At 40.3% G+C, this 57,671-nt stretch carries 54 protein-coding genes (1 of these 54 cut by a window edge); 18 read left to right on the top strand and 36 right to left on the bottom strand.

The window, feature by feature from the left end:
- Window positions 1-42: 42 nt before the first annotated feature.
- The gene (locus tag AC52J8_RS08495; RefSeq protein WP_086399372.1) at window positions 43-741 is read right to left on the bottom strand and encodes a type 1 glutamine amidotransferase domain-containing protein; all 699 of its coding nucleotides are present in this window, start codon (window positions 739-741) and stop codon (window positions 43-45) included.
- A 155-nt stretch (window positions 742-896) separates the two neighbouring features.
- On the opposite strand from AC52J8_RS08495, the gene AC52J8_RS08490 reads away from it, so the two are divergent.
- The gene (locus AC52J8_RS08490; protein WP_005128575.1) at window positions 897-1,313 is read left to right on the top strand and encodes a MerR family transcriptional regulator; all 417 of its coding nucleotides are present in this window, start codon (window positions 897-899) and stop codon (window positions 1,311-1,313) included.
- Window positions 1,314-1,405: 92 nt separating this feature from the next.
- On the opposite strand, the gene AC52J8_RS08485 is transcribed toward AC52J8_RS08490, so the two are convergent.
- From AC52J8_RS08485 to AC52J8_RS08470, 4 genes are all read right to left on the bottom strand, one after another.
- Complete coding sequence (locus tag AC52J8_RS08485) at window positions 1,406-1,981, bottom strand: dihydrofolate reductase family protein (protein ID WP_005128573.1); 576 nt, start codon at window positions 1,979-1,981, stop codon at window positions 1,406-1,408.
- A 201-nt stretch (window positions 1,982-2,182) separates the two neighbouring features.
- The gene (locus AC52J8_RS08480) at window positions 2,183-3,250 is read right to left on the bottom strand and encodes a saccharopine dehydrogenase family protein (RefSeq protein ID WP_086399373.1); all 1,068 of its coding nucleotides are present in this window, start codon (window positions 3,248-3,250) and stop codon (window positions 2,183-2,185) included.
- A gap of 15 nt (window positions 3,251-3,265) precedes the next feature.
- Window positions 3,266-4,504, bottom strand: coding sequence for an NADH:flavin oxidoreductase/NADH oxidase family protein (locus AC52J8_RS08475; RefSeq protein ID WP_086611549.1), 1,239 nt, complete (start codon window positions 4,502-4,504; stop codon window positions 3,266-3,268).
- A gap of 159 nt (window positions 4,505-4,663) precedes the next feature.
- Window positions 4,664-5,494, bottom strand: coding sequence for an alpha/beta fold hydrolase (locus AC52J8_RS08470; protein WP_002113902.1), 831 nt, complete (start codon window positions 5,492-5,494; stop codon window positions 4,664-4,666).
- A 328-nt stretch (window positions 5,495-5,822) separates the two neighbouring features.
- Between AC52J8_RS08470 and AC52J8_RS08465 the strand changes: the two genes are divergently transcribed.
- The gene (locus AC52J8_RS08465; protein ID WP_086399375.1) at window positions 5,823-6,722 is read left to right on the top strand and encodes an acetoacetate decarboxylase family protein; all 900 of its coding nucleotides are present in this window, start codon (window positions 5,823-5,825) and stop codon (window positions 6,720-6,722) included.
- Window positions 6,723-6,820: 98 nt separating this feature from the next.
- On the opposite strand, the gene AC52J8_RS08460 is transcribed toward AC52J8_RS08465, so the two are convergent.
- The 4 genes from AC52J8_RS08460 to AC52J8_RS08445 are packed head-to-tail and all read right to left on the bottom strand — an operon-like array spanning window position 6,821 to window position 10,938.
- Complete coding sequence (locus AC52J8_RS08460; RefSeq protein ID WP_086399376.1) at window positions 6,821-8,290, bottom strand: amidohydrolase family protein; 1,470 nt, start codon at window positions 8,288-8,290, stop codon at window positions 6,821-6,823.
- A complete protein-coding gene (locus tag AC52J8_RS08455; RefSeq protein ID WP_002113674.1) occupies window positions 8,287-9,081 on the bottom strand; it encodes an ABC transporter permease in 795 nt (264 codons plus the stop codon). The genes AC52J8_RS08460 and AC52J8_RS08455 overlap by 4 nt, the downstream gene beginning before the upstream one ends.
- Complete coding sequence (locus tag AC52J8_RS08450) at window positions 9,074-9,895, bottom strand: ABC transporter ATP-binding protein (protein ID WP_032063338.1); 822 nt, start codon at window positions 9,893-9,895, stop codon at window positions 9,074-9,076. Before AC52J8_RS08450 ends, AC52J8_RS08455 begins: the two co-directional genes overlap by 8 nt.
- 50 nt (window positions 9,896-9,945) lie before the next feature.
- A complete protein-coding gene (locus AC52J8_RS08445; RefSeq protein WP_019767751.1) occupies window positions 9,946-10,938 on the bottom strand; it encodes an ABC transporter substrate-binding protein in 993 nt (330 codons plus the stop codon).
- 657 nt (window positions 10,939-11,595) lie between these two features.
- On the opposite strand from AC52J8_RS08445, the gene AC52J8_RS08440 reads away from it, so the two are divergent.
- From AC52J8_RS08440 to hpxO, 3 genes are all read left to right on the top strand, one after another.
- Window positions 11,596-12,609, top strand: coding sequence for an isopenicillin N synthase family dioxygenase (locus tag AC52J8_RS08440; RefSeq protein WP_044103379.1), 1,014 nt, complete (start codon window positions 11,596-11,598; stop codon window positions 12,607-12,609).
- A gap of 233 nt (window positions 12,610-12,842) precedes the next feature.
- Window positions 12,843-13,559 carry a FadR/GntR family transcriptional regulator gene (locus AC52J8_RS08435; RefSeq protein WP_044103380.1) on the top strand — a complete coding sequence of 239 codons (717 nt, stop codon included), beginning with the start codon at window positions 12,843-12,845 and terminating at the stop codon, window positions 13,557-13,559.
- Between the two features lie 192 nt (window positions 13,560-13,751).
- Window positions 13,752-14,909 (top strand): FAD-dependent urate hydroxylase HpxO, encoded by a 1,158-nt coding sequence (gene hpxO / locus AC52J8_RS08430; protein WP_086399377.1) that lies wholly within the window; start codon window positions 13,752-13,754, stop codon window positions 14,907-14,909.
- 97 nt (window positions 14,910-15,006) lie between these two features.
- Here hpxO and AC52J8_RS08425 read toward each other — a convergent pair whose 3' ends face one another.
- From AC52J8_RS08425 to abaQ, 7 genes are all read right to left on the bottom strand, one after another.
- Window positions 15,007-16,302, bottom strand: a complete 1,296-nt coding sequence (locus AC52J8_RS08425; protein ID WP_086399378.1) for a hypothetical protein — start codon at window positions 16,300-16,302, stop codon at window positions 15,007-15,009.
- 176 nt (window positions 16,303-16,478) lie between these two features.
- Window positions 16,479-17,852, bottom strand: a complete 1,374-nt coding sequence (locus AC52J8_RS08420; protein WP_068529981.1) for a nucleobase:cation symporter-2 family protein — start codon at window positions 17,850-17,852, stop codon at window positions 16,479-16,481.
- A gap of 50 nt (window positions 17,853-17,902) precedes the next feature.
- The gene (gene uraH / locus AC52J8_RS08415; RefSeq protein WP_068530032.1) at window positions 17,903-18,238 is read right to left on the bottom strand and encodes a hydroxyisourate hydrolase; all 336 of its coding nucleotides are present in this window, start codon (window positions 18,236-18,238) and stop codon (window positions 17,903-17,905) included.
- Window positions 18,238-18,738, bottom strand: coding sequence for a 2-oxo-4-hydroxy-4-carboxy-5-ureidoimidazoline decarboxylase (gene uraD, locus AC52J8_RS08410; protein ID WP_086399379.1), 501 nt, complete (start codon window positions 18,736-18,738; stop codon window positions 18,238-18,240). The genes uraH and uraD overlap by 1 nt, the downstream gene beginning before the upstream one ends.
- 261 nt (window positions 18,739-18,999) lie before the next feature.
- Window positions 19,000-20,574 (bottom strand): aldehyde dehydrogenase (NADP(+)), encoded by a 1,575-nt coding sequence (locus AC52J8_RS08405; protein WP_208753279.1) that lies wholly within the window; start codon window positions 20,572-20,574, stop codon window positions 19,000-19,002.
- Window positions 20,575-20,584: 10 nt separating this feature from the next.
- Window positions 20,585-21,583, bottom strand: coding sequence for an AraD1 family protein (gene araD1, locus AC52J8_RS08400; RefSeq protein ID WP_044103390.1), 999 nt, complete (start codon window positions 21,581-21,583; stop codon window positions 20,585-20,587).
- Between the two features lie 10 nt (window positions 21,584-21,593).
- On the bottom strand, window positions 21,594-22,898 hold the full coding sequence (abaQ, locus tag AC52J8_RS08395; RefSeq protein WP_032063327.1) for a multidrug efflux MFS transporter AbaQ: 1,305 nt from the start codon (window positions 22,896-22,898) through the stop codon (window positions 21,594-21,596).
- A 169-nt stretch (window positions 22,899-23,067) separates the two neighbouring features.
- On the opposite strand from abaQ, the gene AC52J8_RS08390 reads away from it, so the two are divergent.
- Entirely contained in the window at window positions 23,068-24,801 is a 1,734-nt protein-coding gene (locus AC52J8_RS08390; protein ID WP_086399382.1) for an IlvD/Edd family dehydratase, read from the top strand.
- Between the two features lie 83 nt (window positions 24,802-24,884).
- Window positions 24,885-25,601 carry a FadR/GntR family transcriptional regulator gene (locus AC52J8_RS08385; RefSeq protein ID WP_086399383.1) on the top strand — a complete coding sequence of 239 codons (717 nt, stop codon included), beginning with the start codon at window positions 24,885-24,887 and terminating at the stop codon, window positions 25,599-25,601.
- Window positions 25,602-25,669: 68 nt separating this feature from the next.
- On the opposite strand, the gene AC52J8_RS08380 is transcribed toward AC52J8_RS08385, so the two are convergent.
- Window positions 25,670-26,464, bottom strand: a complete 795-nt coding sequence (locus AC52J8_RS08380) for a TorF family putative porin (RefSeq protein ID WP_197738994.1) — start codon at window positions 26,462-26,464, stop codon at window positions 25,670-25,672.
- Between the two features lie 80 nt (window positions 26,465-26,544).
- Window positions 26,545-27,459: a LysR family transcriptional regulator gene (locus tag AC52J8_RS08375; RefSeq protein WP_086399384.1), complete on the bottom strand. Its 915-nt coding sequence runs from the start codon at window positions 27,457-27,459 to the stop codon at window positions 26,545-26,547.
- Window positions 27,460-27,559: 100 nt separating this feature from the next.
- Here AC52J8_RS08375 and AC52J8_RS08370 point away from each other — a divergent pair, with 100 nt between their 5' ends.
- The 7 genes from AC52J8_RS08370 (at window position 27,560) to pcaD (ending at window position 33,944) form a co-directional block, all read left to right on the top strand.
- Window positions 27,560-28,666 carry a muconate/chloromuconate family cycloisomerase gene (locus AC52J8_RS08370; protein WP_086399385.1) on the top strand — a complete coding sequence of 369 codons (1,107 nt, stop codon included), beginning with the start codon at window positions 27,560-27,562 and terminating at the stop codon, window positions 28,664-28,666.
- Between the two features lie 23 nt (window positions 28,667-28,689).
- Window positions 28,690-28,980, top strand: a complete 291-nt coding sequence (gene catC / locus AC52J8_RS08365; RefSeq protein WP_000897235.1) for a muconolactone Delta-isomerase — start codon at window positions 28,690-28,692, stop codon at window positions 28,978-28,980.
- A gap of 160 nt (window positions 28,981-29,140) precedes the next feature.
- Entirely contained in the window at window positions 29,141-30,061 is a 921-nt protein-coding gene (catA, locus tag AC52J8_RS08360) for a catechol 1,2-dioxygenase (RefSeq protein ID WP_002113693.1), read from the top strand.
- Window positions 30,062-30,195: 134 nt separating this feature from the next.
- Window positions 30,196-30,867, top strand: a complete 672-nt coding sequence (locus AC52J8_RS08355; RefSeq protein ID WP_017386040.1) for a 3-oxoacid CoA-transferase subunit A — start codon at window positions 30,196-30,198, stop codon at window positions 30,865-30,867.
- Window positions 30,868-30,885: 18 nt separating this feature from the next.
- Window positions 30,886-31,539, top strand: a complete 654-nt coding sequence (locus tag AC52J8_RS08350) for a 3-oxoacid CoA-transferase subunit B (RefSeq protein WP_063098930.1) — start codon at window positions 30,886-30,888, stop codon at window positions 31,537-31,539.
- Between the two features lie 400 nt (window positions 31,540-31,939).
- The gene (gene pcaF / locus AC52J8_RS08345) at window positions 31,940-33,154 is read left to right on the top strand and encodes a 3-oxoadipyl-CoA thiolase (RefSeq protein WP_496538909.1); all 1,215 of its coding nucleotides are present in this window, start codon (window positions 31,940-31,942) and stop codon (window positions 33,152-33,154) included.
- A gap of 10 nt (window positions 33,155-33,164) precedes the next feature.
- A complete protein-coding gene (gene pcaD / locus AC52J8_RS08340; protein WP_496538908.1) occupies window positions 33,165-33,944 on the top strand; it encodes a 3-oxoadipate enol-lactonase in 780 nt (259 codons plus the stop codon).
- Between the two features lie 57 nt (window positions 33,945-34,001).
- Here pcaD and AC52J8_RS08335 read toward each other — a convergent pair whose 3' ends face one another.
- The 14 genes from AC52J8_RS08335 to AC52J8_RS08270 form a co-directional block, all read right to left on the bottom strand.
- Complete coding sequence (locus AC52J8_RS08335; protein WP_086399388.1) at window positions 34,002-35,489, bottom strand: NAD-dependent phenylacetaldehyde dehydrogenase; 1,488 nt, start codon at window positions 35,487-35,489, stop codon at window positions 34,002-34,004.
- Window positions 35,490-35,533: 44 nt separating this feature from the next.
- A complete protein-coding gene (locus AC52J8_RS08330; protein ID WP_086399389.1) occupies window positions 35,534-37,141 on the bottom strand; it encodes a GMC family oxidoreductase in 1,608 nt (535 codons plus the stop codon).
- A 66-nt stretch (window positions 37,142-37,207) separates the two neighbouring features.
- Complete coding sequence (locus tag AC52J8_RS08325) at window positions 37,208-38,425, bottom strand: hypothetical protein (protein ID WP_086399430.1); 1,218 nt, start codon at window positions 38,423-38,425, stop codon at window positions 37,208-37,210.
- 147 nt (window positions 38,426-38,572) lie between these two features.
- A complete protein-coding gene (gene tynA / locus AC52J8_RS08320; RefSeq protein WP_086399390.1) occupies window positions 38,573-40,885 on the bottom strand; it encodes a primary-amine oxidase in 2,313 nt (770 codons plus the stop codon).
- Between the two features lie 208 nt (window positions 40,886-41,093).
- Window positions 41,094-42,008, bottom strand: a complete 915-nt coding sequence (gene feaR / locus AC52J8_RS08315; RefSeq protein WP_032060578.1) for a transcriptional regulator FeaR — start codon at window positions 42,006-42,008, stop codon at window positions 41,094-41,096.
- Window positions 42,009-42,206: 198 nt separating this feature from the next.
- Window positions 42,207-43,163, bottom strand: coding sequence for a p-hydroxyphenylacetate 3-hydroxylase reductase component (locus tag AC52J8_RS08310; protein WP_086399391.1), 957 nt, complete (start codon window positions 43,161-43,163; stop codon window positions 42,207-42,209).
- Between the two features lie 45 nt (window positions 43,164-43,208).
- Complete coding sequence (locus AC52J8_RS08305) at window positions 43,209-44,162, bottom strand: PDR/VanB family oxidoreductase (RefSeq protein ID WP_069140567.1); 954 nt, start codon at window positions 44,160-44,162, stop codon at window positions 43,209-43,211.
- A 34-nt stretch (window positions 44,163-44,196) separates the two neighbouring features.
- Window positions 44,197-44,934, bottom strand: a complete 738-nt coding sequence (locus tag AC52J8_RS08300) for an SDR family NAD(P)-dependent oxidoreductase (RefSeq protein WP_017481026.1) — start codon at window positions 44,932-44,934, stop codon at window positions 44,197-44,199.
- 10 nt (window positions 44,935-44,944) lie between these two features.
- On the bottom strand, window positions 44,945-45,430 hold the full coding sequence (locus AC52J8_RS08295) for an aromatic-ring-hydroxylating dioxygenase subunit beta (protein WP_017481025.1): 486 nt from the start codon (window positions 45,428-45,430) through the stop codon (window positions 44,945-44,947).
- Window positions 45,431-45,440: 10 nt separating this feature from the next.
- Complete coding sequence (locus AC52J8_RS08290) at window positions 45,441-46,718, bottom strand: aromatic ring-hydroxylating oxygenase subunit alpha (RefSeq protein WP_005069110.1); 1,278 nt, start codon at window positions 46,716-46,718, stop codon at window positions 45,441-45,443.
- A gap of 29 nt (window positions 46,719-46,747) precedes the next feature.
- On the bottom strand, window positions 46,748-47,281 hold the full coding sequence (locus AC52J8_RS08285; protein WP_208753280.1) for a nuclear transport factor 2 family protein: 534 nt from the start codon (window positions 47,279-47,281) through the stop codon (window positions 46,748-46,750).
- Between the two features lie 4 nt (window positions 47,282-47,285).
- Window positions 47,286-47,645, bottom strand: coding sequence for an IacB protein (locus tag AC52J8_RS08280; protein WP_086399393.1), 360 nt, complete (start codon window positions 47,643-47,645; stop codon window positions 47,286-47,288).
- Between the two features lie 25 nt (window positions 47,646-47,670).
- On the bottom strand, window positions 47,671-48,819 hold the full coding sequence (locus AC52J8_RS08275) for an acyl-CoA dehydrogenase family protein (protein WP_080593013.1): 1,149 nt from the start codon (window positions 48,817-48,819) through the stop codon (window positions 47,671-47,673).
- A 36-nt stretch (window positions 48,820-48,855) separates the two neighbouring features.
- Window positions 48,856-49,965: an amidase gene (locus AC52J8_RS08270; RefSeq protein WP_086399394.1), complete on the bottom strand. Its 1,110-nt coding sequence runs from the start codon at window positions 49,963-49,965 to the stop codon at window positions 48,856-48,858.
- A gap of 150 nt (window positions 49,966-50,115) precedes the next feature.
- Here AC52J8_RS08270 and AC52J8_RS08265 point away from each other — a divergent pair, with 150 nt between their 5' ends.
- From AC52J8_RS08265 to AC52J8_RS08255, 3 genes are all read left to right on the top strand, one after another.
- Complete coding sequence (locus tag AC52J8_RS08265; RefSeq protein ID WP_086399395.1) at window positions 50,116-50,583, top strand: MarR family winged helix-turn-helix transcriptional regulator; 468 nt, start codon at window positions 50,116-50,118, stop codon at window positions 50,581-50,583.
- Window positions 50,584-50,985: 402 nt separating this feature from the next.
- A complete protein-coding gene (locus tag AC52J8_RS08260; protein ID WP_086399396.1) occupies window positions 50,986-52,335 on the top strand; it encodes a spinster family MFS transporter in 1,350 nt (449 codons plus the stop codon).
- 109 nt (window positions 52,336-52,444) lie between these two features.
- A complete protein-coding gene (locus AC52J8_RS08255) occupies window positions 52,445-53,701 on the top strand; it encodes an OprD family outer membrane porin (protein ID WP_086399397.1) in 1,257 nt (418 codons plus the stop codon).
- 35 nt (window positions 53,702-53,736) lie between these two features.
- On the opposite strand, the gene AC52J8_RS08250 is transcribed toward AC52J8_RS08255, so the two are convergent.
- From AC52J8_RS08250 to AC52J8_RS08235, 4 genes are read right to left on the bottom strand one after another with little or no spacing between them, the layout of a single operon-like run.
- A complete protein-coding gene (locus AC52J8_RS08250) occupies window positions 53,737-54,480 on the bottom strand; it encodes an SDR family oxidoreductase (protein ID WP_044100136.1) in 744 nt (247 codons plus the stop codon).
- A 15-nt stretch (window positions 54,481-54,495) separates the two neighbouring features.
- Window positions 54,496-55,194, bottom strand: a complete 699-nt coding sequence (locus AC52J8_RS08245; protein ID WP_086399398.1) for a histidine phosphatase family protein — start codon at window positions 55,192-55,194, stop codon at window positions 54,496-54,498.
- Window positions 55,191-56,312, bottom strand: a complete 1,122-nt coding sequence (locus tag AC52J8_RS08240; RefSeq protein WP_086399399.1) for a phosphotransferase family protein — start codon at window positions 56,310-56,312, stop codon at window positions 55,191-55,193. Before AC52J8_RS08240 ends, AC52J8_RS08245 begins: the two co-directional genes overlap by 4 nt.
- Before the next feature lie 17 nt (window positions 56,313-56,329).
- Complete coding sequence (locus AC52J8_RS08235) at window positions 56,330-57,571, bottom strand: acyl-CoA dehydrogenase family protein (RefSeq protein WP_086399400.1); 1,242 nt, start codon at window positions 57,569-57,571, stop codon at window positions 56,330-56,332.
- Between the two features lie 89 nt (window positions 57,572-57,660).
- Here AC52J8_RS08235 and AC52J8_RS08230 point away from each other — a divergent pair, with 89 nt between their 5' ends.
- Window positions 57,661-57,671: the 5' end (the start) of a LysR family transcriptional regulator gene (locus AC52J8_RS08230; protein ID WP_086399401.1), read on the top strand. 910 nt of this gene lie beyond the right edge of the window; the window shows 11 of its 921 coding nt (coding positions 1-11); it begins with the start codon at window positions 57,661-57,663; its stop codon lies off the right edge, out of view.

The raw sequence follows: 57,671 nt of genomic DNA, 5'->3' as shown, positions 1-57,671 counted from the left end.
TTGCAGTGTTCGGCTTATCTTATTTATAACTTTGGGTGATCTTCACGAAGTACTCTTTTTAAGCTCTTCTATTATCGCTAAAGCTGTCTTTTTAGCTGAAAACGGGTTTTGACCGGTAATTAACTTACCATCTTGAACGACGTATGGTGCAAAAGGAATAAAGGCCTTATCATAATGTGCACCATATTCTTTAGCTAACTCTTCGGCATTATAAGGGACTTTTTTTGCCTCTCCTGCCAAAACCTCTTCACTCCATGCAAAACCTGTTAACCTTTTACCTTCTATTAGTCGTTTGCCATTTGAGAGCCTGACATTGAGCAAACCACAGTAGCCATGACAAACACTCGAAACAATACCGCCTTTTTCATAAATATTTTTGGTGATTTCTTGAAGTTCAGGGTTATCTAAAAAATCCCACATCACACCGTGACCACCTGTGTAGTAAATCACGTCATAGTCTTGCCAATTAATATCGGAAGGCTTAAATGTATTAGCCAATAAAGTCATAAAGGCTTGATCATCTTCCCTCGCTTTTACAGACTTGTCAGAAACCAAAGCTCCTAATGATTTTGGTTCTATCGGAGTTTTTCCGCCGTTGGGACTCACGATATCTTGCACATAACTTTGCTTTTCAAATTCATCATAGGCATGGGTGAGTTCGCCTAACCATAGGCCTGTTGGTTCATCTACATCCTTATAGCGTGAAACATTGGTGACGACGTGTAATATGCGTTTAGACATTTTCTCACCTCATTTTTCATATTTATAATTCTATTCTTTCATCTATCAAAGCATAGAAAGCTGTTAATGAAAGTGTGTGGTTAGTAAAGTTATGAACCTTGCTTTTACACTACTATAAGTCTAAAGTTAACTTTAATGTCAATAGAGTCTGTGCCATGAATATTAGCGAGTTATCGAAACTAAGCGGCTTAAGCACCCCTACAATTCGTTACTACGAGCAAATCAAACTCTTACCTAAAGCAAAAAGAAAATCGAATGGTTACCGTGAATATACCGATAACGATTTGAAGCAACTTTCTCTTATCCAACAAGCCCAGCAAGTTGGTTTTTCTTTAGCAGAAATTAAAGCTTTTTTGCCTTCAAAAGTTGCCACTTGGAACCATGATGCCCTTATTCAAACAATTGAATTAAAAATTCAAGAAATCGAGCTTTTAGAACAAAAACTCAAGGTGAGTAAGCAAAACTTACGTACCATGATTAATGCCATTAATGACAAACCCGATGAAATTACCTGCGAACAAAATGCAGAACGGCTCATGAATCTCTATTTCGACAAAGCAAAAACACCGTAGTTTTAAACTTTAAATAGAACTTTTCTTGAAAAAAACCAATTGCAGGCCAAAGCTGTAATTCGTCTTTTCCATGCAAATATTATAGAAAAAAATCAGCTTATCTTTTGATAGTGAAGACCTATCGCGCCAGAAGCAAACGTTTTATTTTCAATGAGTTTAAGATTGGTTTTTTCTTTAATACCTTGAAATAGTGGTAAGCCACTACCAATCAGCACGGGCGAAACCGTGATTTTATACTCATCGATTAAACCAAGTTGCATCAAATAGTGTGCGAATCTTGGACTCCCTAAAATCACCATATCCTTGCCTGGTTGCTGTTTGAGCTTATTAATTTCTTCTTTAACATGATCTTTTACAAGCCTAGAATTATTCCACTCAACTTTATCTAAGGTTGTTGAAAAAACGATTTTCTCTGTTTTTTCAATCCACTCAGCATGATTGCGTTCATGTTCTGAGGCTTCTGGATTTGAAAGCATGGTTGGCCAGTAATTATGCATCATCTGGTAAGTCGCACGTCCCCAAATCACCGTATCGGCAGTGCTCAAAATTTCTTTCGCATGGTTTGCTAAATCGGCATCGTAAGCAATCCAGCCTATGTCCATTGCCCCATTTGGACCTTCGACAAAACTGTCAAGCGATGCATGTAGAAATAGTATGAGTTTTCTCATTATTCTCATTCCTTTGTTATGAAAAATATTTATCGCTTTTTAGTATATTCAATTTGAATTATTTCTTATGCAGTGTTTTGTTTTCTGTTTTTCTTTCTATCCATATTAAGTCGTATTTAATTGAAATATTTAAAAATAACCCGAATAAGAGTGACTCCTTATTCGGGACAATCTATAAACATACTATTTTAATAAAAGCTTTTAATTAATAACCAATGGACCAGAACCCGGTAGCTCCGTCACTAACTTATAACCCATCAGTTTTGCAGGTGTGTATGTACCACCCTTAACGGTATTTTTGAGCAAATAATTCACTACAGTCAGTGACCCATTTACGGTAAGGCTATAAGCGTTTTCCGTTTGGATGCGGGCGGTTTTGATTTCCCCACGTGAATTTCTTGCTTCTCCCCAAACATAGGTGGGTACTTTCGCGCGGAGTTCCTCATTTGGCCCAAAAACCGTTTTTTCAATACGTGATTTAATAAACTTTTGCACGGCATTGAGTTTTAATACAGGGCGGAAGCAGTTCATCATTTTCGCGCCCATAATCATTTTGGGAAATGCAGGTACAAATACTTCAATATTTGGAATACCTGTTGTATAGAACGCTGTAGATACGTCTCCCCACGGAACACTCATGGCACTTTTTTTACCATCACCAAAATCAATGGTACGCACATAATGGGCTAATGGAACGGTGGTAATTTTTCCGTTTTTACGAATTTTTCCACCCTCTGCCATACCTTCTGTACTGGTTTTGGCAGTACCCGGTGAAAATCCGGTTCTAGAGTCGAAACCAAGCGCTAAATGGGTCGCATCTGGCAATGCTTCTTTGAGCGCAGCAGCCACACAATCTGTTGGAATCACATCGAAACCGACACCCGGACAAAGCACAACATCGGCTTTTTCAGCTTGACTATTAAGTGACTGTGCCAATTCAAATACAGCGATTTCACCAGTAATATCTAGATAGTGAACACCTGCCTTTATACAAGCTTCCATCATAGGTTTTGATGTTGCTGAAAATGGCCCTGCACAGTGCATGACCAGTTTAAAGCCTTGGAGTTGTTCACTTACTACATCTACGTTATCCAGCCCAAAAGCTTTATAGTCGAGTTCCAGCTCCTGAGCTAATGTTTCAACCTTAGCTTTGTTACGACCAGCCAGAGTTGGTTTTAGACCTTGGCGTACAGCTTCACGAGCGATTAACTCGCCCGTGTAGCCATTTGCTCCATAAATTATCCAGTTTGAATCGTTAGGATTTGTCATAACACAACTCACTTATTAAGAAGCAAATGAATAGTCACGCATGCCTTTTTTGTATTGGCGAGTACGGCATGACATCGCTGATTGTTGCAAAATTAAAGCCCAAGCTGGTGAAACATTTGGTTTTGTTTTTTTACCTGCACTTAAATTACGTAACTGGAATTTGACCACAGCCATATTGGCAAGTGAAGCAAGTGTTTTGTTCTTCCAAGTAATTGGTTTTAACTCAGAAGTAAGATTCTGGCCTTGTTTCCAAGCATTTGGCAAATTAGGTTCAATTGCTAAAGCTGTGGCAATACCGACCATATCTACACCGCTTTCAATTACTTTCTCTGCCACTTGTCTACGGCGTATGCCACCTGTCACCATAACAGGCATTTTGGCAACTTTACGAATTTCTTGTGCAAATTCTAAAAAGTAAGCTTCGCGAGCAAGTGTGCGACCATCACGTGCTTGACCTTGCATGGCTGGCGCTTCATAGCTACCGCCTGAAAGTTCAACCAAATCGACTGCATGTTCATTTAACATTTTAACCACTTGTTGAGCATCTTCAGCGCTAAACCCACCACGTTGGAAATCGGCTGAATTTAGTTTCACTGCAACAGTAAACTGAGGCGAAACTACTTTACGAACAGCTTCAACAATCTCTATTAAAATGCGAGCGCGGTTTTCTAAAGAACCACCCCATTGATCTTGGCGTTTATTACTCAGTGGAGAAAGAAACTGGCTTAATAAATAACCATGCGCTGCATGAATTTCTACACCAGTAAATCCTGCTTTTTCACCTAAACGCGCCGTATTTGCAAAACGCTGAATCACTTCTGCAATCATAGATTCGGTCATTTCAATTGGTGTGTTAAAACGATTTGACATTTTGCCAAGATCAAGTGAAATAGCCGATGGTGCCCACGTCTGCTGGCCTAGGTTAGCTTGCATTTGGCGACCCGGATGGTTAATTTGAAGCCACATCTGAGCGCCTTTTGAGCGCCCAATTTTTGCCCATTTTTTAAAAGTATACAGATGCTTTTCATCTTCAAGTACTACACCGCCCGGTCCAGTCATTGCTCGGCGGTCTACCATTACATTTCCGGTAATGATTAAACCTACGCCACCATTTGCCCAAGCCTGATATAAACGCATTAATTCTTCTGATGGTGCGTGGTTTAAATCAGCCATGTTTTCTTCCATTGCCGCTTTAGCAATACGGTTTGGAACATATGAGCCATTTGGGAATACTAATTTTTCGAACACTTTCATTGGAATGACCTCATTCAGTATGGCTTTACTTTAAGATTAAAGCTAACTTTAATGTCAATACCTTTTAGCATTTCTATATTTATTACTTTCAATTTCATTTACTTATAAATAAAAAAGAGGCACTTAATAGGCCTCTTTTTTAAAGTTTAAAGCTTTAAATTATTCGCGAATAAACGTCAATAAGTCAGCATTAATCACTTCATGGTTTACAGTTAACATACCGTGAGAAAAACCCGGATAGATCTTGAGTTGGCTATTTTGAAGTAACTCAGCAGATTTTACGCCAGACGTTTTATAAGGCACGATCTGATCGTCATCACCATGTAACACCAAAACAGGAATGGTGATTTTCTTTAAATCTTCGGTAAAGTCAGTTTGTGAGAACGCCACAATACCATCGTAATGCGCTTTTGCACTACCCGTCATACCCTGACGCCACCAGTTAGCAATAATACCTTCAGATGGTTTCGCATCTGGTCGGTTAAAACCATAGAACGGACCAGATGGAAGATCTCGGAAAAATTGCGCACGGTTGGTGAGAACCTGATTTTGCAGATCATCAAAAACTTCTTTTGGTAAACCTTCAGGATTATTTTCAGTTTTAACCATCAGTGGCGGAACTGCACTGACAAGAACAGCTTTTTTAACATTGTCTTGGCCATGACGTGCAATATAATGAGCTACTTCACCACCGCCCGTTGAGTGGCCAATGTGAATTGCATTTTTAATATTCAGATGTTTAACCACTTCTGCAACGTCATCTGCGTAGTGGTCCATATCGTGACCATCCCACACCTGACTTGAACGTCCATGTCCCCGTCTATCATGAGCAACTACACGAAAACCTTCTTTAAGGAAAAAAAGCAACTGTGTGTCCCAATCATCTGAACTTAAAGGCCATCCATGATGAAAAAATAAAACTTGGGCATCACGTGGTCCCCAATCTTTATAGAAAATTTCTACGCCGTCTTTTGTGGTTACATATCCCATCTTTGTTCTCCTGGTGAAAAACTGCTTGTTGATTCGTTATAAAGGATTGAATATTTATACTAAGTTTAAAGTTAACTTTAAGGTCAACTATCTTAATCGTCTTTTAAAAATAAAATTTATATGAAGACGCTAGGCAACATTGTATCTTTTTAATCTTTAATTGTTTTTATTTTATTTCCCTTAAATGTCAAAGACTTTACACCTCAAAATTAAAGACTTGACCTTAAAGTTAGCTTTAATCTTATAGTTTCTGTATTGATTCTAAATTAACGCGTCTTGAAATATACAGCATTAGCTACTCGGTCAATTAATGTAAAGGTGAACTTTCATGAATACAAAACAACAGTTTACTGAAGTTGAATTTGGGCAACAAAAAGTCAAAGTACCCAAAGGTGGTTATTATGACCGTTTCAGAATGAACCCCGATTTAGATGAAGTCGCGCAAGATCCTGCTGTTGGCAACATCGATTTTTTCCGTCATATACCTAAAAAAATTGTGGAATCCCGAGTAGGTCCTGTTTGGGCACCCAACTTTTATTATCGTAGTGCAAATGTACAACTGCTCATGCTTGCACCTATTAAGCGAATTAAAGCAAAACTTCCTGCTGACTTAACGCCCTTACAACCATTTCCGGGTTACGGGTTGGTTGCTGTTACGTTTTTTACCTATTCTGTTTGTGACAATGACCCTTATAACGAAGTGTCGATTGCGATTGTTGTCCGTAAGCCTAATGCTCGTGGTTCACAAATTGCAGAGTTAATGAAATCGATGCGTCAACGTCATTTTTATGCTCATGTTTTAGCTTTGCCTGTTGATACTGAAATCGCCAGAGTGCGTGGTGTATATGGTTACCAGCTACCAAAATGGTTAACTAAAATTGACGTCAATATTAACCCAAAAGAAGTGCAAGCAGATATTTTTGATGTTAATGGCAAATTAGATTTAAGTTTAAAAACTGCTGTTCCGACTTTAAAATGTGCCGATTCTGAAACACATATTAATAAAGCAACTATGCTCCATGTAGTTGATGGGAAATGGCACCAGACAGAGGTTCAGTCCAACATTCTTTCTTTTGCGCAAAAGCTTTTTCCAAAGAATGTTCAACTCGAGAAAAATGAGGGGCCTTTAACTACATTGCTAAATGAATTAGGCGCTTCAAAAATTTTACGTCTAGATGTTGTTGAAGATGCTCAGGTGGTACTTAATTTGCCGATTAAACTTCTTTGATATTTTGGCGGTATGATTACCGCCTTCTTTTTAGCTAATATTTATCAAATTAAATAAACTCAAAGCTATTAATATCATAGTCTAATCAGATAACTCGGTTAGGCTATTTTCGCCATTTCTACACTACGCTGCTGCAACAGTTTCACCGATTGCTTCGCTTGCCAAGCTAATTTCATCATATCAACATCAGGAATTTGATCATTTTCCACCACCATTTTTCCAGCCACAAACATGGCTTTAATATGTGCTCGCCCACCACTTGCCACTGGACCAATCGCCATATCATGTAAGCCGAAATAACGCGGATCATCCAATTGATAAGCCACTAAATCTGCCTGTTGTCCAACCTCAATTGAACCAACTTGATCTAAACCTAAAATCTTAGCTCCACCTAAAGTTCCCCAACGAATGATATCCTCAATACTTGCAGCATCTGCTCCTCCTTCAAATAACCCACCCTCATATTGAGGTAGAGCCGACATGCCCTTTCTGGCCCGTTGTAACAGCCATGCAGCATGGGTTTCAGATAACATATCTGCGGCTTCATTCGAGCCCGCACCATCTACTCCAATCGAAATAGTCATACCCGCTTGTTCTAAACTGACAAGATCGGCAATACCACTCCCCAAACGTGCATTACTCTGAGGACAATGTGCAATCCCTGTTTGTGTTTGACCCAACAGCTGTATTTCTTCAGGTAATAGCTTAACCAAATGGGCAAACCAAACATCGCTTCCAACCCAATCCTGCTCTGCACAAAACTGTACAGGTGTCATACCAAATTTGGTTCGAGCCGCATCCAGATAATCTACTGTTTCAGATAAATGGCTATGCATGCGGATACCCAATTGTCTAGCAATCTTGGCGCTTTCTCTTAATTGCTGTGCAGTGGTCGAATGCAAAGCTGTAGTGGGTGCCATTACGATTTTCCGGAATGCATCGGAACTCGGTTGATGATATCGCTGTACTAGGAGTTCTATATCCTCCATATAGTCTTCAAATTTCTCAGGGCGTAATGCTTGCGGTAATTCGCTTTCTAAGCCACGCGTTAGAGTTGCGCCACCTCGGCATAACACAAAACGCATGCCTAACTTTTCAGCTTCATCAAATAAAATCGCAGCCCCATCGAACGGCATTTGTGGCCAGTAAAGATAATGATGATCCGCTACTGTTGCACAACCTGACCGTAATAATTCAATTAATCCGATACGTACTGCCACCCGAAATGTAGCTTCATCGAATGCACCACGAAATCGGTATGGCGTACTGGCAAGCCAAGAGGTTAGGTTTTGATTTAAACCTTGCGGTTCTCCCTTCAATAAGGATTGAAATAAATGATGATGAGTATTTACCCAAGCTGGATAAATTACACAGTCTTTCGCATCGATAATTTGTTCATTCGATTGTGCGGTCAGTTGTCCCAATTCAATAATTTTACCGTCTTGAATACGGATATCAGTAAATGAAGAACGTGCTGCATCCCCCGATAACCCTGTCAAAATGGCATAAGCATTTTTGATTAAATAGCGATGATTTAAAGAACCATTATTTGAAAGATCAGGACTCATACTTGTTCACTCTCATGCCATTTACTTAAAAAGAAATGACTTAATAAAGACATCAGCACAAATAAACCCAAGCCTGTGCACGTAATAAGAAATAATGCTGCAAACATTAATGGTAAATCGAGCTGAAAACCTGCTTGCAAAATTTGGTAAGCCAAACCTGCACTAGTCCCACCAGCTCCAGCCACAAACTCCGAAACCACGGCGCCAATAAGTGCCAAACCAGAAGAAATACGCAACCCACCAAAGAAATAAGGCAAAGCATTCGGCACACGTAAGCGCATTAAAATTTGCCAACGACTGGCTTTATTGATCTGAAAAAGATTAAGTAAACCTTTGTTGACGCTACGTAAACCTAAAGTGGTGTTAGTCAATATTGGAAATACTGCAACTAACATGGCACAAACGACTAATGCTAATGTTGTATTTTGAATCCAGATAATCACCAGAGGGGCAATAGCGACAATTGGAGTCACCTGAAATAAAATGGCATAAGGCATAAAACAGGCTTCTACTACACGGCTTTGTACAAAGACGAAAGCAATCAAGGTGCCAATGACTACAGCACAGACAAAAGCTAATAAGGTAATTTTTAGTGTGATCAACAAGCTTCCAAATAACACACTGGACTCTTTAATCATTGCCATAACAATATCGCTGGGTTTTGGTACGACATAGACAGGTACTTCAAGCTGTTGAAAACTCAACTGCCAAACTAGTAGGAAAATCAGACCTAACCCTAGTGGAGCTGCAATACGTTGTACCTTTGGATGTTCCATTAATGGTTTAATCATGACCATGCCCTCCGCTTGCCTCAGCTAGTACTTGGGATAGATGTGAACATTGTTGAATAAAGACTTCAGAACTACGGAAAGCTTCATCACGCACATAAGGCCCCTCAATTTCAAGGTCAGCCACCACACGTCCTGGTCGTGCCCCCATCACAATGACCCGAGAAGATAAATACACTGCTTCATAGATGCTATGAGTAACAAAAACTACGGTTAAATCTCGCTCAGACCATAATTGACGAATATCACTGTCAAGTTTATGGCGAGTAAATTCATCTAAAGCTCCGAAGGGCTCATCCATTAACAGTAAATCTGGTTCAGTCACTAATGCACGAGCCAAGGAGGCACGCATTTGCATGCCCCCCGAAAGCTCGCGGGGATAAGCCTGACTAAAGTTTTCTAAACCAACGGCCTTTAACGCGGCCATAACTTTGGGTGTACTAGTTGATTTCGAAATATGCTGCAAATCCAAAGGTAAGCGTACATTTTCTGCAATATTAGCCCAAGGCATCAGGGTTGCTTCTTGAAAGACCATTGCCATTTTGCATTGTGATTGAATCTCGGCCTTGCCATTCCAACGCACTAGTCCCGCAGAAGGTTGCTCCAGATCGGCAAACATTTTCAGTAAAGTACTTTTCCCGCAACCTGACGGTCCAAGTAATGAAACAATCTCACCACGTGCAATATTTAAATCCAAACGTTGTAAAGCATTAGTACCATTTGGATAGGTCTTTTCTACTCCTCTGACCATAATCATTGGCGTAATAAAATTTGAAGATTCATGTATAGAAGTATCAATTGTTAATGCAGAATTCATATGGTTTCCCCTCCGCGCGAATGCCTTATTTCTTAACCCTATAACCCTGACTACTTGGCAGTTTTAACAAACTGTGTGGTATAAGCAGTTTTCCAGTTGGTTTGAGCTTTTAACAAACCAGCGTTCACCATAAAATCTCGTGTGGCTTTCCAACGCGCATCGGTCATGACCCCGATTCCTTGCGTTTTAGCATCTCCCCCATCAATCAGTTTGAGTTTGCGCATTTGACCTACTGCAAAGGCCAGCAGATCATCTTTCATATTTGGGTTTTCTTTTTTAATCAGACTATTCCCTAATCGAGGATCAGCTAAATAGTTTTTCCATCCTTCCATCGATGCCTGAACAAAACGACGCACAACATCTGGTTTGTTTTGAATCACATCATTGCGTGTAACTAAAATACCGCCATAAGCTGGATAGCCAGCATCAGCAAATAAAAAGAAATTACTTGAAGGCTCTGCTTTTTTTGCCTGAAAGACTTCAGAGGTTGCATAGGCTTGCTGTGCCACATTTTTGCCAGCTAAAAATGGCTGCATATTGAAGGTATAAGGGCGAGCCTGTGCTGCATTTAATTTATATTTCCCTTTTAACCATGGCCACCAGCTTGCTTGCCCACTGGTTGAAACAAGAATTGTTTTGCCTTTTAAGTCCGCCAAAGACTTTACATCGCCATGAGTTAATACACCTTGTGGGTCAAACTGAAATGGTGCCGCAACTGCTTTGATTGGAAAATTACTTTCAATACCCTTTAAGACCTGTAAATCATAATTAATTATAATGTCGGCACGTTTGGACAATAGTAAGGTCATATTATTGACCTGTGGCCCACCAATTTTAATATCGACATCGAGTCCGTATTTTTTATAAATCCCTTGTGCAAGTGCCTGATAATATCCACCTTGCTCGGCTTGTGCATACCATGTGGTTTGTAGAACAAGTTTATCGGCAGCATAACTGGTTGAACTGAAAATTGTTCCTAGCCCCAATAATGCACTCACAATAACAGTACGTCGCCCTTTGCTTACATAGTGCTGAATATTCATAAATAAGCCCCCTAAATCTGTATTGATTTATCTTGCTATTCTTTTTAGGGGGGCAATCAATGTATCAAATGTACATTTCTCTCAAAACCAAGATGGTTTTGTCCCCAAAAGAGGAACAGCAAACGCTGTAGAGCAATGTCCCGCATGTTTACTACACACTGACCGCTTATACTCAGGAATGAATTAGCAAGCTCTGTGCCAATTTTGATTTCATTTTGTTTTTCATAGTAATAATCTAATTTGGGCTTATTTTTAATCATGCCTAGATGAATAAACTGCGTTAATTAATTTGTTTTATATGCGGCTTAGTGGTGCACCAGGTCATCATTCATGCACTCCACAGGTGCTTTTCTAGAATAAAAGCTTTTTGATTATTCATCGCTGATTCCTCTATAAATGCAATATTGCTCTCCCCATCCCAACTTCATAACCTATCCTTAGAAATTGGCACAAAAAGTGCTACATGCTCTATATCAGAGTAGAAGCGTTCAGCATAGTAGTAATATCAATTGCTATGTGGGTCATTGCTCAGAAAACAGCTCATGTTCTTTACATAAAGTTATCTTTTATTAAGAACGTGTGGCTCTTTTTTGAATGTGACCCATTATTTCAATCTATTTGATTGGGTCACGATTATCCAAAATATGAGGTTGAAATATGAATAGCGCCAATATGACTCCAGTCGCTGAAAATGACTACAGCTTAGAAGAACTGCAAAAAGAAGCTCGTATGGGAGCTTTTGGTCAAGAGACCTTTGAACGAGAAGTCCGGGTCATTGATTTATCTAATTTTGAACAACGTAAATATGAAATTGCGGACCAACTCTGGTCAGCAGCTACCGATATTGGCTTCTTTCAAGTATCGAATCATGGCATTCCACTTGAGCAGATTCAAACTGCATTTGAAATGACACAACAGTTTTTTAATCTGCCAGAATCGATTAAAGCTCGCTACCCACTCAATCGCAATGCAGGTTGGGAAAGTAAGGCACAGGTTCGTCCATCGACCAGCACACCAGACCAAAAAGAGTCTTATCAAATTACCCGCCCACGTATGGAAGGTCTTTATCCTAGTCAACAGGAATTACCTAATTTTAAAGATACCATGTTGGAGTTTGAACATGCATGCTGGCAAGTCGGCATGAAAATTTTATCTTGCTTTGCTTATAAACTAGGCTTTGCCGATAACTTCTTTACTCTTGCTCATGACCCTGATCAAGAAAGCTACCAAAGTACCTTAAGAATGCTGCACTACTATGCAATTGATCCTGCTCTTAAAGATCAATTAGGTCTATGGCGTGCAGGAGCGCATACAGATTTTGACTGTTTAACGCTACTGTTCCAACGTAAAGGACAAGGTGGCCTGCAAGTTTGTCCGGGTAAAGATATGGAACAACAGCAATGGACCAGCATTGAGCCACGTGATGATGTAATTACCTGTAATATCGGTGATATGCTCACGCGTTGGAGCGATGATCAACTACCTTCTAATTTTCATCGTGTTAAAAATCCTGAAACAAATGAATATCAAGGCGCACGTTATAGTTTGGCGTTCTTCTGCCAAGCCAATGAAGATATGATCATTGAAGGACCACAAAAGAAATATCCGGCCATTACAGCTAAAGAATATTTAAAACAAAGAATTAGCGCAAACTTCAACGGAAAGTATTAAAATTACTGTGTACGGTCAGAGATAAATAGTCTCTGACCGTTCTGAAGTTTCAGCAATACATATTGTCATTAATCATTCTTAAACTTTTTATCCTTATTCAATAACGTAATATCCAGTTCAACTGGTCTGATCTGTTATTAAAAATACGGCTAATTTTAAGCACGTGCACCAACAAATAGATAAATTTTGTGTAGAATCAAATTATTTATTTATATATTTATGGTGTGTTGCTTATGAGCCCACAAGCTATGCTCAATGGAAAATCATCTCAGGTGACTGAGCAAGCGGTGGAAATCATTTATCAACGCATTCAACAAAATACTTATGCAGTCGGGTCTGCCTTACCCTCACAACGTGAGCTTGCCATTCAATTAGGAATCAGCCGTGCTTCTTTACGTGAAGCATTAACCCGCCTCGCCGCTTTAGGTCTATTAGAAATCAAAGCAGGCAAAGGTGTTTACGTTATTTCACAGCATAGCCAAGCGGCAGAACAATGGGATGGTGAACATCGTGTATCACTTAAAGATTTCTATCAATTACGCTATGTACTAGAAAGTTTTTGCGCACTTCTCGCATGTGAGTATTTAACTGAAGATGATAAGTCCATCTTACAGCAACATTACCAATCATTAGCAAATGCAATCAAAGAACAAAATTGGCAAGCAGCCTCTGAATTTGATTATGCATTTCATCAACATATTATTGAACTTAGTCATAATCAATCGATTATTCAAACACTTAAAATACATACCGACTGGATTAAAAAGAGTCAGATCCTACCCTTTGTTCAACCCAATCTGGCATTTAAAACCATTCATGAACATGAATTAATTCTGCAAGCTTTATTTAATCAGGACTCAACAGCAGCTGAAAAAGCTATGCAAGCACATATTATTGGTGCCGCACAGCGTGCTGGTGTGTATTTTTCCAGACATAACAGCACAATATAATCATAAATTCCAAATTTGTAGTGCTATGCACTACTTTGCTCCATACTTTGAACCACATCAATACCACTTTATTAAGATTGCTTTTTAATGAGGCAATATTACTGGTATGACCAGTAAAACCAGTTAATAAAATTGGCACACTTCTCGCTTAGAACGGTTTAGAAACTTACTTAAATACTTAGGATCTGAACAATGAATATCGCGATTGTAGGTGCAGGTATGGGCGGTTTAACTGCTGGTATCGCTTTAAAAAAATTTGGTCATCAGGTCACAATCTATGAGCAAGCAGCCGAAATATTACCTGTTGGCGCTGCCATCTCACTTTGGTCAAATGGTGTTAAGTGTCTTAACTATCTTGGTTTAACGGATCAAATCCAGAAACTAGGTGGACAAATGGAGTCTTTAGCATATCTTGATGGTCTTAACCAACAAACCATGACCCAATTTAGTTTGTTACCTCTATATAAAGAAGTAGGACAACGTACCTATCCTGTCGCTCGCGCTGATCTACAACAATTATTAATGCAGCAATTTGGTCTGGAAGACATCAAACTCGGTATGAAAATGACTGCAATTGAAGCACATCAAGATCATGTCACCATTCATTTTCAGGATGGTTCGCAAATTACAGCTGATCTACTGATTGGTGCAGATGGTACACATTCTCTTACACGGCAGTTTGTATTGGGCCATCAAGTTGAACGTCGCTATGCTGGCTATGTAAATTGGAATGGCTTGATTGATATTGATGAGCAGATTGCACCAGCCATGCAATGGACCACATATATTGGCGAAGGTAAACGTGTGTCACTCATGCCGGTTGCACAAAATCGTTTCTATTTCTTCTTTGATGTGCCGCTTGAGGCTGGACTGTCAAATCAGCGTGAACACTATAAGCAAGACCTTAAAATGCATTTTAGTGGTTGGTGTGAACCAGTACAAAAACTCATTGAGCATTTAGATGAGAAAAGAACTAATCGTGTCGAGATCCATGATATCGAGCCTTTTATGAATTTCTATAAAGGACGTGTTGTGCTCTTAGGTGATGCCGCCCATAGCACTACTCCGGATATTGGACAAGGTGGCTGCCAAGCCATGGAAGATGCGATTTATCTTGCTCGTGCCTTACAAATCAATACTTTTGGTTTGGAAGATGCTTTGAACCGCTATCAAAACAAACGCAATGATCGTACTAAGGAAATGGTGTTAAGAGCCCGAAAACGTTGCGATGTGACACACATGAAAGACCCGAAAATCACTCAAGAGTGGTATGAATCTTTATATCAGGAACAAGGTACTCACATCATGCAAGGGATCATCAGTAATATTATCGGCAATCCTCTCGACTAAATATTTAAATGCTTTCCCCCTCTATAGGGGGATTTTTTAATTTATAAAAAAAGTGCATATTTCGATTTAAATATGCACTCGATGCTATAAAACACAGTTAAAACTTATAAGATAATGCAAAACGGTTTTGTAAGAAATTTTTGTCATAGCGTGGTGATGTTTGGATACCTGTAAAATTGCTGACACTAAAACCTTTTAAAGCTCCCGTAAAATTATAAATACCAAACAACATGTATTCAGATTGATTTCGACTCGCAACATTTTCCGACTCTTTTAAGTCCATAAATGAATAACGCGCACCAGCTATCAACTGATCTGTCAATTTACCTTCTAAAGACAACATCAATGCATTACCCGCACCTAAATCTTGAGTGCTGGTGAAAAATGGCTGGGCAAAAAGTTCACCTGAAGAGGTTTTAGCTGCATAGGGTGTTAATAATGCCCCATTCAAGTAACTACCCTGATCTGGTTTTATATAGTTATACGCGACTTTTAGACTGGCGCTAGGCATTACTTTAAACGCAGCCTGCACACCGAAAATTTGGCTATTAACCTCTCCTGCAAGTGCTTTGCCCTGATCTTTACCCGAAATATATTGGATTGAAAATTCAGGACTATAATTAAGTTTTGGAATTGCTAAATCAGCTTGAGTATAAATTAGACGCGTATAGTCGTCATAATTTTGATACCAAAATTGCGTTTTTAAACTTTTATCATTGGCTAAATTAAAACGTTTCCCTGCACCAACCGACCAAACCCCATTGGTTTCCACATTTGAATTTTGACGAGAAGTTTTATTGAACTCATCCTCGCCATAACTTTTATATTTATTTACTTTAGTGAGTCGTAAGAAATCATTATTATTCCCGATCTGTACATCAGCGGCCTGATATAAAAACATCAATACACGACGGTCAGCATAATCGCCCATAAAAGGTAAATTTAGCCGCTGGTTACCAATCGTCACTCTAGCCAAATCGTTTTTCCAGCTTACATAAGCTTCTGCTAAACCATCCCTATCTTCTTTTAATTCTGGCACTTCATCATTTTCATTTTTATCATCCAGTCGGCGCTGTATGTCATATCCCACAGCTGCCTGTATGCCATAAAAAGGAGCTGTTTCATATTTAATATACCCACCAATGACGGTCGTATCCTGATTTAAATTATTCACAAAATAGCCATTATTAAGTGAGTAATATGCAGATTTAACTACCCCATGAATACTGCCGCACGCAAATGCTGCCCCTATACGGTCCATTGAATCATTACTCGCCTGACAATCCTGCTTTAGATTAAATAGGCCATTCAGACTGGTATCAGCAGCCCATACCGGCACAGTAGTAGCCATGCTCAGCATAAGTAATGCTGATTTTAATTTAAAATTTCTCATAAAATTCCCCTGTAAGATTTGGTTTAAAAGTCGCTTATGGTCTTTCAAAAGACCTGTTTTTGACCTTTTTAAAGTCAAAATCCCCCTAACCTATTCATCATTGAATAAGCGACCTTTAAATTTTTGCGAATGAAAATGTGGTTAAATTAGAATGTCTAATTCCTAACCGGTGTCGATCAATGCCCTGAATTTATGGGCGTAGTTGCAACATCAACGGACTTTTTGCTAAACGGTAAGTGGTTAAAAATAATATTGAGCAAAATGGCAGTGATACAGGCAGAACTAATACCTGAATGTAATAGGGTTTTTACCCATGTCGGAAATTGCGCATAAAACTCTTGGTTTACAATTGGAATCATGCCGATTGTGAGTGAAGTAGCCACAATAATCAGATTTTTATGATCGTTATAATCTACTTTGGCTAGAGTTCGTATTCCACTGGCAGCAACAGTACCGAATAATACAATGCCTGCTCCACCTAAAACTGGCATCGGAATTGATGCAACAAAGCGGCCAATAACAGGTAATAAGCCCAAGATAATTAAAATTCCACCAGCCGTTGCCACTACAAAACGACTTTTAATGCCTGTAATTGCAACCAGACCTACATTTTGAGCAAAGGCGGTTTGCATGAATGAACCAAAGATTGGGGAAATTGCACTCGATAGCATATCTGCACGTAGACCATCACCAATTCGTTTTGAATCAACTTTAGTTCCAACGATTTCACCAATCGCAATAATATCGGCCGTGGTTTCAGTCATGATTACCAAAGTAACAATTACCATGGAAAGAATGGCAGAAAATTCAAATACAGGAGAACCAAAATGGAAGAAACTTGGAAAAGCAAAAATAGGACCTGTACTTACTCTTGAGAAGTCAGTAAAGCCTGCAATATAAGCAATTACTGTACCCAAAACGATTGCTGCAAGAATCGCAAGGCGGCGCAGAATCTGATTTTGCAACATACTAAAAATAATCACAATCGCTAGCGTAATTACCGCCAAACCAGTATTAGTCGGATCTCCCCAGTTTTCAGCTTTCGGGTTTCCCCCCATAATCCAGCGGATCGCAACAGGTGTGAGCGAAATACCAATCATGGTAATGACGCATCCTGTGACCACAGGTGGAAAGAAGCGGATAATTTTTGCAAAGAATGGTGTAATCAACAAACCAATTAGAGATGCGACAATCACAGCACCAAATGCAGATGGCAAACCCCCACCGGTACTCACAATTGCCAAAATAGTGGCAACCCCTGCGAAAGATACCCCTTGCACAATCGGTAGTTTTGCACCGAAATATTTAAAACCAATGGTTTGTATAACTGTGGCGAGGCCTCCCACAAATAAGGCGGCAGCCACCAATAAGCCAATCTCTGAAGCATCTAGACCTGCAGCTGCACCAATAATCAATGGCGGTGCAATAATTCCACCGTACATGGTCAATACATGCTGCAAACCATATAAGATGTTTTTATTCATTCCTAAATATTGATGTTCTGCCGAGATATGCTGATCTCTCTCTGGATTTATATTGTCTTGATGCATGGGTTAGTTCCTCAAATTAAATTCATGATGTCCATATTGCTTGGGTTGATTTAGCTGCCACGATACGTTGAATATGAGAAAGGACTGATCAATAGAGGCACGTGAAAGTGCTGGTGAATATCATTGACTTTAAAATCAATACAGACTCTCGGATAAAAGCTATTAGTATTTAGGGCCTGAAAATAATCCCCTACTTCAAAAACCAATTGATAATGACCACGAATAAATGAGTCGACATTAAATGCTTGAATACGTCCATCTGCATCAGTGAACTGTTCATCGATTAAAATATATCCATGGCTCGTTTCCTCGAATAATTTCACCAATACTTGAATTACTGGCTCGCCGAGTGATGCACTTAAAATATGTGTGCTGATACCCGCCATTATTGAATCTCCTGATTTGAGCGAAGAAGTGCAATTTCACTTAGTTGCTGCCTCACTTCGGTTTGCTCTTGCTCAACTGTGTTTACTAAACGACGTTGTAACTCAGACAAAATCTGTTGCCCGGAACGTCCTGTGGCACGAATCAGAAAAATATGTCCAAATTTGTACTCATAATCTAAATTGCCCTGATATAGAGCTAGTTGTAATACAGCATCTGTTTCTATCTCTGCTTGTTCACGTTGGGAGAACTGCTGTTCTTTTCCAGACAAAACTGCCGCTGCTTTTTTCTCCCCAATACGTGGATGCTTAGCCAACGCTTCAGAAATTTCCGACCATTGCCAAGTAGCAGCTTGCTCATCTGCTGCCTGATAAAGCTGTTCTTTAGAGGAATAAGGACGTTTCTGGATCAATTCAGAAACCCAAGTTGGGATATGCGCACAAGCTTGTAATACCAGCCGAGCCTGGCTAGAAGCTAGTTGATTAAAAGTTTCGAGTTGCATATCCGCTCCAATTTAATGCATTGTCTGACTGGTCTGACCAGATACATTAAATTAAGCAACAAATATGCCAGTTTAAATGAGATAGGCTTTTTAATAGTTATACATACAATCGGTTTAAAACTAATTTAGGCTTATTTAAATGCGAATAAAAGAAATAAAATTCTTTCAAAAGAACTTTATGTAGACTTTTGAACACTATCCTTAAGGATAGAAAACAACAATAAAAAAAGAGACCAGTTTGTGGCCTCTTTTTTAAATTGATTAGATCGCTTCTCTGGTCATCTCACCATTCACCAACCTTAAAATTTGCAATGGATTGCTGTCTTTTAAAGCCTCTGGCAGTAAACTTTGCGGATAGTTTTGGTAACACACAGGTCTTAAGTAACGGTCAATGGCCAAGGTTCCAACTGAAGTACCTCTTGCATCTGAAGTTGCTGGGTATGGTCCGCCGTGCACCATGGCATCACATACTTCAACACCCGTTGGGTAGCCATTTATAAGTAATCGACCAGCTTTCTCTTCTAACACCGGAACCACATCTGCAAACTCGGTTAAGTCTGCTTCGTCGGCAATTAAAGTCGCGGTCAGCTGACCATTCATGCTTTGTAAAGCCTGAATGAGTTGGGCTTTATCTGCCACTTCAATGATGACAGTAGTTGGTCCAAAGATTTCTTCTTGCAGAAGTTGGTCGCCTGCCAGTAATAATTCAACATCCGCTTTAAACAGTTGCGGCTGCGCCTGATTGCCTTTTTGAGTATTGCCTGCCAAATGCTTAATACCTTGATGCTCAGTTAAATGCTCAAGACCAGCGGTATAACTTTTTAAGGTGCCAGCATTCAGCATAGTCTGCGCAGGCTTAGCGCCCATAATTTCAATCAGGTTGCTAATGAGCTGAGTAAATTCGGCTGATTTAATACCCAAGATTAAACCCGGATTGGTACAGAACTGACCACAGCCTAAAACAACTGAGTCGGCTAAGTCCTGTGCAATTTTTTCACCACGGTTTTTTAAGGCTTCTGGCAACATCAGCATCGGGTTAATGCTGCTCATTTCCGCAAACACCGGAATTGGTTGTGGACGGGCTGCGGCCATGTCACATAAAGCTCGTCCACCACGTAATGAACCGGTAAAACCCACAGCCTGAATTAAAGGATGCTTCACTAAAGGTTCACCTACGCCATTACCGTAGATCATGTTAAATACGCCTTTTGGCATATTTGATTTTTCTACTGCACGCTCAATTGCTTGAGCGACAAAGTCTGCTGTGGCCATATGCCCACTATGCGCTTTTACCACTACAGAGCAACCAGCAGCGAGTGCAGAAGCAGTGTCACCACCCGCAGTTGAGAATGCTAAAGGAAAGTTACTTGCCCCAAAGACCGCAATAGGACCAACACCGATTTTAATCTGGCGTAGGTCTGGGCGAGGTAAAGGCTGACGCTCAGGCAAGGCTGTATCAATACGGGCACCTAAAAAATCACCACGGCGCAGCACTTTGGCAAATAAACGCATTTGCCCACTGGTACGGCCACGTTCACCTTGTAAACGTGCAAGTGGCAAAGCGGTTTCCTGTGAGACGATTTCAAGAAAATCTGTACCCAAAGCATCGAGCTCATCGGCAATATTTTCTAAAAAGGTAGCACGCTGTTCAGGTGAAGTATGGCGGTAAGTTTTAAAGGCTTGACTTGCTGCTTCACAGGCCTGAGTGACCTCTTGCTCGGTTGCATGGTGAAATTCATAAGGCAAAGTTTCGCCAGTCGTTGCATTCACGCTTTTTAGTAAAGTGGAACTTTGTGCACTACGTGAACCGCCAATAAAGTTGTGTCCGATAACCATTTTATATTCCTTAGAGTGTGATAACTGAACCGATCGGTAACTCGGGTTGCATATGAGCAAGCTTATTTTTGAGTGAAAGTCCGAACTCTTTCATTTCTATTTCGAACTCATCGTTGACCTGTGCTTGGATACCATCAGCAAAAGATAAAGTGGCTGTACCGAAATAGTGAATATGAACATCCCCTGCTTTTAAGAATTGTTGATACTTAAAGTGGTGATATTCCAGATTTGCCAAGCTATGGCACATATTGTCTTCACCCGACAAAAACTCTTTTTCCCAAATGATTTGTCCATCACGGCGTAAACGGCTGGTTCCGACTAAATGTTTTGGTAATTCGCCTGTCCGTAAAGCTGGACCAAAACTACAAAAACGTAATTTTGAATGCGCCAGATATAAATAATTACGACGTTCCATCACATGGTCAGAATATTCATTGCCCAGCGCAAACCCGATTCGGTAAGGCTTTAAGTCTTCTCCAATCACATAGAGGCCTGCGATTTCAGGTTCTTCGCCGCCATCTTCAGCAAATGGGGGTAAAGGTAATTCAGCTCCCGGCCTTACCACAATTGAACCGTCGCCTTTATAAAACCATTCTGGCTGCGCCCCGATCTGACCTTGTGCTGGACGCCCCTTTTGTAGCCCCCATTGAAATATCCGCATGGTGTCGGTCACCGAGCTGTCATCGCTTAAATTTTGTTGATGCATTTTGTCGCGTGCAGATGCAGAACCTAAATGGGTTAAGCCTGTACCGGACACTAAACAGTGTGTTGGGTCTGGATGGTCTAAAGGCGGCAGTACCTTTAAGTTTGCTAATAAAGATGAATAATCATAGGTCTCCGCTTCAAAGCCTAACGCCTCAATTTGTCGTTCCAATGAAATTTTATTGCGGATTGCCAAAAGTGCTAAATCACGAACCGATTGAATATCTTTAACCGGATATGCCATGTTGCCTTCTACTTTGGCGACGGCACGTTGATTTGCACGATTTTCAAATTGAATAATTTGCATGTTTTATTCCTTACAAAGGCTTTTGAATATTCACTGTTTGTGTTTTTTGACGTTCGAGCTTGGCATACACGATGTAGGTCAGAATCAAGCCAAAAAGCATAACGATAGATAAGAAATACAAACCAGCAGCCATATTTCCCGTGTATTCTTTTAAAAGTCCGATACCAAATGGCCCGACATAGCCACCTAAATTTCCAACAGAGTTAATTAAGGCAATACCAGCCGCTGCACTTGCACCTGTTAAGAAACGGCCAGGTAATGTCCAAAACACGGCAGTTGAAGAAAATAGGCAGAACGCAACCACAGCCAAAGCAGCCAACTGCATGACTGGTGAATTTAGCCAACCACTTAAAAACATTGCACAAGCGCCTAGTGCGTAGAGAAAACTTAAATGTCCGTAGCGGTCATTTAGACGATCGGTACTACGTGGAATAATTAACAAACCAATAATTCCAAAAACGTAGGGAATGCTAGATAGGAAGCCAATTTGAAGATCAGTACCACCTCCAAATTGCTTAATAATGGTAGGAAGCCAAAGATTTAAACCATAAATACTTAAAGTCACTGGTAGGTAATACAATGCCAATAAAAGTACGCGTTTGTCTTTTAAGGCATGCAGTGGATTGGCATGTCGGGTTTGGTCATATTCGGCTTCATCTTTAACAAGTTCATTTGTAAGCCATTGTTTTTGTTCAATACTCAACCATTTCACTTTATCAATATTATCTGGCAACCACAGGAATGTCGGTAAAGCCAATAAAACCGCGGGCAAGCCAACTGCAACAAACAACCATTGCCAGCCGTGCAAATTTGCAATGCCATCCATTCCAAGTAATAGACCCGCTAAAGGCCCTGCAATCATCATGGCAATCGGTTGTGAAAGCACAAACATTCCCATGATTTTTCCGCGATGCCGCACCGGATACCACTGAGTGATGAGGTATAAAACACCAGGGAAAAAACCTGCCTCTGCTACACCGAGTAAAAACCTTAAGAGATAAAAACTTTTAGGGCCTTGAATGAGCGCCATGGCCATGGTGATGAGGCCCCATGTTAATAAAATGCGGGTAAACCATTTACGAGCACCAAATTTGTCTAAAAGCAAATTACTTGGAACTTCAAAAAGAAAATATCCAATAAAAAATAAGCCAGCTCCTAGACCATAGGCAGCATCACCAATTCCAACATCTGCACCCATATGCAAATGGGCAAATCCGACAGCGGCCCGATCAATGTATGCCACCAGATATAGTATGACTAATGCAGGTATCAGCTTAAACGTGACCGTCCGTATTACATCCTTTTCGAAATCCATGTTCGACTCCATTTCCTATTATTTACTTATAGAGCATCTTGCTCGTAAATTATCCTTTCAATTTAAAATATAGTAATACTATTTAAATTTCAAACCTTTTAAAAATAAAATTTATGGTGTATTTTTAATTTAATTAATTCTAATAGTAATACTATATAGGGAAATTTGTATGAATAACAAACAAGTTCTTCGTTCAGCTGCCTGGTTTGGTACAACGGATAAAAATGGCTTTATGTATCGCAGCTGGATGAAGAACCAAGGAATTCCAGATCATGAGTTTCAAGGCAAGCCCATCATTGGGATTTGTAATACGTGGTCTGAACTCACCCCATGTAATGCGCATTTTCGAAAAATTGCCGAACACGTAAAAAAAGGAATTTTAGAAGCGGGCGGCTACCCTGTTGAATTTCCAGTGTTTTCAAATGGTGAGTCGAATTTACGTCCCACCGCCATGTTTACACGCAACTTGGCTAGTATGGATGTTGAGGAAGCTATTCGTGGTAATCCTATTGACGGTGTAGTGTTACTGACAGGCTGTGACAAAACCACACCTGCCTTATTAATGGGTGCCGCAAGCTGTGATATTCCAGCCATTGTAGTAACAGGTGGCCCCATGCTTAACGGTAAGCACAAAGGTAAAGACATTGGTGCGGGCACCATCGTTTGGCAAATGCATGAAGAGTTAAAAGCAGGAAAAATTGATTTAAATGAATTTCTATCTGCCGAGTCTGGTATGTCACGCTCAGCTGGTACATGTAACACCATGGGCACCGCTTCTACAATGGCGTGTATGGCTGAAGCCCTAGGCACTTCTTTACCCCACAATGCGGCCATTCCAGCGGTAGATTCGCGTCGTTATGTGTTGGCTCATCTTTCTGGCATGCGCATTGTTGACATGGTTCATGAAGATTTACGTCTTTCCAAAATCTTAACCAAAGAAGCTTTCGAAAATGCCATTAAAGTCAATGCAGCTATTGGTGGTTCAACCAACGCCGTGATTCATTTAAAGGCAATTGCTGGGCGTATTGGGGTTGATTTACAACTTGATGACTGGAAACGTGTTGGCCGCGGCATGCCAACCATTGTTGACTTACAGCCTTCAGGTCGTTTTTTAATGGAAGAGTTTTATTATAGCGGCGGTTTGCCAGCCGTAATTCGCCGTATGGGCGAAGCCAATCTTTTACCACATCCACAGGCTTTAACCGTAAATGGTCAAGCCATTTGGGAAAATTGCCAGCAATCACCTATTTATAACGATGAAGTGATTCGGAAAATAGATAATCCAATTCGACAAGATGGCGGTATGTGTATTTTGCGCGGTAATTTAGCGCCTAAAGGTGCTGTGCTTAAACCATCTGCTGCCACACCCGAACTTATGAAGCATCGTGGTCGTGCAGTCGTATTTGAAAACTTCGATGATTATAAAGCCCGCATTAATGACCCAGACCTTGATGTTGATGAAACGTGTATTCTTGTGATGAAAAATGCTGGGCCTAAAGGCTACCCGGGCATGGCTGAAGTTGGAAATATGGGATTGCCTCCAAAGGTTTTAGCCAAAGGCATTACCGACATGGTTCGTATTTCCGACGCACGGATGAGTGGAACAGCGTATGGCACCGTAGTTTTACATGTTGCCCCTGAAGCTATGGCGGGTGGGCCTTTGGCCGTAGTTCAAAATGGTGACTTTATTGAACTTGATGCCTATGAAGGAAAACTTCACCTAGAAGTGAGTGATGAAGAACTTAAGCAACGTCTTGAAAATTTAGCACCACCAGCTCCGCCAAGTTTTATTGGCGGTTACCGCAAACTCTATGTAGAACATGTTTTACAAGCTGATGAAGGGTGTGATTTTGATTTCTTGGTCGGTTGCCGTGGCTCAGAAGTTCCACGTCATTCTCATTAATATTTATTCTTGAAAAAGATGATCTTGTTAAAACACAAGGTCATCTATACCATAGGATATTCAACATGTCGTAATAGTGAAATATGAGTAAAGCTGACTATAAAAATCCTATTCCAAGCAAAAGCCAACATGCGTTAATTGTTCAACAATTGGGATTAAAAATTGTTTCTGGAGAAATCTCAGAAAATGAAAAGCTCCCAAGTGAAGTAGATTTATGTGAGGAATATAAAGTCAGCCGCCCTGTCTTTCGCGAAGCAATCCGTGTTTTAAACGCGAAAGGCTTAACTTACTCAAGACCCAAAATTGGAACGGTGGTAAGGCCGAAAGAAGAATGGCATTTACTTGACCCGGATGTACTTTTTTGGCTAATTCAAACCACGCCTGAACACGAATTTTTTAAAACACTTTCTACTGTACGACGCGTTTTGGAACCAGAGCTTGCTTACATTGCAGCAAGTACGGCAAACGAAGAAGATATTGAACGTATTCAACATGCCTATGAAGGGATGGAAAAAGCGACAACAGTTGAAGAATTTATAGAGCCAGATATTCAATTTCATTTGGCAATTGCCAAAGCAACTCATAATGACTTGCTGGCTTATATGTCAAAAATGCTGGTTTTACCTTTGCAGCAATCCATTCAAGTCACTAGTCTGCGCCCAAATTTACAAGGCCATTCACTACCTAGACATAAAGCGATTTTAACCGCAATTGAAAATAAAGATCCGCTCTCGGCTCGCCATGCTTCACTTGTTCAGCTTGATGACACCAAAATGGCTTACGATTTAATTAAAAAATAATCTTTATATATTCACTATTTAAAGCCTGATCACTCAAAATAAAGTCATCAGGCTTTTTTATTTATAAATTAGAATACCTTTTTAACTGAGACAGTAAATGTCGAATCAATCGGATTTGAAATTGGCGCATCAGGTTCACCATTACTATACTTTTTATAGAAACCATCTTTGTCCAAAGCTTTGGCATACGCTAAACCAGTAGTCCAGCCATCCCCTAAATCCTTAATCAGCTCGATTTTCATATCTTGAAAGTTAGCTTCCGAGAAATTTTTAATTCTTTCATAGCCATAGTGAGCACCAAAAGTCCAAGACTCATTGATAGGCTGAGTAAAAGTTAGATCTAGATAAGTTGTTCCTCGTGAACGTTTACCTGCTGGGCCACCCATCGTATCTGAGTTATAGCCTGCATAATCTGGAGTGTAGGTAATGAAATATTTAAGAGTCAAAGGCCCATAACCAATTTGAGGCACAATTTCGCCATAGTTATAACTGGTACTTCCCGTTTCAGGCGTACTTTTAGCTCCCGGATAGTAGTAATAAAAAACCGTCATTCCAGCCGAAAACTTATCAAAAGTTTTTATATAACCTGTATAAAAATCCCACTCAACTGAAGCATCACGAAGATAGTTAGAACTTACATTTGAAGCCCAAGTCCCTACAAATAATCCATTCGGATTTGCATAATCTAGACCAATTTGTAAAGCAGGCTTACCCCAAGTTTGTTGAAAACCACGTGAGATATATTGACTTGCGAAGGTTACATTAGCACTGTATGGAGAAATTTGTTCTTGTTCATTTACTTGCTCAGCATGTACAAAACCACTAGACATAATAAGAGAAGCTATCCCTAAAATTTTTCTCATCTAATAATCCTTTTAAATATTACCTATAGGTTTAAAGTTTTAAAATAACATGATAATTCAATTTAAAACGTATTAAAAAGTTATAAATTCAAATTTCTAGACACTTCTTCTTCGCTATAGATCTCTTCAATACAATCTAAGATTTTAGGAATATATGAACTTTGGTCCATATTGCGCATCGATAGAGAAATGGGACTATAGGCTTCTAAGTCTAAGATATTTAAATAAGTTAGATTCTTCATTCCAATATCACAGGCGCTTTCCGGAATAATACAAATACCCTCCCCAGATGCCACCAAGCCAAGTGCCATATGAATTTCGCGGACTTCAGTCAGTTTGGCAGGAACAAGACCTAATTTGGTAAATAAAGCTTGAATAGTAGTCGAAAAATTCGGCTTAGGTGTCGTTGGATAAGAAAAAATTGTCTCATTGATAATTTGAGATAAATAAATTCCTGATTCTTGGAACTCACTTAAAGGATGTTTTTTATGAATCGCGAGTTTTAATTTTTCTTTTCGAAGTAGAAGTCGCTTAATGGCTGGATCACTAATCGGCAATCGACCAAAACCTAAATCAATTTTTCCTAACTTTAAGGCTTCGACCTGATCTCGTGTACCACATTCAATAAGCTCGACATGAATGTCAGGATTTTTTTGTCTAAATAGATAAATGACCTGTGGTAATCGTCCATAAAGAAGCGAACTCACATAGCCAACTTTAACAACATTCTCGACCAGCTTCATTTTTTTTGCCATAGAAGCAGCTTGAGCTGTATGGGTCAAAATCTGTACCGCATGTTGGTAAAAAAACAGCCCTGCCTCTGTCACTTTTAATGGACGTGAGCCTTTCAAGAACAGATCAATGCCTAACTCTTCCTCTAGTTTTTTAATTTGACGCGTGAGTGGTGGCTGAGCAATAAAAAGCTTTTCTGCGGCTTTAGTCAGACTTTGTTCTTCAACAACGGTAACAAAATAACGTAGATGTCTTAATTCCATTAATATACCTTTTTAGTATCTTAAAATACCGTTCTATATCTATTTTAGGCTATTACATTCTTCTATGGTATGTAAACAAGTTCGTAATAGTTGAAACTTCATGTATAGAACCATAGAAACCATACTTGTGGATATTCCAACTATCCGTCCTCACCAGCTGTCTGTGACTACAATGCGTACTCAGACTTTGGTGCTCGTTAAAATTACGACCACGGATGGTATTGTAGGTTGGGGTGAAGCGACCACCATTGGTGGACTGAACTATGGTGAAGAAAGTCCTGAAAGTGTCAAAGCCAATATTGATACTTACTTTGCACCATTACTCGCATCAGTTAAAGATTTAAATGTTGCTCAAACACTAAAACTGATTCGTAAGAATATTAATGGTAACCGTTTCGCGAAATGTGCCATTCAGACTGCTCTACTTGATATTCAGGCAAAACGTTTAGGCGTGCCATTAAGTGAAGTTTTAGGTGGCCGTCTGCGTAATAGTTTACCTGTACTTTGGACGCTCGCGTCTGGTGACACAGAAAAAGATATTGCTGAAGCTCGAAAAATGATTGAGTTAAAACGTCATAACACGTTCAAACTCAAAATTGGTTCACGCCCTTTGCAACACGATGTTGATCATGTGATTGCAATTAAAAAAGCACTCGGTGCAGATATTAGTGTACGCGTTGACGTAAATCGTGCATGGTCAGAGCTGGAATGTATTCAAGGTATTCAACAGCTTCAAGATGGCGGGATTGATTTAATTGAACAGCCTTGTGCTATTCAAAACACAGAAGCACTTGCTCGCCTAACACAGCGTTTTGATGTCGCAATTATGGCAGATGAAGCTTTAACTGGTCCCGACAGCGCATACCGTATTGCAAAAAGCCATGGTGCTGATGTATTTGCAGTAAAAATTGAACAATCTGGTGGTCTGATCGAAGCGTGTGAAGTTGCCAAGGTTGCAGGTTTGGCTGGTATCGACCTATATGGCGGCACTATGCTTGAAGGTCCTGTAGGAAGTATTGCATCGGCCCATGTATTTGCAACTTTTGAAACGTTAGCGTTCGGCACTGAATTATTTGGTCCGTTATTACTTACCGAAGAAATTTTAAAAGAGCCGCTACGTTACGAAAACTTTGAATTGCATTTGCCGACAGCTCCGGGCCTAGGCATTGAAATTGATGAAGATAAGATTGAGAAATTACGTCGTTAAGGCAACAGGATAAGGAGTTTCCCATGTTATTTCATGTACGTATGGATGTGCATATTCCACTTGATATGCCAGCCGACAAAGCAAATGAAATTAAGGCCGTTGAAAAGGCTTATTCGCAAGACTTACAACGCCAAGGTAAATGGCGTCATATCTGGCGAATTACAGGTCAGTACTCGAACATCAGTATTTTTGATGTAGAGAGCAATGAAGAATTGCACAACATTTTACAAGGTTTACCTCTCTATCCATATATGGACATTGAAGTGATGGCACTTAACCGTCATCCATCTTCAGTTCGTGATGATGATTCGTAAATAGAAAGAATTTTTTAAATGCGATCTCTGAAGTCCATTTAAAAACCAAGCAGATTATTCAGAAGGTAACAAGGAACGTGGCGGCACTTATTCGCTAGCAAAACCAAATGCCCGCAGCGCTGCCACCCAAAACCGTATTGCATACTTAAGGAGTTTTAGTATGAACCGTCAACAAATTGATGCGCTTGTAAAACAAATGAATGTCGACACTGCAAAAGGCGAAGTTGATGCACGTGTTCAACAAATTGTAGTGCGCCTTCTCGGGGATTTATTTCAAGCCATTGAAGATTTAGACATCCAACCATCAGAAGTATGGAAAGGTTTGGAATATTTCACAGATGCTGGTCAAGCAAACGAACTTGGTCTTTTGGCAGCTGGCTTAGGTTTAGAGCATTATCTTGATTTACGTGCAGATGAAGCTGATGCCAAAGCTGGTGTTACGGGTGGCACACCACGTACCATCGAAGGCCCACTTTATGTAGCTGGCGCGCCTGAATCTGTTGGTTTTGCACGTATGGATGATGGTACAGAATCTGGCAAAATCGATACCTTAATTATTGAAGGTACCGTAACTGATACTGATGGCAATATCATTGAAAATGCCAAAGTTGAAGTATGGCATGCCAACAGTTTAGGTAACTATTCATTCTTTGATAAGTCTCAATCTGACTTTAACTTACGCCGTACTATCTTGACTGATGCAGATGGTAAGTATGTTGCATTAACCACTATGCCTGTAGGTTATGGTTGCCCGCCAGAAGGTACAACTCAGGCCCTTCTTAACAAATTAGGCCGTCATGGTAACCGTCCATCTCACGTTCATTACTTCGTTTCTGCACCGGGTTACCGCAAGCTGACTACTCAATTCAACATTGAGGGTGATGAGTACTTATGGGATGACTTTGCTTTCGCAACCCGTGATGGCTTAGTTGCAACAGCAGTTGATGTAACTGACCCAGCTGAAATTCAACGCCGTGGTTTAGATCACGCTTTCAAACACATCACATTTAACATCGAACTTGTTAAAGATGCCGCTGCTGCTCCTTCAACTGAAGTTGAACGTCGTCGTGCTAGTGCTTAATTGAAAGTATATGTGAGTTAAAAGTTCGCTTTTGACTCACAAAATTTATTCCATTTATTACTACCATTAAGAATTTAAATAAATTTTTAGCGGTAGTAATACATCACGTTACCTCATGCTCTAAGGTTTCTCACATGATTGACAAAAGTAAGTCCTCACTAAGCGAGGTTCTATCGCAGATTAAAGATGGTGCAACCATTCTGATTGGTGGTTTCGGTACCGCAGGACAACCCGCTGAACTCATTGATGGTCTTATTGAACTCGGTGTTAAAGATTTAACTATCGTCAGCAACAATGCCGGTAATGGTGACTATGGCTTGGCGAAACTGCTTAAAGCAGGTTCAGTTAAAAAAGTCATCTGCTCTTTCCCGCGTCAGTCTGACTCTTATGTTTTTGATGAACTTTACCGTGCGGGAAAGGTCGAGCTTGAAGTCGTACCACAAGGTAATCTGGCGTGCCGTATTCAGGCAGCAGGTATGGGACTTGGGGCGGTATTTACCCCAACAGGCTTTGGAACACTTTTAGCCGAAGGCAAAGAAACCCGCGAAATTGATGGTAAAGACTATGTGCTTGAGTATCCGATTAAAGCTGACTTTGCCCTGATTAAAGCTTACAAGGGCGACCGCTGGGGCAATCTGGTTTACCGTAAATCTGCACGTAACTTTGGCCCAATCATGGCCATGGCTGCTGATGTCACCATTGCTCAGGTTTCTGAAGTGGTTGAACTCGGTGGATTAGACCCGGAACACATCATCACCCCAGGTATTTTTGTACAGCACGTTGTACAAGTAGCGCCAGCACAGTAAGCAATAAGGAGAAATAACATGAGCTACCAGAAACTCAGCCGTGACCAGATTGCACAACGTGTGGCACAAGATATTCCAGATGGTGCCTATGTGAACTTGGGTATTGGCCTACCAACCAAGATTGCCAGCTACTTACCTAACGATAAAGATATTTTTCTTCATTCTGAAAATGGCCTGTTGGCTTTTGGCCCGCCACCGGCGGCAGGTGAAGAAGACCCAGAACTGATTAATGCAGGTAAAGAATTTGTGACCATGCTTGAAGGCGGCAGCTTTTTCCACCATGGCGATTCATTTGCCATGATGCGTGGTGGACACCTTGATATTGCTGTACTTGGCGCATTTCAGGTAGCTGCCAATGGTGACTTGGCCAACTGGCACACGGGTGCTCCCGATGCGATTCCTGCAGTAGGTGGTGCGATGGATTTAGCTGTGGGTGCCAAGAAAGTATTTATCACCACAGACCATGTGACCAAGCAAGGTGAGCCGAAGATTGTGGCTGAGCTAACTTATCCAGTAACAGGTAAAAAATGTGTTGACCGTATTTACACCGACCTATGTGTGATTGATGTGACCAATGATGGTTTAAAGGTGATTGAGAAAGTTGAAGGTCTTAGCTTTGATGAGTTACAGGCTTTAACTGGTGCAACTTTAATTGATGCAACTCAAGGGTAAGTTTAAACAGCAGTAACTATCGTGACAGGCGACATGGATGTCGCCCGTTGGACAGGGAGGCAAGGAAGCCTCCTCTGTTCAACAAAGGTTTTTGTTACTTTTGACCTTTCAAAAGTAAGGTATCACTTAAGCAAAAGACCTACGGATATCACAGTAAATTACAGCCGTGATGTTATCCGCTGATATGAAGATTTATAAATCATCACAACGTAGTCTTATCTGTTTAAGCCAGATGCCACCAGCTAATTCGTGTCACTTTTTTAAAAAAGTAACCAAAAACCTTTGTTACTCAGACACAACATCCCTGTTGTGCTGAGCAACGAGGCGACTTCCATGTCGCCACCGTGAAATACCTACGGAGAATGGCTAAAAAGGCCTGAAGTAAAGGACAAAAGTTAGAATGAAAAACGCTTATATCATCGATGCCATCCGTACCCCATTTGGCCGTTATGCCAGTGGCCTTGCTCCTGTCCGTGCCGATGACCTTGGTGCTGTGCCGATTAAAGCGCTCATGCAGCGTAACCCAAATGTAGATTGGGAACAGGTCGATGATGTGATTTATGGCTGTGCCAACCAAGCCGGTGAAGATAACCGTAATGTCGGCCGTATGTCAGCACTTCTTGCTGGTTTACCGTATCAGGTGCCAGCAACGACTATTAACCGTTTGTGTGGTTCTTCACTCGATGCGATTGCCATTGCTGCTCGTGCCATTAAGGCTGGTGAAGCGAACCTGGTGATTGCAGGTGGTGTAGAAAGCATGAGCCGTGCACCCTATGTGATGGGTAAGTCTGACAGTGCTTTTGGCCGTAGCCAGAAGATTGAAGACACTACCATGGGCTGGCGTTTCATTAACCCTAAACTTAAAGAATTGTATGGTGTAGACACCATGCCCCAGACTGCCGAAAACGTAGCTGAACAGTTTAACGTTAATCGTGCAGATCAGGACCAGTTTGCCTTGGTGAGCCAACAACGCACCGCAAGCGCGCAAGCCAAAGGCTTTTTTTCTAAAGAAATCGTGGCAGTTGAAATCCCTCAGCGTAAGGGTGATGCTGTTGTGATTGATACCGATGAGCATCCTCGTGCATCGACCACACTTGAAGCTTTAAGCAAACTTAAACCTGTGGTTAAAGCAGATGGTTCTGTGACTGCAGGAAATGCTTCAGGCATTAACGATGGTGCAGCAGCTCTACTGATTGCATCTGATGAAGCAGTTCAGGCTTATAACCTCAAACCACGTGCCAAGATCATTGCTTCAACAGCAGTGGGTGTAGAACCACGCATTATGGGTTTTGCTCCGGCACCAGCCATTAAAAAATTACTAAAACAAGCCAATCTGACTTTAGATCAGATGGATGTAATTGAACTTAATGAAGCCTTTGCTGCACAGGCTTTGGCAGTGACCCGTGATTTAGGCTTGCCAGATGATTCTGACAAAATAAATCCAAACGGTGGGGCAATTGCATTAGGTCATCCGCTTGGGGCATCAGGTGCACGCTTAGTCACTACAGCCTTAAACCAGCTTGAGCAAACAGGTGGTCGTTACGCTTTGTGTTCAATGTGTATTGGGGTGGGTCAAGGCATTGCTTTGATTATTGAACGTGTTGAAGCACTTTAAGGAGAAACAAATGCCATCTTTTCAATCTGCCGATGCACAAATCAACTATCAAACCTTTGGCCAGCCATCTTCCCCTGCTCTGGTGTTTTCCAATTCTTTGGGCACCAACTATGGCATGTGGCAAAAACAGTTTAATGAGTTAAAAGATCAATTTTTTGTCATCTGCTATGACACACGTGGCCACGGTTCATCATCTACGCCTGAAGGTCCTTACACTGTAAAGCAATTAGGTGAAGATGTTGTCCATTTACTGGATCATCTGAATATTAGTAAAGCTGCTTTTTGTGGAATTTCTATGGGTGGTTTAACCGGTCAATGGCTGGCAATTCACTACCCTGACCGTTTTAGTCATGTAATTGTGGCAAATACTGCCGCTAAAATTGGACAAGAACAGGCATGGCTTGACCGTGCAAAATTAGTACGTGAGCAAGGTTTACAACCAATCGCCGCTACAGCTGCTTCGCGATGGTTTACAGATCCCTTTATCCAAAGTCACCCTTCAATTGTCAACAACCTGTGTAACGACTTAAGTGCTGGCAGCGCAATGGGTTATGCCAATTGTTGTGAGGCTTTGGCTAAAGCGGATGTCCGTGAGCAATTAAAAGATATCAAAATTCCTGTATTGGTGGTTGCTGGAACTCAAGACCCTGTAACAACCGTTGCAGATGGTCAATTTATGCAGCAGCGCATTCCACAATCACATCTTGCAGAAATAGATGCCTCTCATATTTCCAATGTAGAACAGCCAGAAGCTTTTAATAAAATCCTAAAGGATTTTTTATTAGGTTAATTTAATGATTCAAAAAAAATGGCCTATAAAGGCCATTTTTTTATATCTCGTAGAAACTTAATACCGAATCATCACCGATTTTAATTCGGTGTAATCTTCAATAAATGCATCTGAAAACTCTCTGCCAATTCCTGAAGCTTTCACGCCGCCAAATGGAACAGATGGATCTAAGAACGTATGCATATTGACCCACAAGGTTCCTGCTTCAATTTTAGGAATTAATCGCAAAGCTTTAGACAAATCATTTGTCCAGATACTTGCGGTTAAACCAAAGCGCGACTGATTCATAAGTTGAATAAGTTCTTCATCAGTGTCAAACGGCATTACACCAACCACCGGACCAAAGGTTTCTTCTGAAAATAAAGGATCGTCCGTATTTTTGAAGGAAATTAAAGTCGGCTGTACAAAATATCCTGTCTGATCTAGAGCCTCACCACCGGCAATAATCTGGTTGTTGGCTTTAGCCATATCTAAATAATGTTTCACTTTATTAAAATGTGGCTGATTAGAGAGTGGACCAAACATACTTCCTTCATCCATAGCCGATCCAATTTTAAACTGCGAAAGTGCTTTAGAGAGTTTCTCGACAAGTTCATCATGTTTTGTACGGTGTACAAAAAAACGCTCTGGGGATGCGCAAACTTGGCCTTGATGTACAAAAGTTGCTTGTAATAAAGTTGGTAAAATCTCATCAATATTTGCATCGGCCAAAACGGCTATTGCATTTTTACCACCCAGCTCCAGACTTACACGGGTTAAATCACTGCTCATCGCGAGCTTACCAATCGCAATGCCTGTTGGTACTGAACCTGTAAACGAGACTTTCTTAACGAGCGGCGACTCAATTAAATATTGTCCTGTATCACCTTTACCCGTAACCACATTAATCACACCAGCCGGTATACCTGCCTCAATGGCAAGTTCGGCTAAACGCAATAAAGATAAGCTGGCAAACTCACTTGGTTTAAGCACAATGGTACAGCCAGTTGTTAAAGCTGAACCGATTTTCCAAACACCAATCATCAGTGAAAAATTCCAAGGCACAATCCCTGCAACTACCCCCACTGGTTGCCTTAAAGTAAAGGCCGTATATTTCTCACCTTGCATAGAAGGAATAGACGGTTGCATGGTTTGACCATTAATTTGAGTTGCCCAACCCGCAAAATATCTTAAGAAAATAACAGATTGTGCGACCTCAAGATGACGGGAAATATTGATAAGTTTTCCAGTAGACAACGATTCGAGCTGTGCAAGTTCTTCACCATATTGCTCAATTAAATCGGCGAGCTTATTTAGTTTAACGCCACGTTCATACGGCGTAGTTTCAGCCCAAGCATTTTGAAAAGCATGTTCGGCATTTGTTACCGCACTATCTACATCGTTTTGACTACCAATACTAATTTGAGCCACAACTTGTTCAGTCGATGGATTTACAATATCCACTTTATCTAAAAGCTCGGCAGCAACTAATTTTCCATCAATAAAATGTCCATGTTGTCGTGCCATAAATTGCTGTACGCTTTCTAAAATCTGAACTTCACTCATTTTCTTTTCCTCTTTTCATTTCTAAACTTTTGTTATGACAGCAACTACGTGACCTGATTCAAAATAAAGTCTGCACCGCGTTCACCAATCATGATGGCAATTGCATTGGTATTACCACTTGGAACTTGTGGGCAAATAGAACAATCCACCACACGTAAGTTTTTAAAACCATGTACTTTAAGTGTCTGATCTGTGACCGAATCTTGCGGAGCATTGCCCATTTTGCAGCTACCTGCGGGGTGATAAACCGTTTTAATGTTCTGACGCATCCATTTATCAAACGCTTCAATATCATCAGGATCGATATTTGCAGGCTCAACGACTTCTTTGACAATCGCTTTCAATGCTGGTTGTTGTAATAGGCGAAGTCCGGCCTGTACCGCACGGATATTTGCGTCAATATCTTCTTGATGGCCTAAATAATTAGGGTCAATGACAGGCAAATCTTTTGGATCTTTACTGCTTAACCGTAAAATCCCACGTGCTTTTGGCTGTACATGTCCGACTTTAATGGTAAGGCCATGTGCCTGAGCCGCTGCTTTTTCACCGGGGGTATTATCGAAATTATCCAGCACAGGTAAAAAATGAAATTGGACATCAGGTCGACCATTGTTGTTTGTGTCAATAAAACCACCACCTTCTAGAATATTGGTGGTTAGCAATCCTGAACGTGTAAAACACCATTGTAAAAAGTGTCGTACTGCGGCTAAACCGTGGTCTTCACCGAGCAGGCTGTTATTGGTTGTTACTGTCGCATTAACCGACATATGCAAATGGTCGTGAAAATTGTTACCTACAGGTAAGTCACGAATGCATTCTATTCCGAGTTCATCTAAATGCTGTTTTGGGCCAATTCCCGAAAGTAATAAAACCTTAGGACTGCCAATTGCACCAGCGCTCAGAATAACTTCTTTTTGAGCCTGTACCGTAATCGGTGATTTTCCGTCAACACTGTAAGTAACCCCAGTAACCTGATCACCTTGAGTTTCAATTTTATGTACTAAGGCATCCGTAATGACCGTAAGATCTGGGTGGTTTTCGACTGACTTTAAATAAGTTTTTGAGGTACTCGCCCGAGAACCGTTTTGAGTAGTAGTTTGATAAAACCCTACCCCAGCCTGATCCCAACCATTAATATCATTGACATAATTCATCCCCATTTGTTGACCTGCTTTAATACAAGCAAGTGTTAAAGGATGGCGATAGCGATTTTCGCTGACAGGTAAAATGCCATCTTGTCCGTGATATTCATCAGCAAGACTTTCATTTTTTTCTGCTTTCTTAAAAAAAGGCAGCACATGTTGATAAGACCACTGATTGCATCCCCATTCCGAGGACCATAAATCATAATCCTGTCGTTGGCCTCGGCAATAGATCATGCCATTAACCGAGCTTCCACCTCCCAACACTTTTCCTTGTGCAAGGATCATTTCACGATGATTACAATATTTCTGCGGAACAGTCATGTATTGCCATGATTTTTGCTGGAATACTATAACCACCGTTGCAGGTATAGTATGAAACATACTGCTATCTCGGCTTCCAGCCTCTAGAACAAGAACACGCCCTGCCTTGGCTTCTAATAGTCGTGCTGCGACTACACAGCCTGCTGAGCCAGCACCGATCACGATATAGTCATATTGTTGATTCATCTGATTTCATCCTAATTTTATTTCTATGAATGCACCGCCAATAAACACGGTCTCCTTCGCTCTGATTTAATAAATGTATTGCAAAATTAACTGCGCATAGACATTGGTTTTGTAATCATAGTTTTGTGTACCACCACTATGAATATCGTGTTTCGGTTTATAGAGCCCAACTAAAGGAATAACATTGAATTTTTTATTGACCGACCAGACTGAAAAGACATCCAGCTCATGTCCATCTACATTAGTTAAAGACTTATTTACTGTTTTGAACTTATAGGCCAAAGCACCCAACATAAAATTTTCTTTTAGATTCATACTGTAAGAAATTTGATGAATATCGGCATTTTTATTGAATGGACCAGCATAGTTTCCGGCAACTTCACCTTGAAACCACGTGCCGAACCCGACCGTATTTCCATAAAACATCGGATCGTATTGGTCTGAAAAATGGCTAAAACGATAACCTAATGAGGGCGTATATTTTGAAGATAAAAAGTTATAGTTCAGCGCTAAGTAGCCAGCATTTTCGTGGCTATCTTTTTTATCTTGAACTACAAACTCAGTCTTAACTTGCAGCTCTGGCAAAGGTTGATAATTCAAGCGTAAAGCATAATTTTTAAGGTCTTGTCGTCCTGAAACCTGTTCAGCATCTTTAAGGTCTAATACGTTTAAATAGGTAAACCCAACGCCCTTATTTTTAAGCTGATACATCAGATCAGTCACAAATAGTTCAGGTGAAAATTGTGCTTTATTGTCTGACTTTAAATATGCCAGCTTTAACGTTGTATTCTCTTGCGGTTTGTATTGAAGCAAACTTGTAAAATCAAAGCTTCGACGAGCTGCCAGATAATATGCTCCGCCCCGATCTAGTGTGCCGTCCGCAGGCGCTTTACCGAGATTTAATGCATCACCCGCAATAAAGAATCCGTCACCAATCATGATATTTTGTCGACCAATACTTAAATCATAGGTCGTTAACTCATCTTTATTGGTGCCGTCTTTAAAACCAATGATCCATTCATTCACATCTGTTTTACGTTCTTTGCCATTACTATTTTGGCCTGCGTCTCCATCACCAAATGTTGCCGAGCTAATACCGCTCAAGCTTGCATAGAGCTGATTGTTTTTGAAGGTGTATTGTCCTTTTGCACCATATTTAAGATGACCTTCTTGCCAATTGATTCTTTCATCATCTAGGTTTTCACCGTTATAGCTTTTACCGCTACTAAAAGCCCCAAAAGTTGCTTCAAAAGTTGGCTTAATTTCAAGCTCACCAGCATGCACAGTTGAAAAAAATGAGACAAAGAGAGTCCCTCTCATAACCCGAGAAAATAAATTTTTCATTGAGAAATTCCTTTTTTGTGAACGGTCTAACCGTGCTCAGGTATGGGTAACCTATTCGTTACCCATTCTGGCTTATTCACATTTTTATTAATGGTCGTGCTGTGTGTTTTGCTCTTCTTCACCCAAGTTTAAAGTCGGGGTGCTGTCAAAGAAGTTCCAAGGTTTGATGAGCGTATTTACCCATTCTGTTGGCATAATTGGCCATTCTTCAGCACGTGCCACATGGGTGGTGCCTGTTGTCATCCACACCACAAGATCTTTATTTTCAATATTCTCATTGTTGCCAATGAACTGTCCTAACCCTGTGTCATGAGTCGAACGATTTGAATATTTCCCTTCAGGATAGCGTTCATCTGGATTGTACTGAGTCACCCAAATTTGCTTATCCATAAAGTTCAAACGTTTAAATAACCATTCATCTTTAGAAAAATTGGCTCCTTTTGCCACAGGGTGTGTTCCACCTGCAAACGGAATCAATTGGTAAGAAACTGGATTACCTAATTTATTTTCCTTGTTGAAATTCGTGAGTAAGCGAATCGTAGATGGGTCAAATTTTTCAGCCGCATTTTGCTCATTCGTAATGACTTTACTATCAATTTGCATTGAACTTGTACGAACACCGCCTTTGTCATTGGCTTTCACCACTGGGTCCATATGCATAAAGCTGTTGTTTTCCCCATCTACATCCATGTCTAAGCGGAAGTTATAGATGTGCTGATGCGTTGTACCCACAATATTATGGTCAATTAAAGTTCCATATTTGGTGTCTTCTTTTGCGGTACTGTCATGCATGGTGCGTGATTTAACGCCTTTAACAGCTTCAATACCCGTTGCACCCGCATTAATCCCAATTACACCATTTTGGGCAAATACCCAGTCAAACATGTAATCGTAGTTTCCAACCGTACTAATCCAGCGCACAACAAGTTCACGGCGGGCTTCACTGGCATCTTGATTACCAAAAATTTCGTGATGTTTATATTCAGGCCCAGCATAACGTTCAAACACGGCAATGGCATTTGGAATCACTTGTGGCTGGCCTTTATAGTCAGCAATCACGGCATCAAGTAAAACAGCGTTGTCGGGTGCATCTGTTCCCGGAATAATAGATGAGGTAAGTGTTCCCATACCATATTCGCCAGAATCCAAATAAGATTTGAAGTACCATCCAATATCAGGGTCACCATATGGAACTACCATTCCACCCAAGTTCCCTTCATACATGACTTTACGCTTTACGCCCTTATCTTTATAAGTCACAGTTGAAAGCTGCAAGCCAACACGAGAATCTAACGCCACATGCAAACACCAGTTGCCCCAATGTATGGTTTGACCGGTAATGCTAAAGTTCTTACCCTCAGGTTCAGTAATATTGAGTGGTTTTAGCTTACTTGCTACGGGTTTATTCGACATATAAGGTCGATTTGCCATCGGCACAGGAATGATTGCGCCTTCTTCAATCTTGATAATTTTTTCTTTATCTAAATCGACTACAGCAACTAGGTTCTCAATAGGATGCGCCCAATAGTTACCATCCCCAACATCGAGGTAAGCAACGACTTTTAATATATTAAGTTGTTTATCCAGACCATCTTTACCGCCAAAATATCCAACAGTTAGCGGTGTAGCAATCACTTTCTTCACATCGGTAATGCCGCGTTTGCGTAACGCGTCTTGATATTCTTTACTCGTCTCAATTACACGCTGTACGGCTTCAAAATTATCGAGCAACACCATTCCATGAGTGTCTTTAAGTACATTCCATTTTGTGACTTGTTGAGTATTAAGATTAACTTCACCTTCAATCGCTTGATTGCCCTTTAATAAAATAAATGAGGCAGTACGATCTTCTTTAAAATCTTTATGATTAATAAAGTAATCCCAAACTTTTGCTTTTTCAGGCTCTTTAAGCTTTAACTCGGCAAAACGCATATTTTTATAGGCGTATTTCGAACGGGTAATCACATCAAATGTTTTTTTAATTTCGTCAGAGTTTAGGCTATTGAGCGGGTGAAACGTATTTTCAATTTTAAAAGTTTGATCTAACCCAGACTGGAATACTTCATTAAAAAAATCTTTTCCAATAACAGGTTTATTGTCTTTAATTAATAATGGGACGCTTAATTTTAGAGGTTTTCCATTCACTAAAACCTGATTTGAATTTGGCTTGGCTCTTACCACGATAGAGCCTTTGGTAATTGTATAGGTATTGGTAAAGTCATCTTTGACAACTTTAGCGCCTTGCTCACTCATGTTTTGATAAAGTGAGACCATGTCTGCCTTTCCACCATGAGCAAACGCTTGAGTATTGAGTCCCCAAAAGCTTGCAGCGATTGATAAGTTAAGTGCCAGTATTTTTTGTATGTCATTCAATAATCGTTGTTTACGCATTGGTTTCATCCTTTTCATCTATCCCTGAACTATCTGAATCAGACAGTTAAAATGCACTTCCTGTGAGTGAAATTCATTAGACCAACTTAATAGTTTTATGGTTATTAAGCTTATCTAACCTGCTCTAATGAATTTAATTTCAACACACTTACATAGGGCTAGCTTGTTCAAGAATGACGTCGAATTTGTCTAAAAATGACATTAAAAGAAGAAATATTTAAACCGGCATACCCTCTCTAAATTCTTTAGGAGAAATACCATAAGTCTTTTTAAAGATTTTTGAAAAATGAGCACCGTCCCAGAAACCCCACTTCAAGGCAATTTGGGTAATCGAACTCTGTTTGTTCTTTTTATCAAGCAAATCTGCTTTGACTTTTTCTAGACGCTTGAGCTGTATATATTTGTTAATAGATAAATTTTCTTGAAGGAACAAACGGTAGAGATGACGTAGAGATACCCCAATATGCTCTGCAATTAATTTAGGTGTTAAATCGGGTTTTGCTAAGTTTTCTATAATATAGCGCTCGGCTTTTTCCATTAGATTATTGGAGCTATGAACATTTTTATAATTGATTGTGGGTTTGATTAAGGCGATCAGCGCATCTTCAAAAGCATTACCGTCTTCGGTTGCGTACCAAAGTTTGATGTTTTCTGCAGACATATTTTTCAAAATATTCTTGAGTAAAAAACCACTCATATTTTGAGTAATCAGTTTTCCAAAATATTCAGTACTAATATTTTCTTTAAGTAATTTTTCACGTGAGAGATGGACTGAAATCTGGCTGACTAATCCCTGCGGATACATTGAAATGGTTTCGACCGGATCGACCAACACAATATCGCCTTCATTCAGGCTTAGCGTTTCATTTTTATACTCGAGCAGCATTTTTCCCGAATACTGCAAAATCAAAAAACAAAAGCGATTATTCACTCGATCAATTTCATCGGCTTTTCGGACAATTTTATTGGCATTGTTTTTGATAAAAGCAATTTCGGTATCGCCCAATAAAAAGCACTGAACTTCACCAATGAATAAATTACGGGTTCCGTCAAAATCGGTTTCAAAATTGCCGCACACACTTTTAATATGGTGCGTCCATGTGAGTAATGCATCGCTTACATATTGGTTCATCCCTTACCTCTCTATACAGGTGCCACCGCTCAAAATTTTGCGTTTGTGGTGGTGCACTGTCTTGGCTTATTTGCAATCTTGTTTTATTGATAAACAAATTGTGTGCCAAAAATTCCTTATCCTTGGAATTGTTTTGATGATAGTCAGCTAGATGTGAAGAAGCTGATAAATCAATTCAATTTATCAGCTTAATGGGACTTATGCTACTCCTGCAAAATCTCGCAGCATGGTAATAAAAATATCCTTTTGCTCCTCAGAATACTTTTTAAACACCTCATTTTGGTGGCTGTTGGCAATATCAAATAAATACTGCGCCGTTTGTTTACCTTTCTCGGTCAGTGCATACAAATTATCGTGATCGACCAATAATCCTTCAAATTTTAAGATTTCAGCCGACCTTTCAACTTCCTGCATTGGCATAGCAATATCACGCGGTAAATCTTCCTTACTTGAGGCAGTACCACTGGCTAAAACCAGTAAAAGACGTGATTCACTGGTACGGAAACCAGAAGCCATTTGCTTAGGAATATAGTCTGTTTGATAAGCTTTAAAAGCACGACTCATTAAATAGCAAACATTGTTATATAAGTGCCCATAATGTGTTTGGTCTACGCCGTTCTGTTCAGTTTGCTTAACTTGAAGACTTGGATGCGGCATGACACAAGAATATGCACCTTGATGGTAAACCAATGGACTTCGGCCTTGGTCATGGAAACGAACCACTTTACCAACAATAATCCAGTGGTCACCACCTGCAATCACTTGATAACGTTCGCACTCAAACACCGCAGAACAATTTTCTAAAATGGGTGCGCCTCCTGCGCCAAGTTGAAAATTTGTGTCGGCAAATTTATCAATATTGCGTCTCGAAAACTTATTAGATAGCTCAATTTGCGTACCCGATAAAATATTGACTGCAAAATGTGTCGCTTCTTCAAACACTGAAAAGCTTGAAGACTTTTTATCAATGCTCCACAAAATAAGTGGTGGATCGAGTGACACCGAGTTAAAACTATTTGCAGTGACTCCTACTTTTTCACCTTGTGCATTTTGTGCAGTAACAATGGTAACGCCTGTTGCAAAATTTCCTAATGCTCGTCGGAACTGTAGTGGATCGACCGTAAACTCATCTATTTGTTGTAATACATTCATCATCTTTCTCCTAAACCTTCTCTTACATCCATATAAATCGCGAGAGCATTAGATATCTAAAACTAGTCTCGGTGTTTTAGAGCGCGAACAGCACACCAATATTTGTTCATTGCTGGCTTTTTCTTCATCAGTAAAATAAACATCTCGATGATCAGGTTCGCCTTCAATTACATCGCACATACAGGTTCCGCATACGCCTTGCTCACAAGACATTTCAATCTCGATGCCTTCTTTAGCCAATGCCTGCAAAATGGTTTCACCTGCTTCAACCATAATGATTTTTCCACTACGCTCAGCCACCACCTCAAATGAATCTCCAGAAGTATCAGTTTCAACTTGGAAATATTCTTTGTGGATTTGCTGTTCAGGAAAATCATGAGTTGTGGCGAGGTTAATCACCCAATCCATAAAACCGACTGGACCACAGGTGTAAATATGGCTTTCCGAGTCAATATCTTTAATAGCAGATTCAAAAAATGCTCGGTGGCTTGCACCTTCCGATTTAAAATGAAAAGTTGTGTGTTTTGCTAACTCACCATTTTTAATTTCATCAACAAAAGCACATTTTTCAGGGCTAGCGCCGCAGTAGTGAAGCTCGAACGATGCACCTTCGTGTGCAAGTTGATAGGCCATCGTGATTAACGGCGTAATCCCGATTCCACCGCCAATCAATACACTGTGTTTGGCTTTTAAAAGTGGAAATAAATTTTTTGGCTCACTGACCTGAATTTGCATGCCATCTTTAATTTCATCAAAAGCCGAGACTGAGCCACCACGTGATTCAGGGTCACGTAAAATTCCGAGACGAAACTTACCTTCGTCATTTGGATTTTGGCAAAGTGAATATTGGCGCACCATGCCATTTGGTAAGTGCACGTCAATATGCGCACCCGCTTCAACTTTTGGCAAGGTTGTAGAAGTTGCAGATTCAAATTCCATGACTGCAATATTTCCACCTTCCACATGGCGATTTTTAACGACAACATCATAAAGTGTAGTCATGATTCAACTCCCTTTTCATGCGTAGCCTATTGGCTTAACGCATGAATAAACCACCGTTAATATCCCATGTTGCACCAGTCACAAACCCCGCATTTGGACTCGCAAGCAACCCACAAGTTTCAGCAATAAAGTGCATACTTCCTAAGGCTTTAACCGGAATATTCTGGATGAACTGTTCCATTTTTTCGTCTGGCACCACGCTATGAACGATTGGAGATTCCATTGGTCCCGGTGCAACTGCATTAACCGTCACCCCTTTTGCCGCAAACTCTTTGGCAAAAATTTTGGTTAACGTCACAATCGCGCCTTTGGTTGCCGCATAGTGTGCACCTGTTGCAGTACCACCGTTTTGTCCTGCTAACGACGCCATATTAATGATGCGTCCATAGCCTTTTTTAGCCATATATTGGCCAATAATTTGGCAAGCCTGAAAGGTGCCGCGTTGGTTGACTTGGGTCACCCAATCAAAATCAGCTGCGGTAATTTCTAATACTGGCGTTGCTTTGGTGACGGTGGCATTGTTAATTAACACATCAAGTTTAGAAAATTTCTCTTCAATCCATTGCACCGCTGCATAAAAATCTGCCTCAACTGAAATATCTAATTTCAAGGGAAACATATTTTGGGCATACTGACTTTGTGCCTTGGCATTTTTGGCTTTTTCAAGTGTACTCGCTGACAAAATCACTTGATGGCCTTGACTCGCAAAATATTCAGCAATGACATTACCGAGTCCAGAAGCAGCACCTGTCACTAAAACAACCTGTTTCATGTTACCGCTCCTAAAGAATGTAGCTAATACCAGCTAAGGTATCGGTTGAGTTAACCAAGTTAATGATTTTACGGTTAATCTTGAAACCAGTATCAGCATCACGAGTTAGATGGTACGTAATATCGGCTGTGTAATGCTTGAGGTTTTCTTTACGGAATTCACGTAAGTTTTGAGCACAGCGTAAAACGATTTCATCATCTTGGTCTTGAATAACACGTACACGAGAAACACTACGTACCGTATTTGCTTTAGGCGCTGTAGAAATTGCTTCACCATTTTCAAGCCGCTGTACACGTAAAGTACGCATATGATTATCGTCATAGGCATAATTTAAGTTGTTTTCGTAGTCAGTGAGGTTTGGGTCAATTGGAATGATATAGACACCTTTTTCATTCCATAAATTGAGCCATTCACGGTATTCACTGTGGTCTAACATATCTGCTTCAGCCCAGATAAAAGCAGTGACTTCATTTAACAATTGCAGATTCATATTCATTGCTCTCTCCTTAAGCCGTCATCATCTTTTTCCACTGCTGATATGCTGCACGCATACCGGTTTCAGCACTGACATCACTTTTTAAGCCATCTTCGGTTTTGACTTCGCCCGGCAAACCGCGGTTCAACATGATCCATAAATCATTACCAGCATTGGCACCGTGTTGTACGCGCTCCCAAGCTTCTGAGTCATCTGGCGTACCAAAACCAAATGGACCTTGGAAATGTTCATGCAAACGTAAGCGATATTGGTTGGCAATTTGTGGGCCACCATCCATCGTAATCACCGAGTGATGAATTTCTGTTTCAGCCACTGAAATTGGCTGTAACACACGGAAGAACGCCATTGAACATGCAATATTCGGGAATAAATTTAAGTTAAAGCCCGAACCACCGACTGCACGAACAATACGGCGTACTTCTAACTCTTCATGCCCTTCGTCACGCAAAGCTTGAGCCAAGTCTTCAAAGCGCTCTTGAATTGGTCGCTCCATAAGCTCTTCGTCTAGATCAACCAGTTCAGGAATCATCACCATAACACTGTGACCGTTACCTAAGTCTTCAACAAAGCCCGGTTGGTTTTCGAAGTTAAAGAGTTCCTCGGTTTTTTCATCGACAGAACTTAAGAATGACTTATGCACTAATGGAAAGTGATATGCATCGGTGGTATTTTCAAGCTGGATTTTCCAGTTACCCGGGAAGCGGAAACGGTGTTCGCCCAACACTTTAATTGGATAACCCGCACCTTGTTTCATAAACAGGTCAATCCATTTTTTCGCAGGCCCAAGGAACTCTTCAAGCGGTTGAATGTCTTCTTTAAATGAAGCGAAGATCATGCCGTTATATTCTTCTACACGTAGACTCACCAGTGGTAATTCTGATTTATCTAAGCAATCACCGTAGCTTTCCGGAGATGGCACACCACGTAAACTACCATCAAGTGCATAACTCCAACCGTGGTACGGGCATACAAAACTATTGGTTTTTCCTTTTTTATGTTCGCATACGGTTGCTGCACGGTGACGGCAACGGTTTAAAAGTACATGGACTTTCTTTTTACGGTCACGTACCACAACCACTGGCTGTTTACCGATGTTAATCGTTTTATAGCTTCCGCCTTCTGGAATTTCGCTGGCATGTGCGACCCACACCCAAGTGCTATAAAAGATTTTCTCCATTTCTTCATCAAAAATACGTTCATCTTTATAAAGAGAAGTATGAGCACGGTCACTTTGAACCAAAGCATCGTAATCAATGCCAATGTTATGCGTTGGGATAATACTGTTCATATCAATAGTCCTTTTAAATATGTCCTGGGTCATTCCTGGGAAGGTACCGGCAATTCAGCTTCACTGTGCCAATGCGATACGGGACGACTGAAAATATTCTGTGTTTGGAAATGTTTAATTTTCCATGTTCCATCTGCTTGCTTATGAAACTTCACCTTGAGCTTTGCCGCATTCAGATGACTACGGCCATCTTGAAAATTTGAAGTTTGCAACATCAGCCAAGAAGCATTTGCATAGCCTTGGTTTACATAAATTTGTTCTGAATTTACAAAGTGTGCATTCATAACAAAGTGAGATTCTTTTTGGGCATAGCTTTTAAACATGTCGTAAATCGACTGCCAAGAATCATAACGGCCAAAAGATTTGGCATATTTCTCACCAACACCTTCCCAAATACAGTCCTGATCAAAAAGATTCATTAGCTCATCAAGGTCTGTATTTGCATTAAGCTCGTCGCAGATTTCCATATAGCGGTTCAGGCAGTTACGAATGGCGTTGTGCGCTTCTAACTGTTCTAGCCGCTCTAAGATTTCTGCCATATTCACTTTGTCAGTCATTGCCATCGCCTTAACGTTGGATAATCAATTCGCGCCCAACACGAGCTTCAACTTTGCAATATTTCCAAAGTTTGTATGGCCCTTCACCCACCACCGTAGTTCTAAACAAGTTACAAGCGGCATGTACTGTTTCAATATCCGGAACATCTGCAAGTAAGTACGTAGTCCAAGGCCAACCTACACTTGGGCCAACCATACTTTGGTCATCATCAAGATTTCCAAAAACATGTACGCCCGGTAAGTCATGAATGCCATTCCACATTTCACCAAACGCGGCCCAAACTGCTTTCGCTTCAGCAGGTTCTGCATCAAAAAAGTTTTGGTTAATACCCATGCAGAACAAAACGCGTAATGATTTTTTAGCTTCCATTTCAATATCCTTTTAAAAATTAAACTTATAAATAACCTGGGGTTGGTTTTAACCCAAAACTGATTGAGCCTGCATTTTGTAAAGTCGCATCGCCCATAAAGGCATGCTGAGTCACCACGTTGGTGTCATTCACAAAACGGCTAAATGGATTGTTGGTATAAATCGCTGTCATGCCCGCAAGCATTTGCATTTTTCGGGTGACTTTGGCGCAAACTCGCGCTGCATGGGTACATGCCAGACGCATATCGCTAATTTGTTCAGCAGTTGCTTCACGACCAGCAATAATTTCATTCCAGACAATATCCATGGTTTGATAAAACCAAGATTTTGCAGCCTGAAATTCTGCATCTGCCTGAGCAAACTCATATTGAGTCACTGGTCGGTTGGCAATTTCTGACCCACCCGTAATAGATGCTTTACCCGGTGCTAATTTTTCAAATTCTTCTAATGCGGCAGCGGCAACTCCAATACCCACCACGGTTAATACTTGCGTCGCTAAAGACAGTGACGGATATTTAAAAAATGGCTCACTTAGTTTTGACGGTTCACCACGTACAAAGGTCCATTTCTTTTCGACCAATACATCTTCGACCACCAAATCATGGCTTCCCGTACCTTTTAGGCCAACGGTGTCCCAAGTCATTTCAATTTTGGCTTTTTTCGCAGGCATCACTGCCATACGTGGTAAGCCCTGCATTTCATTATTTTTAAGCGGTGAAATGCCCACGCCAACAATGTCAGCTCCCATGCAGCCGCTTGAGAATTTCCAACGTCCGCGAACTACGACACCTTCATCGGTAATTTCAGCAGGTTGGGGTGGAAAAATACCTCCGGCAAACACCACATCTGGTCCGTTTTGATACAACTCTTTAAGCGTTTCTTCTGGCAAACTTCCTAAATAGGCAGGGCTCATACCGAAACTTGCCACCCAACCCACTGAACCATCAGCTTTAGATAAAGTTTCGATTAACTCGCAAAACTGCCGTGGAGACCATTCTTCACCGCCAAAACGTTTAGGCACCAAGGCACGATAAACACCAATCTGTTTAAGTTTTTCGATAATGTCTTGGCTCACATACGCCTGATTATCAAATTCACCTGTACAGGCACGCTCACGAATTTCTTGACACAAAGCGTCTAAGTCAACTGCTTTGTCTTGAGAAGCAAACTCCATTTTAGACAACTTATTCATCATCTAACTCCTTGTAATTTATTGCATTGCATCAACACAAAATTTAGCTATAGCGCATAATTGCTCATCTTTTTGATGCTTTGATACGATCTGCAAGCCCACTGGTAAACCTTCACTGGTTTCAAGTGGCACTGAAATGGCTGGATGACCTGATAAATTAAATGGTCGAACTAAACCTGTAAGATTCAAAAAAGCGACTGTATTTTCAGCTTCAGAAACTTTCGGTGGAATTTGTGGAAGTGTCGGTAGAACCAATGCATCATATTTTTCTAATAAAGCATCGAGTTCTTGGGTCAGCTGCGCTCTCACAACTTCTGCTTGTTTTACTTGCTCTAAAGTGGTGTGTGCCGCTTTTAATAAACGACTATTTACATCAGAACCAATTAAACCCGTTTGAGTTAATTCACCAAAAGCTTGCCAATTTTCATAATTAATAATTTGCATGCCTGCATCATAAGCCGCTTCAAAATGTTCAACTTTTTCTAAAACGGTCTCTAAATTCGCTTTTTGAAGTGCCTGATAAATACAGTTCCAAATAATCTCATCTGCTTTTACATCTAAAACAGCAATTTTTGGTGCACTAGTAAATTCAGTAGGTTTAAAAGTTGGATCAATAATTTGCATGGCCTTTTCAATCATCTCGACTGAATTTGCAAAAGGGCCAACGCAATCTAAAGAACTTGACGGCGGATATACACCTTTTCTGCTCACGCGACCAAAAGTCGGTTTTAAACCAAAAACTCCGCAGCACGCAGCAGGCATACGAATAGAGCCGCCCGTGTCTGTGCCTAGAGTAAAGTCAGCTTGTTTAGCAGCAACTGCCGCAGCCGAACCACTTGAAGATCCGCCTGGGATAAGTTCAGGATATTTAGGATTGATGGGTGTACCAAAAGCGTGATTAATGCCTGTAATACCAAAAGCCAATTCGTGCAAATTTGTTTTCGCAATAATTTCACAATCTGCTTTTAGAATGTTTTTAACTACTTCAGCATCATCTTGAGCAGGTTCAACATTTAATAAAGCTCGACTGCCAGCAATGGTTTTTAGGCCTTGAATATCAATTGTGTCCTTGACCATGACCTTGAGCTTGCCACTTCCTTTGTGCACGCTTTGGCTAACAATATTCATTCACTTTTCCATGTATTTTTACTCATTAATTAAAATATCGGAAAATTTAATGGAATTGTCAAGTATTTTTTTATAATTTGTTCTCAAGGAAATATGCAAAATTTTGTTTATAATAGGATTACCCTTTTTTCACTAAGTTATTGCTTAGCTATGCTTGATCATTTAGAACAATTTCTTCCTAATAAAGAACCGTCGAGTATTCAAAATTTCCCTTTTTTTTGGATTTCCCAAGTGAATGGAAAATATTCACAACTGATTGAAAAATCAATAAAAAAGCTAGGTATTGATAATACACGCCGTAAAATTATTTTAAGCACTAATGCCCTTGGGGAAGCCAGTATTACCGACATTGCCAATCTTTCTACTTTAAAGTTAACGACGGCAACAAAAGCTGTATATCGCTTGGTAGAAGATGGAATTGTCGAGGTCTACTCTTCTACTTCTGATGAACGGATCTCGATGGTGAAATTAACGGCCAAAGGTATTGAGTTGGTTGAACAGATTAATCAAATTAGTGTGGTTACCTTGGCAGGCATTCTGAATGCTTTTTCAGAAGACGAGCTACATAATTTAAATACCCAGTTAAAGAAACTATTTGACCTAATGCCATCCAGCTAAATATTTCTCATCATGATAAATTAGCTCTCCTAGAGCAGTTAAAAATTTCCTTTTCTTTAGCTGCTCTTTCGTTAAAACAATAAAAATTAATAAAATCAAACCCTTATATCATAAATTTATCTATATATAATTACTTAACATACTTTTTAGGTATTCTAACATACTCAATAAGTAATGGAATTTTACATATAAAAAGAAAATAATAATTCCATGATCTTAAAAATCCCATTAACTCCTAATTGGGTTTAGACGCACTCTTCCGGTCTGTACGAGACCAAATTACTCATTTCTAGCCTATTTATTATTCTTATCTAAAAGGGGGGGAAATATCGAAAACTTCAGAGGAATAATAAAAGTTAGATATCAATTTCTTTAAGCGTTTTATACATAAGGATTAAGTGTATGAACCAAAGTAATATCGCTGTTGAAAGGACACAGAAGAAAAGCAATGCTTATGCATGGTATGTGGTCATACTTTGTATGTTGGCATATATATTTTCATTTATTGACCGCCAAATTCTGGCGCTGATGATTGAACCCATCAAAGCAGATCTCCAACTTTCAGATACTCAATTTAGCTTATTACATGGCCTCGCCTTCTCACTGTTTTACGCCGTTATGGGTTTACCCTTAGCCTACATTGCCGATCGTTTTTCACGACCAAAACTAATTTCAATCGGGATTATTGTTTGGAGTCTGGCAACAGCAACTTGCGGTTTAAGTAAAAACTTTATTCAACTGTTCTTAAGCCGTATGGCGGTAGGTGTCGGTGAAGCGGCTTTATCTCCAGCGGCTTATTCAATGTTTAGCGACATGTTTAGTAAAGACAAACTAGGGCGTGCTGTCGGGATCTATTCAATTGGCGCTTTTTTAGGTGGAGGTATTGCCTTCTTAGTTGGCGGTTATGTCATTAACCTGCTTAAAGGTGTGACACTCATTGAGGTTCCATTATTGGGTGCGCTTAAAGCATGGCAAATTGCCTTTTTAGTAGTGGGTTTACCCGGCATCATTATTGGTTTGCTGTTTATTTTGACCGTTAAAGACCCTGCACGTAAAGGCCAACAGCTCAACCCAAATGGACAAGTTGACCAAGTTAAATTCACACAATGTCTTCAGTTTATCAAGAAACATGCAAAAACTTTTGCTTGTCACTATTTAGGTTTTACCTTTTATGCAATGGCACTCTACAGTCTGACTAGTTGGACACCAGCATTTTATATTCGTAAGTTTCAACTCGCGCCGACTGAAACAGGCTATATGCTCGGCACTATATTGCTAGTTGCAAATACTTTAGGCGTGTTTTGTGCAGGATGGCTAAACGACTGGTTTATTAAGAAAGGACGCCAAAATGCACCGATGTTCACTGGTGTGATTGGTATTGTTGGCCTGATTATTCCAATTGCATTTTTTACCCAAACAGATCAACTCTGGCTTTCAGTAACTTTGCTCATTCCTGCAATGTTCTTTGCCTCTTTCCCACTTGTGATTTCGGCAACAGCATTGCAAATGTTAGCCCCAAACCAATTTAGAGCACGCCTTTCTGCCCTCTTCCTTTTGGTGAGTAACTTAATTGGGCTCGGCATTGGTACAACATTGGTGGCCATTATCACAGATAAAGTTTTTGGTAGCCCGTTAATGGTGGGTTCTTCTTTATCTATTGTAGGTGGTCTGTCGTGTGTACTGGCTCTAATACTGCTTTTTAAAGGCTGCAAATTCTTTAGTGAAAGCATGAAGCTTGAAAAATTAAATTAATAGATCTCACAAATTGCAAAAATGTACTCTCTAACCAAACGCTTAGAGAGTACCGAAATATTCAAAATTACGTAGTGCCGAGGACTGGCATACATCTGGGAAATGGATTATGGAATTATTTCACCGTTTTAAACTACACACTTTAGCTGTTGCCACTTTATTACTGATGTGCAGCAACTCATGGGCCGCAAATCCAAATCAGCAAACTGAAGATGAATGGAAATTCACTTTAAAAAATGCCTATATCAACCGTGATTTTGATAATGATGCCTTAAAAGATACTGGTAGTTGGTCTCAGGCAGCGTCTTTATTTTATAAATCGAAAATGCATGACACTCCGTTAGTCATAGCAGACAAGCCTATCACCATTGGGGCTGATGCTTCCGTTCAATACGCCGTGCGTTTAAGTTCTGACAAACACGTCGCAGATACTGTTCTGCCTTTTAATAAAGAAACGCAATCTCAGGCTTCAGACTATTTAAAATACGGCGCGACTTTAAAACTGGGCTATGACAAAACACTTTTAAGTGTCGGTGAACTCTGGCTAGATTTACCTGTAACGGCAGTCGATGCTAGTCGTCAGTTGCTTACTTCGTATTGGGGAACCAACTTAAAATCACAGCTTTCAGATCAACTCTATGCTGAAATTGGCCGAGTGGAAAAAGTATCTCCCCGAAATGAAGAAGACTTTAAAAAGTTTTCTTTCACATCAAATGGGGTTACTAAAGAATCTGATGGTTTAAATTACATAGATCTGCGCTATCAATTCACGCCGTCTTTAAAGGGTGAATATTACTTTGGTAATTTGGAAGACCTCTACAATAAACACTATGTAGGACTTGAACATACGTGGAAACAGCCAACTTTTGCCCTCACCTCTAAGTTTAAATACTTCAATGCAAAAGATGACGGCAATACCTTTGATATTGATGCGCAGAACATTGGATTACTTGAAACGGTTAAAGTAAAAAACCATACCTTTGGTTTAGGTTACCAACAGATTATTGGTGAATCGGCTTACCCATTACCAGATGGTTTTTTACCAGAGACGTATTTCATTAACTGGAACGCTACAGGCTTTTTTAAAGAGGATGAAAAGTCTTACCACGTCATGTATGGCTACGACTTTAAAGATTATGTGCCAGGCCTAAATGCAATGGTAAAATATGTATATGGCCATGACTTTAAAGCAGCCAATGGTGAAAAGAACCATGAAACTGAGTCGAATGTGATTTTAAACTACGCATTTCAGCAACCATTCTTAAAAGGCATCGCTCTGCAATATATTCGTATTGATTACAACGTAAAACACGGCAATGACTTTGGCGAAGACCGTTTATTCGTCAATTACACCAAAAAATTCTAAATAAAAAATACCCCCTAAACTTTAGGGGGTATTTTTTATCCTAATTTATTGACCAACTTTAAAGGCAAAACCTTCATAGCAATACTCATGGGTAACCACGGCCACTGTGGCACATAAGCTTTTACAGGTTGTTTTTCGATAGCTTTTACTAAAGCTTTACATCCTGTTTTGGCGTCAACTTCAAAAGGTAAATGTTTAGCACCTTCATTCATTTCGGTACGGATATAACCCGGGAAAATGGTTGAGACTTTAATTGGGGTATCCAGTAATTCAGCACGAATACCCTCGGCTAAGTGAGCAACTGCAGCTTTACTTGCTGCATAAGTCGATAAATGTTTTGGTAATCCACGCATCGCACTCATGGATGACATCACCACCAAATGACCAGCGTTTTGCTCTCTAAAAATTTCAATCGCTGCCTCACACTGTGCTAAAGCAGAGATAAAGTTTGTTTCGGCCGTGGCTCTGTTAATTTCAAAATTACCTTTACCAATACGGCGACCATTTCCGACTCCGGCATTTACAATAATTCGGTCTAAATAGCCAAATTCTTGTTTAAAGGCACGAAAAACTTCAAAAACCTGATCGTAATTGGTAACGTCCAGACTTTTCGCAATGACTTTAATACCGTACTGATGTTCTAGTTCGGTTTTTAAATCTTCCAATCTGTCTAAACGGCGTGCACAAATCGCCAAGTTATAACCTTTTGCTGCAAATTCATGCGCCATACCTGCGCCTAAACCAGAACTTGCACCTGTAATTAAAATTGTCTTCGCCATGCTTTTATCCTTATTTTAAATCCATGTCAGTAAATCTGGACGCTCAGCTTTTATAAAATGATGTTCATTTAAACTTAAAACCTGAGCTTCGTTTCCAACTAAACGTAAAGTCGTGAGGCTTGTATTGGTAATTGCCCAATTCAAAGCAAAAGTTCGATTAGGGCTCAGTTCAAGCAGCTTGCCAATTGCTACGGAAATCACGCCACCCGAGGTAAAAACGACTGCATAACGAGGCTTGGTTTTTGCTAACTCATCACAAAGTTGCTGTAGTGCCGTTTCGACTCTTTCTTTAAAGTGTGGCCAAGACTCATCATATTCATGATGAAAATCGCCGTCGGTCCATCGTTCAATCGCACCTTCAAAGATTTTGGCAAGATACGCGCGAGGGTTATGCTCTTTTGCGACATCAGCTTTTAACAGTTCAGGCTGTTCAAAACGCGGCTCATAACGGGCAAAAACCTGTTGATGGTTAAACTCATTCCATAAATTATTATGATGAATTACCGCATCTGGAAAACATTCTTTTAGTGCAAGCTGTGCAGTTTGTTCATGGCGCTGCATAGTTCCAGCAACCACATAAGGTTGTTCTTTCAATATTTGCTTAAAATAACGACCTAACAAAGTCGCCTGAGCCTCACCATTTTCAGACAGCTCATCATAGTTACTTTTACCAAACGATGCCTGTCCGTGTCTTACCAGATAAATTGTGGTCATCTTCTTAAAATACCCTGTATTTTCTGTAGAGATTGCTGAGCAAATTCCGATTCTTGCAGTTTTTGCTGGGCGATAAGTTTTAAAGCTCTGATATGTAGTGCATGGATCACTATCCAGAAATCTTTAAAAGCAGGGTTTCGGGTTTGTTTATGGTAATAACGGTAATAGATTTGCTGGGCGATTACTGCTAAACGGAATACACCGAAGACTTCATAAAAAGTCCAGTTTTGAGGCTCCAGACCAGTTTTTTGCAAATAATAGTCAACAACTTCTTTGCGAGAGAACATTCCCTTTAAGTGAGTAGGCTGACGGCGTGTCGATCTAAAAATCATATTATCCGTGGGCTCAACCCAATAGGCCAAAGCGCTACCTAAATCCATTAATGGATCCCCCAAGGTCGCCATTTCCCAATCCAACACCCCAATCACTTCAGTGGGATGTTCTGGATCTAAAATCACATTATCAAAACGCCAATCATTGTGAATAATACAAGTTGTAGAGTCTTGAGGGATATTATCGTTTAGCCATTTTCGAACATATTTAAAAGAAGGAACGTTGATTGTGCGGACTTTTTCATAGCGTTTATCCCAACCTTCAACTTGTCTACGGCAATATCCCGCACCTTTGCCTAGTTCAGCTAAAGGCGTGTTCTCATAAGGAACTTGATGTAGCTCAATCAGCTTATCAATAACATTGACACAAAGCTCATGAACATCTTCTTCATTAAAGCCAAGCTCAGGCGGTAATTTTGCACGAGGAATAATACCTTCAATGCGTTCCATGACATAAAAATCACAGCCAATGACCGATTCGTCCTGACAAAGTGCAACCATTTTAGGAAGCACTGGATAATAAGGCGCAAGATTTTTCTGCACCATATATTCACGGGCCATATCGTGGGCCGACTTCGCTTTAGTTCCTTTTGGAGGACGACGCAAAATTAAATCGGTATTTTCATATTTTAAACGATAAGTCCAATTCGACGCCCCGCCCGTATATTGAGTAACGACTGCTGGGCCAACCAACTCAACACCTTGGCTTTTTAACCAGTTTTCAACTGCCCCAATATCAAGCTCTTCACCTTCACGTACTTCACCGCCTACATCAATTACCGACATATTCACTTCCTTTAAACTTATACTTTCTTATGACGACCATAACCACGTTTGGCCAACTCTAATTTGGCAATCATGCCTTTATGTACTTCATCTGGACCATCAGCTAAACGTAAACTGCGTGCTTGGGCAAAGAAACCTGTTAATGGCGTATCTCTTGAAACACCTGCACCGCCATGTAGCTGAATTGCCATATCGACTACTTTTTCTAAAACACTCGGAGCGACCACTTTAATTGCAGATATTTCTGTTAAAGCGGCCATATTTCCTAAAGTATCCATTTTATAAGCAGCATACAAGGTTAAAAGTCTGGCTTGATCTATGGCGACTCGAGCATCAGCCACGCGTTCGAGGTTTCCACCGAGTTTTAAAATTTCTTTGCCAAACGCCGTTCTAGACATGCCACGATCAATCATGAGTTCTAGCGCTTTTTCAGCAGCCCCAATGCAACGCATGCAATGGTGAATACGCCCTGGTCCTAAACGGCCTTGGGCAATTTCAAAACCTTGCCCCGCTCCGCCAATAAAGTTTTCGAGAGGCATTCGAACATTATTAAAATGAACTTCACCGTGTCCATGCGGTGCATCATAGTCACCAAACACAGGTAACATCCGTTGAATTTCAACACCTGCGGTATCAATCGGTACTAAAACCATAGAGTGTTGATGATGACGGTCTTTGGTTTCATCTGGGGTATGCGCCATAAAAATAATGACTTTGGCATTTGGATCACCTAAACCAGAAGACCACCACTTTTTGCCATTTAGAACAATTTCATTACCTTCGATGAGTGCAGTCGCTTGCATATTTGTTGCATCACTTGAAGCAACCTCGGGTTCAGTCATACAAAAAACAGAGCGAATTTTTCCGTCCAATAAAGGCTGTAACCATTGCTGTTTTTGCTGTTCACTGCCATAGCGCCATAACAATTCCATATTTCCTGTGTCTGGTGCATTACAGTTAAAAACGGTAGGTGCCAATAAACTGCGGCCAGTCAATTCAGCAATATGCGCATACTCTTGAACTGATAACCCAGCACCCAGCTTTTCATCGGGTAGAAACATATTCCAAAGACCGGCTTGTTTAGCTTTAGATTTCAGAGTTTCTAAAAGGTCTGGCCATTGCCATTTTTTCCAATTTCCATCTGGATTTAGCTCATGAACCTCTTCCCAAAATTTTGCTTCGACAGGTTCTATTTCTTCTAAAATAAATTTTCTTGTTCGCTCAGCAAAATCTTGAGTTTTCTTTGAAAGTTCAAACATTCTTTTTTCCTTCACATCATTATCTGGTCTTTACATCAACATAACTTGAAACTTAATATGAATGAAATGATTTTATTAAATAATGCATCATGAATAATAT

The organism is Acinetobacter sp. S-1 (genome assembly GCF_059579785.1).
The sequence above is the reverse complement of the archived record's forward strand: the minus strand, read 5'-3'. Positions and strand labels throughout refer to the sequence as shown.

Bases quoted from the DNA above. Each gene is read 5' to 3' on its own strand.
- AC52J8_RS08455 (WP_002113674.1), bottom strand. From the start codon at position 9,081: ATGATTAAACCATTAATGGAACATCCAAAGGTACAACGTATTGCAGCT.
- AC52J8_RS08270 (WP_086399394.1), bottom strand. From the start codon at position 49,965: ATGAATATTGTTAGCCAAAGCGTGCACAAAGGAAGTGGCAAGCTCAAG.
- AC52J8_RS08265 (WP_086399395.1), top strand. From the start codon at position 50,116: ATGCTTGATCATTTAGAACAATTTCTTCCTAATAAAGAACCGTCGAGT.
- AC52J8_RS08355 (WP_017386040.1), top strand. From the start codon at position 30,196: ATGATTGACAAAAGTAAGTCCTCACTAAGCGAGGTTCTATCGCAGATT.
- AC52J8_RS08375 (WP_086399384.1), bottom strand. From the start codon at position 27,459: ATGGAATTAAGACATCTACGTTATTTTGTTACCGTTGTTGAAGAACAA.
- AC52J8_RS08425 (WP_086399378.1), bottom strand. From the start codon at position 16,302: ATGAGAAATTTTAAATTAAAATCAGCATTACTTATGCTGAGCATGGCT.
- AC52J8_RS08495 (WP_086399372.1), bottom strand. From the start codon at position 741: ATGTCTAAACGCATATTACACGTCGTCACCAATGTTTCACGCTATAAG.
- uraH (WP_068530032.1), bottom strand. From the start codon at position 18,238: ATGGCGGGTATCAGCACACATATTTTAAGTGCATCACTCGGCGAGCCA.
- uraD (WP_086399379.1), bottom strand. From the start codon at position 18,738: ATGCAACTCGAAACTTTTAATCAACTAGCTTCTAGCCAGGCTCGGCTG.
- AC52J8_RS08420 (WP_068529981.1), bottom strand. From the start codon at position 17,852: ATGCATCAAGACAATATAAATCCAGAGAGAGATCAGCATATCTCGGCA.
- AC52J8_RS08330 (WP_086399389.1), bottom strand. From the start codon at position 37,141: ATGAATCAACAATATGACTATATCGTGATCGGTGCTGGCTCAGCAGGC.
- AC52J8_RS08235 (WP_086399400.1), bottom strand. From the start codon at position 57,571: ATGTTTGAACTTTCAAAGAAAACTCAAGATTTTGCTGAGCGAACAAGA.
- AC52J8_RS08445 (WP_019767751.1), bottom strand. From the start codon at position 10,938: ATGAATATTCAGCACTATGTAAGCAAAGGGCGACGTACTGTTATTGTG.
- AC52J8_RS08305 (WP_069140567.1), bottom strand. From the start codon at position 44,162: ATGACTACACTTTATGATGTTGTCGTTAAAAATCGCCATGTGGAAGGT.
- AC52J8_RS08485 (WP_005128573.1), bottom strand. From the start codon at position 1,981: ATGAGAAAACTCATACTATTTCTACATGCATCGCTTGACAGTTTTGTC.
- AC52J8_RS08280 (WP_086399393.1), bottom strand. From the start codon at position 47,645: ATGGAAGCTAAAAAATCATTACGCGTTTTGTTCTGCATGGGTATTAAC.
- catA (WP_002113693.1), top strand. From the start codon at position 29,141: ATGAACCGTCAACAAATTGATGCGCTTGTAAAACAAATGAATGTCGAC.
- AC52J8_RS08350 (WP_063098930.1), top strand. From the start codon at position 30,886: ATGAGCTACCAGAAACTCAGCCGTGACCAGATTGCACAACGTGTGGCA.
- hpxO (WP_086399377.1), top strand. From the start codon at position 13,752: ATGAATATCGCGATTGTAGGTGCAGGTATGGGCGGTTTAACTGCTGGT.
- AC52J8_RS08390 (WP_086399382.1), top strand. From the start codon at position 23,068: ATGAATAACAAACAAGTTCTTCGTTCAGCTGCCTGGTTTGGTACAACG.
- AC52J8_RS08405 (WP_208753279.1), bottom strand. From the start codon at position 20,574: ATGGTTATCGGACACAACTTTATTGGCGGTTCACGTAGTGCACAAAGT.
- AC52J8_RS08470 (WP_002113902.1), bottom strand. From the start codon at position 5,494: ATGGGATATGTAACCACAAAAGACGGCGTAGAAATTTTCTATAAAGAT.
- AC52J8_RS08335 (WP_086399388.1), bottom strand. From the start codon at position 35,489: ATGAGTGAAGTTCAGATTTTAGAAAGCGTACAGCAATTTATGGCACGA.
- AC52J8_RS08275 (WP_080593013.1), bottom strand. From the start codon at position 48,819: ATGGAGTTTGCTTCTCAAGACAAAGCAGTTGACTTAGACGCTTTGTGT.
- AC52J8_RS08465 (WP_086399375.1), top strand. From the start codon at position 5,823: ATGAATACAAAACAACAGTTTACTGAAGTTGAATTTGGGCAACAAAAA.
- AC52J8_RS08255 (WP_086399397.1), top strand. From the start codon at position 52,445: ATGGAATTATTTCACCGTTTTAAACTACACACTTTAGCTGTTGCCACT.
- AC52J8_RS08450 (WP_032063338.1), bottom strand. From the start codon at position 9,895: ATGAATTCTGCATTAACAATTGATACTTCTATACATGAATCTTCAAAT.
- AC52J8_RS08435 (WP_044103380.1), top strand. From the start codon at position 12,843: ATGAGCCCACAAGCTATGCTCAATGGAAAATCATCTCAGGTGACTGAG.
- AC52J8_RS08300 (WP_017481026.1), bottom strand. From the start codon at position 44,934: ATGAAACAGGTTGTTTTAGTGACAGGTGCTGCTTCTGGACTCGGTAAT.
- AC52J8_RS08250 (WP_044100136.1), bottom strand. From the start codon at position 54,480: ATGGCGAAGACAATTTTAATTACAGGTGCAAGTTCTGGTTTAGGCGCA.
- catC (WP_000897235.1), top strand. From the start codon at position 28,690: ATGTTATTTCATGTACGTATGGATGTGCATATTCCACTTGATATGCCA.
- AC52J8_RS08310 (WP_086399391.1), bottom strand. From the start codon at position 43,163: ATGATGAATGTATTACAACAAATAGATGAGTTTACGGTCGATCCACTA.
- AC52J8_RS08295 (WP_017481025.1), bottom strand. From the start codon at position 45,430: ATGAATATGAATCTGCAATTGTTAAATGAAGTCACTGCTTTTATCTGG.
- AC52J8_RS08285 (WP_208753280.1), bottom strand. From the start codon at position 47,281: ATGGCAATGACTGACAAAGTGAATATGGCAGAAATCTTAGAGCGGCTA.
- AC52J8_RS08240 (WP_086399399.1), bottom strand. From the start codon at position 56,312: ATGTCGGTAATTGATGTAGGCGGTGAAGTACGTGAAGGTGAAGAGCTT.
- AC52J8_RS08385 (WP_086399383.1), top strand. From the start codon at position 24,885: ATGAGTAAAGCTGACTATAAAAATCCTATTCCAAGCAAAAGCCAACAT.
- AC52J8_RS08480 (WP_086399373.1), bottom strand. From the start codon at position 3,250: ATGACAAATCCTAACGATTCAAACTGGATAATTTATGGAGCAAATGGC.
- abaQ (WP_032063327.1), bottom strand. From the start codon at position 22,898: ATGGATTTCGAAAAGGATGTAATACGGACGGTCACGTTTAAGCTGATA.
- tynA (WP_086399390.1), bottom strand. From the start codon at position 40,885: ATGAAACCAATGCGTAAACAACGATTATTGAATGACATACAAAAAATA.
- araD1 (WP_044103390.1), bottom strand. From the start codon at position 21,583: ATGCAAATTATTCAATTTGAAAATCGTGCAAATCAACGTGCCGTCGCC.
- AC52J8_RS08380 (WP_197738994.1), bottom strand. From the start codon at position 26,464: ATGAGAAAAATTTTAGGGATAGCTTCTCTTATTATGTCTAGTGGTTTT.
- AC52J8_RS08245 (WP_086399398.1), bottom strand. From the start codon at position 55,194: ATGACCACAATTTATCTGGTAAGACACGGACAGGCATCGTTTGGTAAA.
- AC52J8_RS08490 (WP_005128575.1), top strand. From the start codon at position 897: ATGAATATTAGCGAGTTATCGAAACTAAGCGGCTTAAGCACCCCTACA.
- pcaF (WP_496538909.1), top strand. From the start codon at position 31,940: ATGAAAAACGCTTATATCATCGATGCCATCCGTACCCCATTTGGCCGT.
- AC52J8_RS08370 (WP_086399385.1), top strand. From the start codon at position 27,560: ATGTATAGAACCATAGAAACCATACTTGTGGATATTCCAACTATCCGT.
- AC52J8_RS08260 (WP_086399396.1), top strand. From the start codon at position 50,986: ATGAACCAAAGTAATATCGCTGTTGAAAGGACACAGAAGAAAAGCAAT.
- AC52J8_RS08440 (WP_044103379.1), top strand. From the start codon at position 11,596: ATGAATAGCGCCAATATGACTCCAGTCGCTGAAAATGACTACAGCTTA.
- AC52J8_RS08475 (WP_086611549.1), bottom strand. From the start codon at position 4,504: ATGAAAGTGTTCGAAAAATTAGTATTCCCAAATGGCTCATATGTTCCA.
- feaR (WP_032060578.1), bottom strand. From the start codon at position 42,008: ATGAACCAATATGTAAGCGATGCATTACTCACATGGACGCACCATATT.
- AC52J8_RS08460 (WP_086399376.1), bottom strand. From the start codon at position 8,290: ATGAGTCCTGATCTTTCAAATAATGGTTCTTTAAATCATCGCTATTTA.
- pcaD (WP_496538908.1), top strand. From the start codon at position 33,165: ATGCCATCTTTTCAATCTGCCGATGCACAAATCAACTATCAAACCTTT.
- AC52J8_RS08290 (WP_005069110.1), bottom strand. From the start codon at position 46,718: ATGAACAGTATTATCCCAACGCATAACATTGGCATTGATTACGATGCT.